Source organism: Frigoribacterium sp. PhB116 (assembly GCF_004364285.1).
Taxonomy (GTDB): Bacteria; Actinomycetota; Actinomycetes; order Actinomycetales; family Microbacteriaceae; genus Frigoribacterium.
On the sequence record NZ_SOBE01000003.1, the window covers coordinates 114,924 to 170,991 of the forward strand.

The window sequence follows — 56,068 nt, forward strand, 5'->3', positions numbered from 1 at the left end:
GACCGGACGAGCGGGACCGCGGCCCCACAGCGCGTGGGGTGTTGCGCGCGGGGACCGGATGGCGCGCGGACCGCGCGCCGCGGCTAGCTCAGGCGGCCGACGAGGTCCGAGGCGAGGCCCGTGTAGGTCGCGGGGGTGAGCGCCACGAGGCGGGCCTTCGCGTCGGCGCCGATGTCGAGCCCCTCGACGAAGGCGACGAGGTCGGCCTGCGAGACGCGCTTGCCCCGGGTGAGCTCCTTGAGCATCGCGTAGGGGTCGGCGATCGACGAGCGCCCGGCGACGACCTCGGCGCGGATCACCGTCTGGATCGCCTCGCCGAGCACCTCCCAGTTGCCGTCGAGGTCGGCCTCGAGGGCAGCGGTGCCGACGGCGATCTCGCCGAGCCCGCGACGCAGGTTGTCGAGCGCGAGCACCGAGTGGCCGAGGGCGACGCCGATGTTGCGCTGGGCCGACGAATCGGTGAGGTCGCGCTGCTGGCGCGACGTGACCAGGGTCGCCGCGAGCGAGTCGAGCAGGGCGCACGAGAGCTCGAGGTTGGCCTCGGCGTTCTCGAACTTGATCGGGTTGATCTTGTGCGGCATCGTCGACGACCCGGTGGCGCCCGCCTGCGGGATCTGCGTGAAGTAGCCCATCGAGATGTACGACCAGATGTCGGTCGCGAGGTTGTGCAGCACGCGGTTGACGTGGGCGATGCGCGAGTAGAGCTCGGCCTGCCAGTCGTGCGACTCGATCTGGGTCGTGAGCGGGTTCCAGCTGAGGCCCAGGGCGTCCTCGACGAAGGACCGCGAGATCTCGGGCCAGTCGGCCGACGGGTCGGCGACGACGTGCGCCGAGAACGTGCCGGTGGCGCCGCTGAACTTGCCGAGGTACTCGGTGCCGGCCACCTGGGCACGGAGGCGCTGGAGGCGGTGCACGAAGACCGCGAACTCCTTGCCGACGGTCGTCGGGGTCGCGGGCTGGCCGTGCGTGTGCGCGAGCATCGGCACGTCGCGCGCGTCCGTGGCCCAGGTCGACAGGGCGTCGACGACGGCGTCGAGCGCCGGCAGCCAGACCTCGGCGACGGCGGCCTTGACGGTCACCGCGTACGAGAGGTTGTTGATGTCCTCGCTCGTGCAGGCGAAGTGCGTGAGCTCGGCGATCGGGTCGAGGCCCAGCTCGGACAGGCGGGCGCGGACCCAGTACTCGACCGCCTTGACGTCGTGACGGGTCGTGGCCTCGAGCCCGGCGAGCTCGTCGATCGCGGGCTGCCCGAAGTCGGTGACGACCGCTCGCAGAGCCTCCTTCTGGTCAGCCGTGAGCGCCTCGGCGCCGAACGCGCCGCGGTCGGTCTGGGCGATCAGCCACTCGACCTCGACGTGCACGCGAGCGCGGTTCAGGCCCGCCTCGCTGAGGTGGTCGCCGAGCTGCCCCACGGAGGCGCGGTAGCGGCCGTCGAGCGGGCTGAGGGGCTGAGGGGGCAACGTCATGAGGGTCCCTTGCGGAGTGCGGGTTCGATCTGGCGGAAGAGGGCGGTGCAGGCTCGCTCGACCATGGCGAGCACGTCGTCGAACATGGCCGGGTCCGAGTAGTAGGGGTCGGGCACGTCGGAGCCGCCCTGCGCCGCGCCCCGGGGGTCGAACGACATGAGCAGCTGCACCTTCGAGCGGTCCGACTCGTTCTCGGCCCACGCCCGGAGCACCCGTTCGTGCCCCCGGTCGAGCGCGACCACGAGGTCGTGACGAGCGAAGTCGGCGGTCGAGAACTGGGAGGCGCGGTGCCGGGAGCCATCGTAGCCACGGGCCCGCAGCGCCTCGACGGTGCGCGGATCGGCCCCCTCGCCGACGTGCCAGTCGCCCGTACCCGACGACGACACGTCGAGCGAGTCGGCATGGCCGGCCCGGCGGGCGACCTCGCGCAGGACCACCTCGGCCATCGGCGACCGGCAGATGTTGCCGGTGCAGACGAAGACGACGCTGAGGCGGCTCACCGCCGGCGGTCGCTCGGCTCGACGATCGGGCGGATCACGATCCCGATCAGCCAGGCGACGACCGCGAGGACGAGCGCGCCGAGCACGCCCCACCAGAAGCCGTCGACGACGAGGCCGAAGCCGATCTGCCCCGAGATCCAGGCGACGATGCCGAGGAGCAGCCCGTTGACGATCAGCGAGAGCAGCCCGAGGGTCAGCACGTAGAGGGGGAACGCCACGACGCGGATGACCGTGCCGACGACCCCGTTGACGATGCCGAAGATGAGCGCGACGAGCAGGTAGGTCAGCACGGTCTCGGTCGTGCCGCCGTCGCCGTACGCGTCCACGCGCACTCCCCCGACGACGAACGTGGTCGCCCAGAGGGCGAGGGCGTTGATCAGCAGCCGCACGAGGAATCGCATGGGTCCATCATGCCGCCCTAAGGTGGCCGGGTGAACGCTCCCGTCAGGCTCCGTCCCGAGATCGCCGCCCTGCCCGCCTACCGCCAGGGGAAGCAGGCCGCCCCCGACGCGTTCAAGCTGTCGTCGAACGAGAACCCGTTCGAGCCGCTGCCCGCCGTCGTCGACGCGCTCCGCGACGCCGTCGCGGTCAACCGCTACCCCGACGCGACGGCCGCGGGCCTGCGCGCCGCCCTCGCCGACAAGTTCGGCGTCACCACCGACGAGGTGCACGTGGGCGCCGGCAGCGTCTCGCTGCTGCAGCAGCTCGTGCTCGCCGCCGCGGCCCCGGGCGACGAGGTCGTCTACGCCTGGCGCTCGTTCGAGGCCTACCCCGGGCTGGTCACCGTCAGCGGCGCGACCAGCGTGCAGGTGCCCCTCCGCGAGGACGGCAGCCACGACCTCGCCGCGATGGCCGCGGCCGTCGGCGAGCGCACCCGCCTGGTGATCGTCTGCTCGCCCAACAACCCCACCGGCACGGTCGTCACGACGACCGAGTTCGAGCAGTTCATGTCGGCCGTCCCCGACGACCTCCTGGTCGTGCTCGACGAGGCCTACGCCGAGTTCGTCACCGACGAGCACGCCGTCGACGGCCCGTCGCTCACCGAGCGGCACCCGAACCTCGTCGTGCTGCGCACGTTCTCGAAGGCGCACGGCCTGGCGGCGCTCCGCGTCGGGTACGCGATCGGCGCCTCCTCGGTGCTCGACGCCGCGCGCTCGACGGCGATCCCGCTGGCCGTGACCGCGCAGGGCCAGGCCGCCGCGCTGGCGTCGCTGGCACACGAGGAGGAGCTGCTCGCGCGGGTGGACCGGATCGCGGTCCTGCGCGACCAGGTCTGGCGCGCCCTCGTCGACCAGGGCTGGGAGCCGCCGCTCGCCCAGGGCAACTTCGTCTGGCTGCCGACCGGCGAGCACACGGCCCACGCGGCCGAGGTGTTCGAGACCCACGGGCTGGTCGTCCGGGCGTTCGCGCCCGAGGGCCTCCGCGTCACGATCGGCGAGCCGGAGTCGGTCGAGCGGGTGCTGCGGGCGGCGCAGGAAGTGCTGGGGAACACATCCGTGTGAGGGCATGCGTGCCCTAGTAGGTTGGTGCGCATGTCCCCGAGCGAAACGAGCCGGCGCCCCGGCACGGTCCAGCTGCTGACGCCCGCCGGCGAGCTGGTCCGCACCGACGACACGGCCGAGTTCCTGCCCTGGGTCGACGCGCTGAGCGACGACCAGCTGCGCGCGATGCACCGCGACATGGTGCTGACGCGTCGCTTCGACCGCGAGGCCGCCGCCCTCGCCCGCCAGGGCCAGCTCGCCCTGTGGGTGCCGAGCCACGGCCAGGAGGGCGCCCAGGTCGGCCTGGCGCACGCCACCCGCCCGCAGGACCACCTGTTCCCGTCCTACCGCGAGCACGCGGTCGCCCTCGCCCGCGGCGTCGACCCGGTCGACATCCTGCGCCTGCTGCGCGGCCACACCCACGGCGGCTGGGTGCCCGCCGAGCACCAGAACTTCCACGTGTACACGCTCGTGATCGGCTCGCAGACGCTGCACGCCACGGGCTACGCGATGGGCCTCGGCCTCGACGGCAAGAGCGGCACGGGCGACCCCGAGGTCGACCAGGCCGTCGTCACCTTCTTCGGCGACGGCGCGACCAGCCAGGGCGACGTCAGCGAGGCGATGGTCTTCGCGACCAGCTTCCAGACGCCAGAGCTGTTCTTCCTGCAGAACAACCAGTGGGCGATCAGCGTGCCGGTCTCGCGCCAGTCGCGCACGCCGCTCGTCGACCGCGCCGCGGGCTTCGGCCTGCCCGCGACCCAGATCGACGGCAACGACGTGCTCGCGAGCTACGCCGTCAGCCGCCGCGACCTCGACGCCGCGCGCTCGGGCTCCGGCCCCCGGTTCATCGAGGCGATGACGTACCGCATCGGCGCGCACACCTCGTCCGACGACCCGAGCAAGTACCGCACCGACGACGAGCTGCAGGGCTGGATCGCCCGCGACCCGATCGACCGCTTCGCCGCGTTCCTCCGGTCGCGCGGCGAGGGCGACGCGTTCTTCGCCGGGCTCGAGGCCGAGGGCGACGACCTGGGCCACGACGTCCGCACCCGCACGACGTCGCTGCCCGCGCCCGACCCGTCGCTGATGTTCGAGCACGTCTACAGCGAGCCGCACCCCGTCATGCGCGAGCAGCACGAGTGGCTCACCCACTACGAACAGGGCCTCGGCGGCGACGCCGGCTCCGACTCCGCAGGAGGACGCGCATGAGCGACGTGACGACCACCACCGCTGCCGCCGCACCGGCCGCCGGTCCGCAGGGCAGCGCCGGCGTCGACGAGCCGACCCGCGCCTCCCGCGAGACCATGCCGCTCGGCAAGGCGATCAACGCCGGCCTCCGCCGCGCCATGGCCGACGACCCGCGCGTGCTGCTCATGGGCGAGGACATCGGCACGCTCGGCGGCGTCTTCCGCGTCACCGAGGGGCTGCAGGCCGAGTTCGGCGAGAACAGGGTCATCGACACGCCCCTCGCCGAGTCGGGCATCGTCGGCAGCGCGATCGGCCTCGCGATGGCCGGCTTCCGCCCTGTCGTCGAGATCCAGTTCGACGGGTTCATCTACCCGGGCTTCGACCAGATCGTGTCGCAGCTCGCCAAGATGACCAACCGCCACGAGGGCTCGGTCACGATGCCCGTCGTCATCCGGGTGCCCTACGGCGGGCACATCGGTGCCGTCGAGCACCACCAGGAGAGCCCCGAGGCCTACTTCGCGCACACGGCCGGCCTGCGCGTCGTCAGCCCGAGCACGCCGCACGACGCCTACTGGATGATCCAGGAGGCGATCGCGTCGAACGACCCGGTCATGTTCTTCGAGCCCAAGAGCCGCTACTGGCCCAAGGGCGAGGTCGACCTCGCCGCGCCGCACGCTCCGCTGCACGCCAGCCGCGTCGTCCGCACGGGCACCGAGGTCACCCTGCTAGGCCACGGCGCCATGGTCAGCGTGCTGTTGCAGGCCGCCGAGATCGCGGCCGCCGAGGGGATCTCGGCCGAGGTCGTCGACCTGCGGTCGCTGTCGCCGATCGACTACGCGCCGATCCTCGAGTCGGTCCGCAAGACCGGCCGCCTCGTCGTCGCCCAGGAGGCCCCCGGCTTCGTCAGCGTCGGCTCCGAGATCGCCGCGACGGTCGCCGAGAAGGCGTTCTACTCGCTCGAGGCCCCGGTGCTGCGCGTGAGCGGGTTCGACACGCCCTTCCCGCCCGCCAAGCTCGAGACCCTCTACCTGCCCGACGCGGACCGCGTGCTCGAGGCCGTCGACCGCGCTCTCGCGTACTGAGAGGAACACCTCCGTGACCAGTGAGTTCTCCCTTCCCGACGTCGGCGAGGGCCTGACCGAGGCCGAGATCGTCGAGTGGAAGGTCGCCCCCGGCGACACCGTCCAGATCAACCAGGTGCTGGTCGAGATCGAGACGGCCAAGTCGCTCGTCGAGCTGCCCTCGCCCTACGCGGGCGTCGTCGAGAGCGTGCTCGTCGCCAGCGGCGAGACCGTCGACGTCGGCACGCCGATCATCACCATCGCCGACGGCACCGGGCCGGTCACGCCGTCTGACCGAGCGGCGGAGGCCTCGTCCGGCGAGTCGGGCGCGCTGGCCCGCACCGCCCAGATCATCGCCCAGGAGGAGGCGGCCCTGTCCGAGCAGCGCGCTCGCCAATCCGCGCCCGCCCCTGCTGCCCCGCCCGCACCTCCTGCGCCCTCGGCCGACGAGGTGGCCGCGTCCGGCAGCACGGGCTCCGTGCAGTCCGCCGCGCCGACGGCTCCGTCGACCTCGGCGCCGTCGGTGTCGGGTTCGTCGGCCGACTCCGGCTCGGGCGCCGTGCTCGTGGGCTACGGCGCCGCGGGCGGCCACGGCCAGACCCGTCGCCGCAAGCCGTCGCAGGGCGAGGTCGACGCGCGCCAGCTGCGCGTGGCCGAGCAGGCCCGCCGCCGGCCGACGACCTCGGTGCCCGCCGCGCTCGCACTGCCGATCATCGCGAAGCCGCCGATCCGCAAGCTCGCGAAGGACCTGGAGGTCGACCTCGCGACCGTGCAGCCGACCGGCCTCGCGGGCGAGGTCACGCGCGACGACGTCATCCGCCATGCGCAGCAGGCGAGCGTGTTCCGGAACATCGAGACCCCCGAGTGGAGCGAGGAGCGCGTCGAGCGCATCCCCGTCAAGGGCGTCCGCAAGGCGATCGCCGCCGCCATGACGTCGTCCGCCTTCACCGCGCCGCACGTCAGCCTCTTCGTCGACGTCGACGCGACCCGCACGATGGAGTTCGTCAAGCGCCTCAAGGCCTCGCCGCAGTTCGCGGGCGTCAAGGTCTCGCCGCTGCTGATCATGGCCAAGGCCATCATCTGGGCCGTGCGCCGCAACCCGATGGTGAACTCGGCCTGGACCGACCGCGAGATCCTCGTGCACCACTTCGTCAACCTCGGCATCGCCGCGGCGACGCCCCGCGGCCTGATCGTGCCGAACGTCAAGGAGGCGCAGTCGATGAGCCTGCTCGAGCTCGCCCAGGCGCTCGAGCAGCTGACCCTCACCGCCCGCGACGGCAAGACGAGCCCCGCCGACATGCGCGACGGCACCATCACGATCACCAACATCGGCGTCTTCGGCATGGACACCGGCACGCCGATCCTCAACCCGGGCGAGGTGGCCATCGTCGCCCTCGGCACGATCAAGGCGAAGCCGTGGGTCGTCGACGGCGAGGTGCGGTCGCGCATGGTGACGACGATCGGCGCGAGCTTCGACCACCGCGTCGTCGACGGCGACGTGGCGAGCCGGTTCGTGGCCGACGTGGCGAGCGTGCTCGAGGAGCCGGCGCTGCTGCTCGACTGAGCGGGCGCCTCCTCGGCTCCGCCCGTCGCGGCAGCCTGTTTTGACAATCATTATCAGTAGCAATAGCGTGGCGGCATGAAGACACCGCGCACCCTGTCGCTGCTCGCCCTGCCCGCCGCCGCCGTGCTCGTGCTGAGCGGCTGCGCCTCGGGCGACGGTGGCGGCGGCTCCGGCGCCGGATCCTCCTCGGGCGACGGAGGCGCGATCGCCGTGGTCGCGTCCACGAACGTCTACGGCGACATCGCGAAGACGGTCGGCGGCGACGCGGTCGACGTCACCAGCGTCATCAGCGACCCCTCGCAGGACCCGCACTCGTACGAGGCCGACGCCCGCACGCAGCTCGCGGTCTCGCGGGCCGACGTCGTGATCCAGAACGGCGGCGGCTACGACGAGTTCATGCACACGCTCCTCGACGCCAGTGGGTCGGAGGCCGCCGTGATCGACGCCGTCGAGGTGAGCGGGCTCGACGCCGACGAGCACGGCGACGAGGCCCACGCCGACGAGTCGGGCGAGGCGCACGCCGACGAGACGGCCGAGGCCGACGACCACGGGCACGACCACGGCGAGTTCAACGAGCACGTCTTCTACAGCCTCCCCTCGATGGCGGCCCTCGCCACCGCGATCGCCGACGAGCTCGGCGCGGTCGACCCTGCGCAGGCCGACACGTTCACCGCGAACGCCGCCTCGTTCGGCGAGCAGATCGCCGACCTGGAGGCGCAGGCCGCAGAGATCAAGACCGCCCACGACGGCGAGTCGGTCGCCTACACCGAGCCGGTGCCCGGGTACCTCTTCGACGCGATGGGCCTCGTGAACGTGACCCCGTCCGACTTCTCCGAGGCGATCGAGGAGGGCGACGACGTGTCTCCCGCCGCCCTGAACGAGACCCTGCAGCTGTTCTCGGACGGCACGGTCGACCTGCTCGCCTACAACGAGCAGACCTCCAGCCCCGAGACCGAACAAGTCGAGAAGGCGGCCACCGACGCCGGCGTCGCGATCGTCCCGGTCACGGAGCTGCTCCCGACAGGGGATGATTACGTCTCGTGGCAGCAGAGCAACATCGACGCGATCACGGCGGCGCTCGACAAGTGACCCCCGGCACGACCGACACCTCCGTCGCCGCCGCCCACCGCGCCTCCTCGGCCGGGGGCGGCGGCGACGCCGTGCTGCGCCTGCGCGGCGCGGGCGTCTCGTTCGGCGACCGCACGCTCTGGTCGGGGCTCGACCTCGACGTGGCCCCCGGCGAGTTCCTCGCCGTGCTCGGGCCCAACGGCGCGGGCAAGACCACGCTGCTGCGCGCCGTGCTCGGCCAGCAGCAGCTCACCGAGGGCACCCTCGAGTTCCTCGGCAGGCCGGTCGGCCGCGGCCACCGCCGCATCGGATACGTGCCGCAGCAGCGCCTCATGGAGGCCGGCACCCCGCTGCGGACCCGCGACATGATCGCCCTCGGCGTCACCGGGCACCGCTGGGGCCTGCGCCGCGAGTCGGCCGCCGAGCGCGCGACGATCGACGCCCTCGTCGACGAAGTGGGCGCCTCCTCGTTCGCCTCGGCCCCCGTGGCCAGCCTGTCGGGCGGCGAGCAGCAGCGCGCCCGCGTGGGCCAGGCCCTCGCGGCCGAGCCCGCCCTGCTGCTCTGCGACGAGCCCCTGATCTCGCTCGACCTGCGGCACCAGCGCGGGGTCACGGAGCTGATCGACCGCCAGCGACGCGCACGCGGGGCGGCCGTCGTGTTCGTGACCCACGACGTGAACCCGATCCTCGACGTCGTCGACCGGGTGCTCTACCTCGCCGGCGGGAAGTTCCGCGTCGGCACCCCCGACGAGGTGCTGCAGGCGCCCGTGCTCAGCGAGCTCTACGGCACGCCCGTCGACGTGGTGCGCACCATGGGGCGCATCGTCATCGTCGGCGGCCAGGGCCACGACGACCACCACGCCGACGAGCACGACGACGACGAAGGACTCGTGCGGTGACCGACCTCTGGACCCAGCTGTTCTCGTTCCAGGACTTCGGCGAGCTCGTCGTCCTGGTGCGCAACTCGATCATCGCGGGCGCCGTGCTCGGCCTCGTCGGCGGCCTGATCGGGCCGTTCGTCATCACCCGCAACCTGCCGTTCGCCGTGCACGGGATCAGCGAGCTCTCGTTCGCCGGGGCCTCGGCGGCCCTGCTCATCGGCGCGAACGTCGTGGGCGGCTCGGTCGTCGGCAGCGTCGTCGCCGCCCTGCTGATCGGCCTGCTCGGGTCCCGGGCGCGCGAGCGGAACTCGATCATCGCGGTGCTCATGCCCGCCGGGCTCGGCCTCGGCATCCTGTTCCTCGCCCTGTACCGCGGGCGGTCGGCGAACAAGTTCGGCCTGCTCACCGGTCAGATCGTGTCGGTCGACAACCCGCAGCTGGGCTGGCTCATCGCCATCTCGGCCGTCGTGATCGTGGTGCTGCTCGTGATCTGGCGACCGCTGACCTTCGCGAGCGTCGACCCCGACGTCGCGGCGGCGGCGGGCATCCCGGTGCGGGCGCTCGGCCTCGTCTTCATGCTCGTGCTCGGCCTCGCGGTGGCGGTCTCGGTGCAGATCGTGGGCGCCCTGCTCGTGCTCGCTCTGCTGGTCACCCCGGCGGCGGCGGCCCTGCGGCTCACCGTCGACCCGCGCCTCGTGCCCGTGCTCAGCGTCGTGTTCGCCGTCGTGTCCGTGGTGGGCGGCATCCTGCTGGCGCTCGGCGGCGGCCTGCCGATCAGCCCGTACGTCACGACCATCTCGTTCCTCATCTGGCTCGTCTGCCGCATCGTCGGCGGGCGGCGCGAGAGCCGAGGAGGCGGGCGGACAGGCCGAGGAGGCGGCACCGGTCGCCCCCAGGCCGCGCCGGTACCCTCGACGACGACGAAGGCGGCCTGACGTGGTCGGTCCTGCACGAGCGATGCACGGAGGTGCGCAGTGGTAGCCAAGCGGAACACGTGGCAGCGCGAGGCCGTGCGCGAGGCGCTGGGCCGCAGCGAGGGATTCGTCAGCGCCCAGTCGCTGCACGGGCAGCTCCGCGAGACGGGGTCGCCGATCGGGCTCGCCACCGTCTACCGCGCGCTCGCGGACCTCGCCACCGACGGCGCCGCCGACTCGCTGCAGCAGGAAGGCGAGAGCCTCTACCGGGCCTGCACCCCGGGCACGCACCACCACCACCTCATCTGCCGCACCTGCGGCACCACGGTCGAGATCGAGGCCGACGCGGTCGAGACCTGGGCCCGCCAGGTCGCCGCCCAGCACGGCTTCACCGAGGCCCAGCACATCGTCGACGTGTTCGGCACCTGCGCGGCGTGCACGGCCGAGAAGGCCGCGGGACGCGACCCCGCCGTGACGCGCGGCGGCGCTGCCGGCTGAGCCGCGCCTCCCGGGCTCCGTGCGCCGCGCCTCCTGGGCTCGGTGCTCGCCGCGCCCTGGGCTTCCTCTGCCCACCAGGCCCGTAGTTGACCCGGGTCGGGCGTGTCGCGTAAGCTCTTCCTTTGGTTGGGCGCTCTCTGCGCCCATGTGCACCGAACCCCGAGCGCCACGGCCCGTCATGCGGACCGAGCGGGGCGACGCGCGCCGACAAGTGACCTTGGGTAGGACTCGGTCGTCCCCGGACGGCGAGCTCCTACGGTACCTACGGAGGAAATCATGGCAGCAACCTGCCAGGTGACCGGAGCCATTCCTGGTTTCGGCCACAACATCTCGCACTCGCACCGACGCACCAAGCGCCGTTTCGACCCGAACATCCAGAAGAAGACGTACTACGTGCCGTCGCTGCGCCGGAAGGTGACCCTCCAGCTCAGCGCCAAGGGCATCAAGGTCATCGACGCTCGTGGCATCGAGTCGGTCGTCAAGGACCTGCTCGCTCGTGGGGAGAAGATCTAATGGCTCGTCAGCAGGACGTCCGTCCCATCATCAAGCTCCGCTCGACGGCGGGCACCGGTTTCACGTACGTGACCAAGAAGAACCGTCGCAACAACCCCGACCGCCTGGTTCTCAAGAAGTACGACCCGGTCATCCGCAAGCACGTCGAATTCCGCGAGGAGCGCTAAGCATGGCCAAGAAGAGCAAGATCGCCAAGAACGACCAGCGCGCCGTCATCGTCGCGCGCTACGCCGAGAAGCGCCTCGAGCTGAAGAAGGCCCTGGTCGACCCGGCCGGCACCGACGAGAGCCGCGAGGCCGCTCGTCTCGGCCTGCAGAAGCTGCCGCGCGACGCGTCGCCGGTCCGCCTCCGCAACCGCGACGCGATCGACGGTCGCCCCCGCGGCCACCTCAAGGAGTACGGCATCAGCCGCGTGCGCTTCCGCGACATGGCACACCGTGGTGAGCTTCCGGGCATCACGAAGTCTTCCTGGTAGGTTCGAGCCGTTTCCCGGGGCCCAGGCCCCGGGGCTGAGCTACACGGGCGGAGGGCCCTCGGCCCTGCCGCCTGATCCGAACAGGCACGGTGAACGCCGTGCCATGTCTCACCGAACGAAGTCCGAGGAGGACACCACATGGCTGACAAGTCACTGAACCGCACCGAGCTCGTCGCAGCTGTCGCTTCCGAGTCCGGCCAGAGCCAGGCCGCCGTCAGCGGCGTCGTCGACGCTTTCTTCTCCGTCGTGTCGAAGTCGGTCGCCGACGGCACGAAGGTCACCATCCCCGGGTGGATCGCCTTCGAGAAGACGCACCGCGCCGCTCGCACGGGTCGCAACCCGCAGACGGGCGAGGCCCTCGAGATCGCCGCGAGCGACTCGGTCAAGGTCAGCGCCGGCAGCAAGCTCAAGGCTGCGGTCAAGTAGTCCTCCGCTTCTCACGAAGCACCCGGGAGAGGGCGGCGACTTCGGTCGCCGCCCTCTCTCGCGTTCCCGGGGAGGAGGAGGTCGCTCGGCGGCGAGCGGACCGCTCCCGCTCCCAGTCGGGGCGACCTAGCATGGGACCGATGCCCAGACTCTCCCGCACGGCCGGGCCCGCACTGCTCGTGGTCGTCGCGTTCGCGGCCCTCGTCGCCGCCCTGAAGTTCGGCGGCGCCGCCGACGCGCCGCTCGTCGTCGACCCCGGGCAGGTCGTGCGCTACGGGCTGCCGATGGCCAAGATGCTCGGCAACATCGGCGCAGCCGTCACGATCGGCACGCTGTTCCTCACCTGCTTCGCCCTGTCGCGCGACCGGCCCGAGTTCGAGCGAGCCATGGACATCGCCGCCGGCGCGGCCGGGTTCTGGACCGTCGCCTCTGCCGCCACCAGCTTCTTCACGTTCCTCAGCGTCGCCAACGTGCCCGTCACCCTGGACGAGCAGTTCGGCCGGACGCTCGCGTTCTTCCTCACCGACACCGAGCTGGGCCGCGCCTGGCTCATCACGACCCTGATCGCGGCGGCGGTCACCGTGCTCAGCTTCGTGCTGCGGAACATCTGGGCCCTCGTCGCCCTCACCGTGCTCGCGGGCGGCGGGCTCATCCCCCTGGCCCAGCAGGGTCACGCCGCGGGCTCGAGCGGCCACGACGCGGCCGTCACCGACCTCGCGCTGCACCTCGAGGGCGCCTCCGTCTGGCTCGGCGGGCTCGTCGCGCTCGTGCTGCTGCGGAGCACGCTCGAGAAGGGCCGCATCGGCGTCGTGCTGGCGCGGTACTCGACCCTCGCGATCATCTGCTTCGTCGTCGTGGCCGTCTCGGGCGTCGGCAGCGCGGCGCTGCGCATCGGCGACTGGGCGGCGCTGTCGACGGGCTACGGCGTGCTCGTGCTGGTGAAGACCTTCGCCCTGGTCGCGCTCGGGCTGTTCGGCGTCGTGCAGCGGCAGTACCTGGTCAGGCGCATGGAGACGCAGCCGGCCAGGACAGCCCGGTTCTTCTGGTGGTTCGTCACGGCCGAGCTGGCCTTCATGGGGCTGGCCTCCGGCGTCGCGTCCGCGCTCGCCCGCACCGCGACCCCGGTCGAGGAGGTGGCGGCCAGCGACCTCGCCGCCCCGACCCCCGCCGAGATCCTCACGGAGGAGGCGCTGCCGCGGGAGCTCACACCGATCCGCTACCTGACGGAGTGGAACGTCGACCTGCTCTGGGCCCTCGTCTGCGCCTTCGGGATCTTCTTCTACATCGCGGGCGTCGTGCGCCTGCGCCGTCGCGGCGACAGCTGGTCGCTCGGCCGCACGGCCTCGTGGGTCGCCGGGCTGCTCGTGCTCTTCTACGTGACGAGCGGCGCCCCGAACGTCTACGAGCCGTACCTCTTCAGCGCGCACATGCTGTCGCACATGGTGCTCGGCATGGTGATCCCGCTGCTGCTGGTGCCGGGTGCGCCGGCCACGCTCGCCCTGCGCGCCATCCGCAAGCGGACCGACGGCACCCGGGGACCGCGCGAGTGGATCATGATCCTCGTGCACTCGGGCTACGCGCACGTGATCAGCAACCCGATCGTCGCCGCCGTGCTCTTCGCCGGGTCGCTCTTCGTCTTCTACTACACGTCGCTCTTCAGCTGGGCGACGACGACGCACCTCGGCCATTACTGGATGATCGTGCACTTCCTGATCGTCGGGTACCTCTTCGTGCAGTCGATGATCGGCATCGACCCCGTCAAGGGGCGCCTGCCGTACCCGATGCGGCTCGTCGTGCTGCTGGCGACCATGGGGTTCCACGCGTTCTTCGGCATCGGCATCATGACGGCGACCGGGTTGTTCCTGGCCGACTGGTACGGCGCCATGGGACGCACCTGGGGGCCGACCCCGATGCAGGACCAGTACGCCGCCGGCGGCATCGCCTGGAGCGTCGGCGAGATCCCGACCGTCACGATGGCGATCATCGTCGCGATCATGTGGAGCCGCAGCGACGGCCGCGAAGCCAAGCGCAAGGACCGCCAGGCCGACCGCGACGGCGACGCCGAGCTGACCGCCTACAACGAGCAGCTCGGGGCGCTGGCGCGGAGCGACCGGGGCTGAGCCGCGGCGCGCCTGGGCTGCGCCCCGAGCGAGGGGCGCTCGCTCTGGGGGTCGTGCGGGAGGCGCGGGGCGGCTTGGATCGGACGCGGGCGTCACGAGGCGCCCCGACCGGGAGGACGCCCCATGGCCAGCACGATCGCACGCACTCAGCTCGGGGTCGTCGTGCTCGGCATCGCCGCCGCGACCCTCTTCGGGGGCACCCTGCCGCACCGCGACGCGGGCGAGTCCGCCGCGCCGCAGCCGCAGCAGCAGCAGTCGGCCTCGGACACGACTCAGGCCACCGACGCAGGCTCGCGCTAGCGCCGAAGCGAGGGGCTCCCGCACCGACCGTCCCGCCGAGCTCGACCGAGCTCGACCGAGCTCGAAGGTGAAGCCTGGGCGGTCGGGCCCGAGGCACGGGCCCCGGCACGCCGCCGAGAGCCGAGCGCCCGGGCGGTGGCAACCAGCCGATCTGCCCCGCGACCGCCTAGAACGGCGCGACGCCGCTGCGGTCGATGAACGTGCCCGTGGGCCCGTCCGCCCCCTGCGTCGCCAGCTCGACGATCGCGTCGGTGCCCTCGGTGACGGTCTGGTGGCCGCTGTTGCCGTTGAGGTCGGTCGCCGTGTAGCCGGGGTCGGCCGCGTTGACCCGGATGCCCGGCAGCGCCTTGGCGTACTGGACGGTGAGCATCGTCACGGCCGACTTCGACGCCGTGTAGAGCGGCGCCACCACGGTCGACTCGATGCGGTCGGGGTCGTGCACCGCGGTGAACGAGCCGAGCCCGCTCGTCACGTTGACGATGGCGGGCGCCGAGGACGCGCGGAGCAGGGGGAGGAACGCGTGCGTCGTGCGGACGATGCCGGCGACGTTGGTGTCGAGGACGAGCAGCGCGTCGGCGCCCGTCAGGTCGGCGGGGTCGGCGTGCGACCCCGTGATGCCCGCGTTGTTGACGAGCACGTCGAGCCCGCCCTCGGCCCCGACGAGCTCGGCGGCCGCGGCGACCGAGGCGTCGTCGGTGACGTCGAGCTGCACGAAGCGCGCGCCGAGCTCGTCGGCGGCCTGCTGCCCGCGCGACTCGTCGCGCGCCGCCAGCCAGACGGTGTGGCCCTCGGCCAGCAGGCGGCGGGCGGTCTCGAGGCCGAGGCCCTTGTTGGATCCGGTGATGAGTGTCGTGGTCATGGGTCGAGTCTGCGCGCCGCCGCCGACGCGCGCGTGGCCCGCCCCGGCAGGAGGACTGCCAGTACCAGGCAGCACCTGGCTGGGGAGGAGAGGATGAGCGCATGCCTGCACAGGACGACCAGCTCGGCTGGCTGCTGAAGACCTGGCGCGCCCGCCTCGCCCCCTCCGACGCCGGCCTGCCCTCCGGCGGCCTGCGCCGAGCGACCGGCCTGCGTCGAGAGGAGCTCGCCGCCCTCGCCGGGCTCTCGGTCGACTACGTCGTCCGGCTCGAGCAGGGCCGGGCCCGGCACCCGTCCGACCAGGTCGCCACCGCGCTCGCCCGCGCCCTGCAGCTCGACGACGCAGAGCGCGACCACCTGTTCCGCAGCGCCGGCCTGCTGCCCCCGACGTCGGCCGTCGTGTCACGGCACATCCCTCCGGGCGTGCAGCGGCTCGTGGCACGGCTGCGCGAGACTCCCGTCGCGGTCTTCAGCGCCTCCTGGGACCTGCTCACCTGGAGCCCGCTCTGGGGGCGCCTGCTCGGCGACCCCGAGGGCTGGCCGGCGGGCGAGCGGAACATCGTCGTCCGGGCGTTCCGCGACGCCCGTCGCGAGGCCGACCCGGCTGCCGCCGCGGCGGAGGACAGGACACGGACGAGCGCAGGAGGCGCGGACACGGCAGTGCGGACCCGTCACCTCGACGGCTCGGGCGGCGCCCGCTTCCGGGCCGCCCTCGTCTCCGACCTGCGCCGGGCGCTCGTCGACCACCCGGCCGACCCCCGCCTGCGCGCGCTCGTCGACGGGCTGCTCGCCACCGAGCCGGCGTTCGCCGAGCTCTGGGCCCGGGGCGCGGTCGGCGTGCACGAGTCCTCGCGCAAGGTGATGGACCACCCGTTGGTCGGCCCGCTCGAGCTCGACTGCGACGTGTTCACCGTGCCGGGCAGCGAGCTGGCGATCGTCGCGTACACCGCCGCCGAGGGCACGCCGGCGGCCGCGGCCCTCGACTTCCTGCGGGTCGGAGCCGTGGGCGCCGTGGGGGTCTCCGGCGACGTGTGCGAGACGCCCGACGCGGCCGCCGCCTCCTCGTCGCTCTCGCCGCGCTGAATGCGGCGTGGACCGCGGATGCCGACCGGGAAGCCTGCAACAGAGGCCTTTCCGGTCGCAGAACGGGTTCTCGCAGCCTGACGGTCGGCATCCGCAGCCACGGGGTCGAGACCGGGCGGGCGGCAGAGCGCCCGGCCGCGTGCGAGGTGCGACGGGGCCGGGCGCAGGGTCCGAGGAGGCGCGGGTCCGCTAGGCCAGCATCTCGCGGACCAGCGGCACCACCTTCGTGCCGTACAGCTCGATGCTGCGCATCATCTCCGCGTGCGGCAGGCGGCCCATGCTGTAGCGCATGTCGAAGCGCGTGGCCCCGAGCAGCGCCATGTTCTGCGCGATCTTCGCGGCCACCGTCTCGGGCGAGCCGACGTAGAGGGCGCCCTGCGGGCCCGCGCTCTGCTCGTACTGCGCGCGCGAGTAGGGCGGCCAGCCGCGCTCGCTGCCGAGCTGGTTCGTCTGCGCCTCCTGGTACGGGAACAGCACCTCCTTCGCCTCGGCGTCGGTCTCGAGCACGAAGCCGGGCGAGTGCATCGCGATGGGCTGCGGCTCCTTGCCGAACTCGCCGAGGGCACGGCGGTAGAGGTCCGCGTAGGGCGCGAACTGGGCGGGCTGGCCGCCGATGATCGCGAGGAAGAGGGGTAGGCCGTAGTGGGCTGCACGGATGACCGACTGCGGCGATCCGCCGACGCCGACCCAGGTCTTGAGCGTGCCGCTCTCGGGACGCGGGTAGACCCACTGATCGCTGAGGGAGCCGCGCTTGGTGCCCTGCCAGGTGACGGGCTCGTCCTTGAGGAGCTCGGCGAAGAGCTGGATCTTCTCCTCGAAGAGCACCTCGTAGTCCTGCAGGTCCAGGCCGAAGAGCGGGAACGACTCGGTGAACGAGCCACGCCCGAGGATGACCTCGGCACGCCCGTTCGACAGCGCGTCGACCGTCGCGAAGCGCTCGTAGACGCGGACGGGGTCGTCCGAGCTGAGGACCGTCACGGCCGAGCCCAGACGGATCCTCTCGGTGCGGGCCGCGATCGCCGCGAGGACGACCTCGGGCGCGCTCACCGCGAAGTCGACGCGGTGGTGCTCGCCGACGCCGATGAAGTCGAGGCCGACCTGGTCGGCGAGCACGGCCTGCTCGACGAGGTCACGGATCGACTGGGCGTGCGAGACGAGCTCGCCGGCGCCGTCGACGCCGGCCGGACGCTCGGTGACGTCGCCGAAGGTGTCGAGTCCGAACTCGAGGGGGTGTGCCATGGGGTGCGCTCCGATCCGCTGCGTTTCATGCGTGTGCATGATCTTACGGGATGAACCGTGACCGGGAGCTGGACATTCCACGGCGCGCGGGGACGGAGCCCGTCGGGACGCCGCCACCGCCGCCGCCGCTCACGCCGAGGGGAGGCGGTCGAGCGGGTTCGCCGCGATGCGCCCGGGCATGCCGCCCCGCACCGTGCGGCCCGCCTGGCTGCTGGGCTTGCGCTCGGCCTGGTCGCCGATCGCCGCGGCGAACTCGGCGGCGAAGCCGAGCCGAGGGACGGCCCCGACCAGGGAGGCGACGAACGCCGCGTCCCAGTCCGCACCTCCTGTGCCGCTCACGTCGAGGCTGGTCGCCCGTTCGAGCAGGTGCGCCTCGGGATCGAGCGCGACGTCGACCGACGTCCACATGTGCCGCTCGACCACCTCGGCCAGGCGCCGCTGACGAGCCTCGGGCCAGCCGGCTCCGGCGGCGAAGACGCGGGCGACGGCTCCCCCGGCGTGCTCGAAGTCGACGGCGTGCGCGTCGAACGACGGTACGAGGCCGAGGTCGTGCAGCAGCGACGCGACCCAGAGCAGCTCGGCGTCGAACTGCACGGACTCGCTGCGGCCGAGCTCGGAGGCGAGCGCCCACGAGCGCACGCTGTGGCCCAGCAGGGCAGGGCTTTCGTGGGCTGCGGCGACCTCCCGGGCGCGGGCGGCGACGTCGGTGGGCGGGACGAGGAGGCGCGCGACGGCAGCCGAGGAGGCGGTCGGAGACGAGGACGAGGGCGCGGGCGGGATGGACGACATGCCCCCGAACCTACGAGTGGACGCTGGCCTCGACCAGTGGCAGGATCGCCAACGAACACGTCAGCACTGCCAGATGCCGGGAGGCACCGTGGACCGCATGAAGGTCGTCACCCTCGTCGCCGACGGCGTCGCCCCTTTCGAGTTCGGCGTGCTCTGCGAGGTCTTCGGCCTCGACCGCAGCGCCGACGGCGGCCCGTCGTTCGAGCACCGCGTCGTCACCGAGCGCCCGGGCGTCGTGGCCACGAACCAGGGCTTCGGCATCACCGTCCCCGACGGCCTCGAGGCGGCGGCCGACGCCGACGTGGTCTGCGTCCCGGCGCTCGGAAGCTACGGGGCCGACGGCACGCTCTCGCCGGCGGTGCGCGACCTGCTCGTGGCCGCCGAGGCCCGCGGCGCCTGGCTGATCAGCGTCTGCAGCGGCGCCTTCGTGCTCGCCGACGCCGGGATCCTCGAGGGCCGTCGCGCCACCACCCACTGGATGTACGCCGAGCGGCTGCAGCGCGAGCACCCCGGCACGACCGTCGACCCCGACGTGCTCTTCGTCGAGGACGGGAAGGTCATCACGAGCGCCGGCACCGCCGCCGGCATCGACGCGTGCCTGCACTTCGTCCGTCGCGTCGCCGGGGCCGCCGCCGCGAACGTCGTCGCCCGCCGCATGGTCGTGCCCGCGCACCGCGACGGCGGCCAGAGCCAGTTCATCGAGACGCCGCTGCCGAAGGAGGCCGACGCCTCGCTGACTCCCCTCACCGACTGGATGCTCGCGCACCTCGGCGAGGAGCAGACCGTCGAGGCCCTCGCCGCGCGGGCCCACATGTCGCAGCGCACCTTCGCCCGCCGGTTCAAGGCCGAGCTGGGCACGACGCCGGCCGCCTGGCTGACGAGGCAGCGCCTCCTGCGGGCCCAGCACCTGCTCGAGGTGACCGGCCTCGGGCTCGACGCCGTCGCCGGGCAGGCCGGGTTCGGGTCGGCCGCCGTGCTGCGGCACCACTTCACGCGGGTGCTCGGGACGACGCCGCGCGCGTACCGGGCGACGTTCCGCGGGGCGGACGCGGCCGACGCCGCCTGACCGCCGCCTGCCCTGCGGGCCGAGCGTCGAGTGGTCGCGAACTGTCCTCCCGCGGCTCGGGAAGGACCGCTTCCGACCACTCGACACCGTCACCCCGAGGCGCGAGCCGAGGAGGCGCGGGCCGGCCCCGCAGGACGGCGTCAGTGGAACTGCGGCACGATCAGCCACAGGCCGGCGAGCACGGCGGCGATGCCGACGGCGAAGCAGGCCGCACCCCCGACGGTGGCGGGGAGCGAGCGAGGGGCGGCGGCCTCGGTCCCGGCCTCGTCCGGCACCGGGCCGCCGGCGACGGCCTCGGTCGCCCCCGCGGCGAACAGCCGGATGCCGAGCGCGAAGAACGTGACGATGACGGCGGTCGCAGCGAGCGCCGCCACGAAGACGACCACGAAGGCGCCCCAGTCCACTCCGAGGAACACGGTCACTCTCCCTGTCCGCGGGAGGCGCCGGCCGGCTGGGTCGCGGCGGGCGCCTCCTCGCTGTCGTTGACGGTCTCGTGCGTCACCGGGTGGCGACGGGCGAGGAACACGAAGGCCGAGCCCCCGGCGAGCGCGAGGACCGCGACGAGGACGAGCCCGACGGTGCTGGTGCTGGCGAGCCAGGCGCTGACGCCGCCGACGAGCGCCGCCGCGGGGAGCGTGATCACCCAGGCCGAGGCGATCTTGCCGACGACCCCCCAGTGCACGGTCGCGAGCTTCTTGCCGAGGCCCGCCCCGACGATCGAGCCGGAGGTGACCTGGGTCGTCGAGAGCGCGAAGCCGAGGTGCGACGAGATGAGGATCGTGGCTGCCGAGCTCGTCTCCGCCGCGAAGCCCTGCGGCGCCTGGACGTCGGTGATGCGCTTGCCGACGGTGCGCATGATCCGCCAGCCGCCGAGGTAGGTGCCGAGCGCGATCGCGAGCCCGCAGGCGAGGACGACCCAGAGCTGCGGCGTCGTGCCCGCGCCCTGGTAGCCGGCCGCGATGAGGGTGAGGGTGATGACGCCCATGGTCTTCTGCGCGTCGTTCGTGCCGTGCGCCAGCGAGACCAGGGAGGCGCTGATCGTCTGGCCGTGCCGGAACCCGGCCGTCGAGCCGCGCAGCGTCGCCTGCTTCGTGATCCGGTAGGCCGCGTAGGTCGCGACCAGCGCCACCGTGCCGGCGACCAGGGGCGAGATGAGCGCGGGCAGCACGACCTTCGAGAGGACGACGGCGAAGTCGACCGAGCCGACGCCCGCACCGATCACGGCGGCGCCGATCAGCCCGCCGAACAGCGCGTGCGACGAGCTCGAGGGCAGGCCGAGGTACCAGGTCGCGAGGTTCCAGATCACGGCGCCGACGAGGCCGGCGAAGATCATCGTCGGGGTGACCTGCACTCCCCCGTCGCCCTCGCGGATGATGCCGTTCGAGACGGTGCTCGCGACCTCGGTCGAGAGGAACGCCCCGACGAGGTTGAGCACGGCCGAGATCAGTACCGCCACCTTGGGCTTCAGGGCCCCGGTGGCGACGGAGGTGGCCATCGCGTTGGCCGTGTCGTGGAACCCGTTCGTGAAGTCGAACACGAGCGCCACGACGATCACCAGCATGACCGTGACGAAGACGTCCATGGATGTCGCCCCTCTGTCGTCCGCTCCGGGACGGGTGCCCGTCCGGAGGCAGGAGGTGCGGGTCCCGTCGCGATGACGGGCGCTGCTCCTGCACCGGTGACGCTAGGCCCGCGGGCGGGCCGCGTCGGTGAACAACGGGAGAATCATGCACGGCATGCAAATGCTGCGCCGACGGGTGCGGGTGCCCCTCTGCCCGCCGGAGGCGCGGCACGGCCTCGAGTGGTCAGGACTGGCCGACCGGGCTGTCAGCGCAGGCAGCGGGCGATCGCTCGCCGCGCCTCCTCGACCTCGCGGACGAGCCGGTCAGGCCGGCGCTCGAGGGCCCAGCGGACCAGGTCGAGGTGGTGCAGCAGGGCGAGTCGTCGCAGGGTCGGCAGGGCGTCGTCGAGGTCGACCCCGACGCCGTCCGCGAAGCGCCGCAGCTCGTCGACCGTGACGAGGCCGTCGAGGGCGCTCCAGCGGTGCACGCGGTCGAGCTCGAGCCACGGCACGGGGCCCGTCCGGGCCGTCCCCCAGTCGATGAGTACGGGGTCGTCGGCCCCCCGGGGCACGAGGTTGCGCGGCGCGAGGTCGCCGTGCACGAGTCCGTGCCGCCACCCGGCGCTCTCGACCGCGAGCTGCTCGAGGGCCGCTCGCAGCGGGCCGCGCTGCTGCTCGTCGTAGACGCCGAGGTCGAGGAGGCGGTCGCCGGGCACCAGGGAGTCGAGGCCGTACCGCAGGTGGCGGCGCCAGGCCTCCGGCAGGTCGCGGCCGAAGCGCGTGAGGAGCGCATCGGGCACGCGAGATTCGCCTCTCTCGGGCTCGACGGAGGCCGGGCCCGCCGCGTCGAGCGGCACCTCGGCGAGCGCCGCGGCCAGCCGGCCGAGATCGCGCCACGGGTCACGGTCCGAGGCCACCGTGGCGACGTGCTCGACGATCATGAGCGGCGCCTCCCCGAACTCGGGTTCGCAGGCGAGCACCCGAGGCGTCGGCACTCCGTGGCGTGCGGCGTGCTCGGCGGCCCATCGCTCGGCCGGGTCGGTGTCGGGTGCCGACCCGGTGGCATCGCGAGGCGTGCGCACGACGACGTCCACGCCGTCTCCCCAGATCCGGACGACGTGGGTGTCGACGCCGGGCAGGAGGGCGCCCTGGCGGGTGCCGCGAGCGGGAGAGACGAGCTTCTCGACCGCCAGGGCGGCCAACGAGACCAGCGCTCCCTCGTCCGGATCGGGCTCGGGAGAGGAGTCCGACTCCATGACGGCAGCAGCCTCGTGGCCGTCGTCGTGTGGGTGCAGGTGCGGGTGCTGGTCCTGGTCCAGGTCCACGGGGCCGGCCGTGCCCCGGCTCAGGCCGAGTTCCCGCCGGCAGCCGACCACGACGAACCGCCGGCCTCGCCCCTCGGGCCGGCCTGTTGCCGCTCGGCGTCGGCCTGGGCGCGGACGCCCGCCCCCGGGTCGGACTCGTCGAGCCTGGCGGCCAGCGCACGGTCCCGCCGGTCGCGGAGCACGATCGCGACGGTGGCCGCGACGATGGCGAGCACGATCAGGGCGATGACGACTGTGGCGGTGTTCATGCGGTGTCCCCTCGACGGCGTCCGCCCACGCTACCGACGACCTCCGCCGCCGTCGAGGGCCGACGCCACGCACAGCACCTGTCGGCGCCTGCTCGTCGACCGTGTCGCGCGCTGAACCGGCGGGAAGCGCTCTCACTGCCCACCGGATGAGCACTTCCTGCCGGTTCAGCGGGTCTACGGGGTGCGGACGAGGGCAGCGTGGGCGGCGGCGGGCGCCGCAGGCGTCGCAGGCGCAGCGGCAGCCGCCTGCGGCCCCGTGCGGAACGGCGTCCCGTTGAGGCGGCGGTCGCCCAGCGCCCGCTCGCGGTGGATCGCGGGGTTGTGCGACGCGATGGTGCGGGCGTTCCGCCAGTGCCGGTCGAGGGCCCGGTCGGCGTCCACGGCGGAGGCGCCTCCCACCTCGAACAGGGCGGTCGCGGCCTCGAGGACGAGCGGCAGCACGACCTGCTGGGCCTCGAAGACCGTGGCCAGCGCCTCCTGGTAGTCGTCGGCCGCGGCGGAGGCACCGTCCGGAGCAGACGCGTCGACCGAGGCCGCCGCAGACGCGGCCGCCGAGGCGCGCGCGTCGGCAGCCTCCAGCGCCCGCACCGCGGACAGCGTCACCGCCTCGACCGCCGACGCGATGCTCGACAGCCGGCCGACGACGCCCTGCACGAGCGGGTCCTCGCGCGGCAGCGACACCCCCGCGACGCCGAAGGTGCGGGTGCGGGGCCGGACGAAGTCGACGGCGTCGCGCAGCACCGCCCGGGCGATCCCCGTCTCGGCCGCGAGGAGCACGAGCTGGTACAGCGCCTGCGTGTAGGCGAGCGGGCGGCGCTCGGCGTTGTCGCTCCAGGGCAGCACCTGGGCCGGGTCGACCGTGACGTCGTCGAAGATCGTCGTGCCGCTGCCGGTGAGGCGCTGGCCGAAGCCGCCCCAGTCGTCGAGGCGCGTGACGCCCGGCGCGTCGGCGCGCACGGCCAGCGCGACGGGCTCGTCGCCGCGGAGCGCCCCGACCCAGATCCAGTCGGCGTAGAGGGTGCCCGTGCTGTAGAACTTGCGTCCGTCGAGCCGGAGCCGGCCGTCGACCTCCGTCAGCCGCGTCGTCACGGCGGTCGCGTCGCCGCGCTCGGCCTGCGCGTTGCCGACGAGCACGTCGCCGGCCGCCAGCCGCTCGAGCCACTCGGTGCGCAGCGGCCCGTCCGGCTGCGCCCGCTGCGTCTCGACGAACGCGACGTGCCCGCGCAGCAGCTGCGGCAGGTTCGAGTCGGCCTCGCCGAGGCGCACGAGGAGGCGGAACTCCTGCTCGAGGGACGCTCCCCAGCCGCCGTGCTCGACCGGCACCCGCAGCGCGCCGAAGCCGGCCCGGCGCAGCAGGTCGACCTCGTCGACGGGGAGGCGGCGGTCGCGCTCCCGGGCGACCGCGCCCGCCGCGATCTCGTCGACCAAGGGCCCGAACACCGCCTCGATGCGGTCGTCGAGGTGGCGCGTGCCGGGGCCGGCCGTGGGGTCGCTCGTGCTGTCGGTCATGCGCTCCTTTGTGTCATGCCCGCGCCTCCTGCGACAGGGCCGACGACACATGAAGAAACGTCACGACACATGTCGAAAGAGAGCTCGCGGCGGCCTCCGACGCCGTGGCAGGGTCGGCAGCCATCACCCCGGCACCGGCCACAGCGTCCGGCCCGCCGTCCACAGCACACCGCCCGCCACCCCGAGGAGTCCCCGTGTCCGATCACGACGCACCGCAGTCCACGCCCGCCGCCGACCCGCCCGCCGGCGCTCCCGCCGGGCTCCGCGCCTCCCTCGACGACTCGCGCCGCAAGCGTCGCCGCGGCCTGCTCACCGGGCTCGGCGTGGTCGTCGCCGCGGCCCTCGTCGGCGGCGGCTTCTGGGCCGGCTCGGCCACCGCGGGAGCCGGCGACGGCGCCCAGGCGGCGACCGGCGGAGCCGCGGGAGGCGGCGGCGACCGGATCAGCGTGAAGATCGCCGGCAGCGGCGAGAGCGACCTGCAGGACGCCGTCAAGACGGTCGCCGCCGAGGAGGGCCTGGACGTCACCTGGGTCAACTTCGACGACTGGACCCTGCCCAACTCGGCCCTCGTGGCCGGCGAGGTCGACGCGAACGCGTTCCAGCACACGGCGTTCCTCAGCGCGTACAACGTCGCCAACGACACCGACCTGACGCCGGTCTTCTCGACCACCATCACGCAGTGGGGCGTCTTCTCCGCGACGGTCGACGACCTCGACGACCTCGGCCAGGGCGCCCGCATCGCGATCCCCGACGACGCGTCGAACGGCGCCCGCGCGCTGTTCATCCTGCAGGCCGCCGGGCTGATCGAGCTCGGCCCGGACGTCGGCGTCTACCCGACCGTCGACGACGTCGTGTCGAACGACCTCGGCCTCGAGTTCGTCCCGATCGGCGCGACGACGATCCCCACCCAGTTCGACGACCCCAGCCTCGACGCGGTCGTGGTCGGCACCTCCTACTTCAACCCGTCGCAGCAGATCGACGCCGAGGACGCGCTCTACCTCGACGACTCGCTCAGCGACGAGTCGCGGCCCTACGTCAACGCGGTCGTGACCCGGGCCGACGACGCCGACGACGAAGCCTGGACGAGGCTGGCCGACGCCTACGCCGACCCGCGCGTCGCCGCTGCCCTCGAGGAGGAGTCGTTCGGCAACACGGTGCTCGTCGACGTCTCGGCGGCCGACCTGCGCAGCACCCTCGCCGACCTCGAGACCGCCGCGCGCGAGCTGACCTCGTGACCGCGGACCCGGTCGTCTCGTTCGAGCACGTCTCGAAGTCGTACACGGTGCAGGGGCGCCGGTTCGACGCCCTCCGCGACGTCAGCCTGGAGGTGGCGCGCGGCGAAGTCTTCGGCATCGTCGGCTACTCCGGGGCCGGCAAGTCGACGCTGTTGCGCACCGTGAACGCCCTCGAGCGGCCGACGAGCGGCCGGGTCGTCGTCGACGGCCGCGAGGTCTCGGCGCTCCGCGGCAAGGAGCTCTACGCGGCCCGCCGCCGCATCGGCATGATCTTCCAGCAGTTCAACCTTCTCTCGTCGCGCACCGTCTACGGGAACGTCGCCTACCCGCTGCGCCTCTCGGGCCTCTCCCGCGACGAGACCGTCGACCGGGTCGAGGAGCTGCTCGACTTCGTCGGGCTCAGCGAGAAGGCGCTCGAGTACCCGGCGAAGCTGTCGGGCGGCCAGAAGCAGCGCGTCGGCATCGCCCGCGCGCTGGCGAACCGCCCCGACGTGCTCATCTCGGACGAGGCGACGAGCGCCCTCGACCCGCAGACCACCGGCGAGGTGCTCGACCTGCTGCGCCGCGTCAACGACGAGTACGGCCTGTCGATCCTGCTCGTCACCCACGAGATGGACGTCATCCGCGAGCTCGCCGACAGCGTCGCCGTGATGCAGGGCGGCGAGGTCGTCGAGACCGGCTCCGTCTACGACCTGTTCGCCGATCCGCAGCACCCCACGTCGCGACGGTTCGTGTCGTCCGTGCTGCACCACGAGGCGACGTCCGGCGTGCTCGAGCGCATCCGCAGGGTGCACACGGGACGCATCGTGCGCCTCCACGTCGAGGACCGCGAGTCGAACGACCCGTTCCTCTCCCGCGTCGCGCGCACCCACGGCGTCGACTTCAACGTCGTCTACGGCGGCGTCAGCGAGCTGCAGTCCCGGCTGTTCGGCGACCTCACGGTCGAGCTGCTCGGCGACGACGCGGCGATCGACGCGGCCGTGGTCGACCTGCGCCGCACCACGAGCGTGACGGAGGTGGTCGCCGGTGCGTGACATCGAGCCGGCCGTGCTCTGGCCGAAGATCTGGACCGCCCTGCTGCAGACCCTGCAGATGGTGACGGTGTCGTTCGTGCTGGCGACCGTGCTCGGCGTCGTGCTCGGCCTCGTGCTCTACTCGACCCGGCGCGGCAACCTGCTGCAGAACGCGGCGGTCTTCACGACGCTGAACGCGGTCATCAACGTGATCAGGCCGATCCCGTTCATCATCCTGATCGTCGCCATCTCGCCCCTGACCCGCGTCGTGATCGGCACGAGCATCGGCACCGGCGCCGCGATCTTCGCGCTGACCATCGTGGCGACCTTCTCGATCGCGCGCATCGCCGAGACCAACCTCGTCGCGGTCGACCGCGGATCGGTGGAGGCGGGCGCCGCGATGGGCGCGTCGCCCCTGCGGGTGCTCGTCACCATCGTCGTGCCGGAGGCGCTCGGCCCCCTCGTGCTCGGCCTCACCTACATCTTCGTCGCCCTGGTCGACGCGACCGCGGTCGCCGGCCTCGTCGGGGGCGGCGGGCTCGGAAACCTCGCCATCACCTACGGCTACCAGCGCTTCGACACGTTCGTGATGGTGACCGTGATCGTGCTGATCATCGTGCTGGTGCAGGTGGCGCAGCTGCTCGGCAACGTGGTCGCCCGGAAGGTGCTGCACGAGACCGCGATCGCCTGAGCCCTGCAGGAGGCGCCGCCTCCTACCCGGGGAGGCGCCCGGCCAGCAGGGCGTACAGCAGCGGCACCGCGGAGGCGACCATCAGCACCGTGCCGAGCACGTCGCCGTCGGCCCGCAGCACCGCTCCCGCGATCAGCAGGCCGCCGAACAGGACTGCGGCCATCACCCGCCGGGCCGTGCGCTCGATGCGGCCGAGCTGCCGCTCGATGCGGGGGCTGCCGACCTCGAGCGTGCCGTCCTCGAGACGGCCGACGAGATGGTCGAGCCGACCGGGCAGTCGGGCGGCGACCCCGACCGCGTCGGCCGCTCGCCGGGCGACGTCCTGCACGGCGTTGCCGCGCTCGTCGCGCACGAGCCGTGCCGCGTAGGGCTCGACCGAGTCCCAGAGGTTGAAGACCGGGTCGAGGGCGCTGGCCACGCCGGAGGTGAGGGTCACCGCCCGCAGGACGAGCAGGAAGTCCTCGGGCAGCTGGAACGGCAGCGACCGGATCAGGTCGCCGAACTGCCCGGCGAACTCGCGGTACTCGCGCGGGTCGACCTCGCGCAGCTCGGCGAAGCCCATGCCGCCGAAGCGGGCGAACGTGGCGGTGACGGCACGCTCGAGGCCGACCGTGTCGGCGGTCGGGAGGAGCACCCCGAGCTCGCGCATCGCGTTCACCATGCCGCTGCCGTCGCGCGACGCGGCCGCGATGAGCAGCTGACGGAGGCCGTTCCGGGTGCCGGTGGGCACCTCCCCCATCATCCCGAAGTCGATGAAGGTGAGCCGCCACGGGCGCTCGCCCTCGGCGGCCTCGGCGCTGCCGGCGGCCTCGACGGGCGTGACGAAGATGTTGCCGGGGTGCGGGTCGGCGTGGAAGAAGCCGTTGCCGAAGAGCTGGTCGAACATGACCGCGGCGAAGACCGGGGCGACCTCGGTCGGGTCGATGCCGGCGGCGCGGAGGCCCTCGGCGTCGGTGATCTTGATCGCCGAGACGTCCTCGAGCACGAGGACACGGCGGGTGGAGCGCTCCCAGACGACGTCGGGCACGCCGACCCGGTCGTCGTCGGCGAAGTCGGCGGCGAAGCGGGCCGAGTTCGCCGCCTCGTGCAGGTAGTCGATCTCCTCGAGGCTGGTGCGGGCGAACTCCTCGACGAGGGCAGGGGCGTCGACGCGGTCGGAGACGAGCCGGACGTGGCTCAGCCAGCCGCCGACCTTGCGGAGCGCGGCGAGGTCGACGTCGACGATGCGGTCGATGCCGGGGCGCTGCACCTTGAGCACCACGTCGCGGAGCCCGGTGTCGGCCGAGTCGACCGGGCCGAGGACGGCGCGGTGCGCCTGGCCGAGGGAGGCGGCCGCGATCGGCTCAGGGGACACGGAGGCGAAGACCCGGTCGAGCGACATGCCCAGCTCGGCCTCGGCGAGCGCCCGGATCTCGGGGAAGGGCACGGGCGTGACCTCGTCCTGCAGCCCCTCCAGCTCTTTCGTGATCTCGGGCGGGAGCACGTCGAGGCGCGACGACAGATACTGGCCGACCTTGATCATCAAGCCGCCGAGGTCGAGCGCGAGGCCGTGGAAGCCACGGGCGAAGCGCTGCATCCGTCGGGCGCGGGTGCGCTCGGCGACCCAGCGGAGCCCGAACCGGGGCAGCACGAGCTCGAACCACCACGTCACCGCGAGGTGGCGGGACGCGAACCGCAGGATGCGGCGGTACCGGGCGCGGCCGGCGCGGTCACGCACCGCGGGGTCGCGGTCACGTGCCACGGAGCTGCGGTCGCGCTCCGCGGAGCCGCGGTCTCCTGCCGCGGAGCTGGCCTCGTCGGGACGGGGCGACGCCACCCGCGTCAGTCTCGAGCGAGGATCGAGTAGATGCGCCGACGTGCCTCGTCGAGGACCGCCACCGCCTCGTCGACCTGTGCGGAGGTGCCGGTGCGGCCGATCTGGGCGGTCGCGCGGGCGAGCTCGACGCCGGCCTTGGGCAGGGCGGTGCGACGGTCGCCGGAGGAGCGCGGGGCGGCCCACGGGTCGGAGGGGTCGACGCCGGCGGCGGCGCGGCCCGAGTCGGTGAGCGACCAGACCTTGCGGCCGTCGGTCTCCTCGGCGACGATCAGGCCCTCGTCGGCGAGCAGCTGCAGCGTCGGGTAGACGGAGCCGGCGCTGGGCTTCCAGTCGCCGCCGCTGCGCTCGTCGATCTCGTGGATGATCTGGTAGCCGTGCATCGGCCGCTCGCCGAGCAGGGCGAGGATCGCCGCGCGGACCTCGCCGCGCGGGGCACGGGCGCCGTCACGACGGTCGAAGGTGGAGCGGAGCTGGTCCATGGCCTGCCACATCCCGTCGAGGTCCATGCCGAAGGTGCCGGGTGTGCGCGAGGTGCCCATGATGATCTCCTGTCGAGGGTCGAGCGATGCCCGAACGATATACCTCGGGCCTCGGCGGGAGCGGGGCTGGCGCCCAGGGTCGGCGAGCGTGCGCGTCCGTGCCGCGTCCGCGCCGCGTCCGCGCGCCGAGTGGTCGGTTCTGGTCGGTGCCGACGCCCCGAAGCCGTCCTGGGGCTAGCCGGGCGCGTGGGGCACGTCGAGCAGACGTGTTGACAATCTAAGTGAGCGTGCTCATTATTGAGTCAAGTCGACTTCGATGATCGACGCAGCGAACCACCGAGCATCAGGAGTCAGCACCGTGCGAGCCTTCGTCTTCGACGCGTACAGGAAGCCGCTGCACGAGGCCGACGTGCCCGAGCCGACCGTGGGCGACCACGACGTGCTCGTCCAGGTCGCCGCAGCGGGCCTGAACCACCTCGACGCGAAGATCCGCGAGGGCGAGTTCAGGCTGATCCTCCCGTACGAGGCGCCCCTGACCCTCGGGCACGACCTCGCCGGCACGGTGATCGAGGTCGGCGGCTCGGTCCGCAGCCTCAAGCCCGGCGACGCCGTCTTCGCCCGCCCCCGCGACCACCGCATCGGCACCTTCGCCGAGCGCATCTCCGTCGCCGAGTCCGACGTCGCCCTCGCCCCGACCTCGATCAGCACCGTCGAGGCCGCGTCGCTGCCGCTCGTCGCGCTGACGGCCTGGCAGGCCCTCGTCGAGCGCGGGAACGTGCAGCCCGGGCAGAAGGTGCTGATCCACGCGGGCGCCGGCGGGGTCGGCACCATCGCGATCCAGCTCGCGAAGCACCTCGGCGCGCACGTCGCGACCACCGCCTCCTCGTCGAACGCCGAGTTCCTCCGCGAGCTCGGCGCCGACGTCGTCGTCGACCACCGCACCCAGGACTTCGAGGAGGAGCTGTCCGGCTACGACCTCGTGCTCGACAGCCTCGGCGGCGAGAACCTCCCGAAGTCGCTCCGCGTGCTCCGCCCCGGCGGCCTCGCGATCGGCATCCAGGGCCCGCCCACCCCCGCCTTCGCGAAGGCCGCCGGCCTGAACCCGGTCGTGCGCCTCGCGATCGCCGGGCTGAGCCGGAAGGTGCGCGCCCAGGCGAAGAGGCTCGGGGTCCGCTACGAGTTCCTCTTCATGCGCGCCGACGGCGACCAGCTCCGCGAGATCGCCGCGCTCGTCGACGCGGGCGCCATCCGCCCGGTCGTCGGCGCGACCCACCCGTTCGCCGAGACGGCCGCCGCCCTCGACAGCCTCGGGAAGACCCGCATCCGCGGCAAGGCCGTCGTCAGCCTCCCGTAGGTCAGCGCGGCAGGACGACCTCGAGCTGGCGGCGCACCCCGGCGACGATCTCGTCGTCGGGGACGGATTCGTCGACCGCCGACGACATCGCGAGCATCATGACCGCCGACACCACGTGCGCGAGCGCGGCCGCGTCGGAGGTCGTCGCCGAGGTGAGGCGCTCCACGATCCCGGCCACCGCCTCCTCGGTCCTGGCCACGATCGCGAGCGCCTCCGCGTGGTGCGGCTCCGTCGCGTCGCCGAACGCCATCTCGCGGAGGTACGTGCGGCCGTTCTCGACCTGGGCCCGGTTGCAGTGCACGATCGGCTCGAGGACGGCGACGACAGCGTCGAGCGCCGTCGAGGCGGCCGAGGAGGCGCGGATCCCCTCGTCGAGGGACCGCGCGTACGCCGCGTTCTGCGCCAGCAGCAGCAGCTCGCCCTTCGTGCGGGCGTAGAGGAACAGCGTGCCGGCGCCGACGTCGGCCGCCTCGGCGATCTGCTGCGTCGTCACCTCGTCGACGCCGTGCCGGGAGAACAGGTCGGACGCGGCGCGCGTGATGCGCTCGAGCTTCTCCTGCTTGTTGCGCTCGCGCCGGCCGGGCGGCGGGGCTGACGGCGTCATTCGGATCTCCCGGAATAGAAACTGACTGAACTCAATTATGACATGAGTCACCTACGGCGACTCGATCACGAGCCGCCTCATCCTCGCACCACCCTCGGAAGGAACACCCATGACCGACATCACCGGCTCCGTCGTCCTCGTCACCGGAGCGAACGGGGGCATCGGCACCCGCTTCGTCGAGGCCGCCCTCGCCCGCGGCGCCGCCAAGGTCTACGCCACCGCCCGCACCCCACGCACCTGGGACGACGAGCGCGTCGTGCCCCTCACCCTCGACGTCACCGACGCCTCCTCGATCGCGGCCGTCGTCGAGGCCGCGCCCGACGTGACGATCCTCGTCAACAACGCCGGCGCGAACGCGCCCACGCCGGGCATCCTCAGCCACACCGACGACGAGATCCGCGCGAACGTCGAGACCAACTTCCTCGGACCGCTGTTCCTCGCCCGGGCCTACGCGCCCCTCCTCTCGGCCCACGGCGGCGGCACCGCGATCATCGACATCCACTCCGCCCTCTCCTGGTACGCCGTCGCCGGCGTCTACTCCGCGACGAAGGCCGCGCTCTGGTCGGCCACCAACTCGCTGCGCCTCGAGCTGCAGCCCGCGGGCGTGCAGGTCGTCGGCGTCCACGTCGGCTACGTCGACACCGCCATGGCCGCCGGCGTCACCGACGCCAAGACCGACCCGGCCGCGCTCGTCGCCGACGTCCTCGACGCCCTCCAGGCCGGCGAGCACGAGGTGCTCGCGGACGAGACCTCTCGCCAGGTGAAGGCGGCGCTCTCGGCACCGCTCGAGGCGCTCTACCCGCAGCTCGCGAAGGCCTGATCCAGGGAGTCGGGGGGCTCGGGTGACTCGTGCACGACTCAGGACTGCGGGTCCCCCCGGTGCGCGGATCAGGACAGATGTTCCTGAATGAGGAGAGCGAGGACGCCAGGAGGCGGGCGTCGAGCCGGGTGGCCTAGACTGCGGTCCGACAGTTCGTCTGGCCACGCTCTCTGTGGTCGACGCGACCACGCCAGTGGACGCAACGGACGCCTCCGCCGAAACCCACACGGGCGGCGAGGCGGATCGCCATGTGGTCGATCTCGACGGCGCTCGACAGCGAGTCGCCGACCGAGACCTGAGCCTCCTTCGCCGGTCCCGCCACAGCGGGCCGGGCAGCCCGCCGAGCGGGTCGACGCCGGCAGAACACCGACACCTCCGTGCGGGCACACCTCGCGCGACTCCCCCACAGAAAGCGGCCAGCATGCCGAACGTAGCGACCAAGCACTCCCTCGACCTCAAGAAGCCCCAGCCCCTGAAGCGCGGCGCCCTGCGCGTCACCCCGCTCGGCGGCCTCGGCGACGTCGGACGCAACATGACCCTCTTCGAGCACAAGGGCAAGCTCGTCGTCGTCGACTGCGGCGTGCTCTTCCCGGAAGAGACGCAGCCCGGCATCGACGTGATCCTGCCCGACTTCACGCCGCTGCGCGACCGCCTCAAGGACGTCGAGGCCATCGTGCTGACGCACGGCCACGAGGACCACATCGGAGGCGTGCCCTACCTCCTCAAGGAGCGCCCCGACATCCCCCTGGTCGGCTCGAAGCTCACGCTCGCCTTCATCACGGCGAAGCTGCAGGAGCACAAGATCACGCCGATCACCCACGAGGTCGCCGCGGGCGACCACCACCAGGCCGGCCCGTTCGACCTCGAGTTCGTGGCCGTGAACCACTCCATCCCCGACGGCCTCGCCGTCGCGCTCCGCACGAGCGCCGGCCTCGTGCTGCACACGGGCGACTTCAAGATGGACCAGTTCCCGATGGACAAGCGGATCACCGACCTCAACCACTTCGCCCGCCTGGGCGACGAGGGCGTCGACCTGTTCATGACCGACTCGACCAACGCCGAAGTCCCCGGCTTCACGACCGCCGAGAAGGACCTGGGCGCCGCGATCGACCGCGTCTTCCGCGAGGCGCCGAAGCGCATCGTCGTGTCGAGCTTCGCCAGCCACGTGCACCGTATCCAGCAGGTGCTCGACACCGCCCACAAGCACGGCCGCAAGGTCGCCTTCGTCGGCCGCTCGATGGTCCGCAACATGGGCATCGCCTCCGACCTCGGCTACCTCAACATCCCCAAGGGCCTGGTCGTCGACCTCAAGCAGCTCAGCAAGATGCAGGACAACAAGATCGTCCTGATCTGCACCGGTTCGCAGGGCGAGCCGATGGCGGCCCTGTCGCGCATGGCCAACCGCGAGCACATCATCAAGGTCGGCGAGGGCGACACGATCCTCCTCGCGAGCTCGCTCATCCCCGGCAACGAGAACGCGATCTACGGCGTCATCAACAGCCTGATCCGCTGGGGCGCGACCGTCGTCCACAAGGGCAACGCCAAGGTGCACGTCTCCGGCCACGCCAGCGCCGGCGAGCTGACCTACTGCTACAACATCGTCAAGCCGAAGAACGTCCTGCCCGTGCACGGCGAGTGGCGCCACCTCACGGCCAACGCCGACCTCGCGATCGCCACCGGCGTCGCCGAGGACAGGGTGCTCGTCGTCGAGGACGGCGTGGTCGTCGATCTCGACCGAGGCCGCGCCAGCATCGCCGGGCGCATCCCCGCGCCCTACGTGTTCGTCGACGGAGCCACGATCGGCGTCGCCACCGAGGACGCCCTCAAGGACCGCCTGTCGCTCGCCGAGGAGGGCCACATCACGGTGCTCGGCATCTTCGACCTCGCGACGCAGAAGCTGGTCGAGCCCGTCGAGTTCATCCCGCGCGGCTTCGTCGAGGCCGTCGGCTGGGAGGACCAGGCCGAGGACGTCGCGGCCAAGGCCCTCGAGCAGGCCACCGCACGCGGCCACGTCGACGGCGAGGCCGCCGAGCGCGCCATCGAGGACGGCCTGAGCCGCTGGTTCTTCCGTCGCCACCGTCGCACGCCCGTCATCACGACGGTCGTCATCGACGCCGACTGATCCGGCCCCGGCCCTGACGGGCCGTGAACCGACGAGAGATGCTCCCTGCACCTGTGCAGGGAGCATCTCTCGTCTGTTCGTGGACCCGAAGCGGGACGAGGAGGCGATGGTCCTTTGACAGCGGGAGCGGCGCACGCACGGCATCGGCGGCCTCACCACGGCGACGGTCGAGGGCGCCGCCGACGAGCGGGTCCGCGCCAGCCTAGCGCCCCGCGCACAGGCGCCGGAGGCGCGGGGCGCGTACTGATGGAGGACCCACGTCAGGAGCCCCCATGCCCACAGTCCTCGTCGCCGGAGCGACCGGAGACCTCGGTCGCCGCGTCGTCCGCGAGCTGCTCGCCCGGGGCGCCGACGTCCGCGTGCTCACCCGCCCCGCGAGCAGCTCGGCCGACCGCCTGTTCGGCGGGACGGAGGGCGTGGTCGTGACCCGTGCCTCCTACGGGGACCCGGCGGCGCTGCGCGACGCGGTCCGCGGCGTCGACGTCGTCGTGTCGACCGTCAGCGGGGTGCGCGACGTGATCGTCGACGCGCAGACCGCGCTGCTCGAGGCCGCGGTCGCCGAGGGCGTGCCGCGCTTCGTGCCCTCCGACTACTCGGCCGACTACCGGTCCCTGCCGCCGCGGTCGAACCGGAACCTCGAGTTCCGGCGGGAGTTCGCGGGCGTGCTCGACGCCTCCCCGATCCGCGCCTCCTCGGTGCTCAACGGGGCGTTCGCCGACATGCTCACGGGGCAAGCCCCGATCGTGCTGGCCGACCGCAAGCTCGTGCTCTTCTGGTCGGACGCCGACCAGGTGCTCGACTTCACCTCGAAGGACGACACCGCCGCCGTCACGGCCGCCGTCGCCCTCGACGCCTCGGCTCCGCGGTACGTCGAGGTGGCCGGCGACCGCGTCACCGCCCGCGAGCTCGCCCGCACCATGTCGTCGCTGACGGGCGAGCCGTTCCGCGTGCAGTGGGCCGGCACCACGGGCCTGCTCTCGGCGATGAGCAAAGGCATGCGCCGGTTCTCGCGCGAGACCGACGAGGCGTTCCCCGCCTGGCAGGGCATGCAGTACCTCGTGAGCATGTACAGCGGCGACGGCCAGCTCCGCCGCGTCGACAACGACCGCTGGGGCGAGGGACGCGACTGGACGTCGACCCGCGACGTCCTCGCCGCGCACGTCGCCTCGCGCGCCTGACCGGGCGGCCGGGCCCGGCCCAGCCTCCCGGCCCCACCTCCGGCCCGGCCCGGCCTCGCCTCGGGCGGTGAACCGGCACGAACTGCTGCCCGCACACGCCTGGGGAGCACTCCGTGACGGTTCACCTGGGGGCGAGAGGCCGAGCCGAGGAGGCGCCGCCCTGCACCCGAGACCCGTCGCCTGTACCCCGGAACCAGTGGACACCCCTTGACCGGGGGCCACGGTGCCGATAGGAATGACGAGCTGACGGCGCTGTCATCGACGACAGGTGTACCCCGTCATGCACGGCCGCTCCCGAGCGGCCTCACCCAGATCACGGGATCACCCGCAGGAGCACGACGATGGCGTCAGGCCGTTCACAGACCGATCAGCGACCGCAGCACCCCGGGGCGACCTGGCGCACGCGAGCACAGCGGGCGGGGGTGATCGTGACCGCGACGGCCCTGGCGGCGACCGGTGCCCTCGTCGGCGTGGACGCGGCGAGCGCCGCAGGCCGCGGCGGCAGCGGCGGTGCAGGCGGCAGCGGCGGCGACGCGCGTGCGGCCGCAGCCGTGCTCGGCAGCGACTGGCGCACCAGCTTCGAGGCCGACGACACGCAGCCCCTCGCGAGCACGCCCGCGACGCCCGACGACCTCGGCACCGTGAAGGCCTCGAACGGTCTGCCGCCCGGCAGCTTGCTCGGCCACGTGACGGAGGCCTCGGCGAGCGCCGACAACGCCCCGGGCGAGATCGCCGTGAACCTCACGGACGGCAACCCCGCCAGCAAGTGGCTCGCGTTCCAGCGCACCGCGACGATCACGTACCTGCTCGACTCGCCGCAGACCGCGACCGAGTGGTCGCTGACGAGCGGCAACGACGCCCCCGAGCGCGACCCGCGAGCGGTCACGCTGCAGGGCTCCGTCGACGGAGGCGCGACCTGGGTCGACCTCGCCGACCAGCCCGCCGTGGCGTTCACGGGCCGGGGCGCGACGAACGAGTACGCGGTCACCGCCCCGGGCGCCTACGACGCGTACCGGCTCGACATCACGCAGAACGCGGGCGCGGGCCTCACCCAGCTCGCGGACTGGTCGCTCGGCGACGGCACGGAGGCGGCGCCCGAGTCCGGCCCGATGGTGACCGTGGTCGGCGGCGGCCCGGTCAGCGGACCGAACATGAAGCCCGGCGCGGGCTTCAGCGGCACGAAGTCGCTGCGCTACGCGGGCGAGCACACGGCCGCCGCCGGCCGTGCGACGAACGTCCTGTTCGAGGGCCTCGAGCTCGAGATCGGCGACGACACCGAGTTCTCGTACCGGATCTTCCCCGAGCTGGGCGGAGACCTGCAGTACCCCGCCACCTACGCCGCGATCGACCTCGAACTGGCCGACGGCCGCGTCGTGAGCGGCGTGCAGGGCGTCGTCGACGCCCACGGCGAGGGCACCTCGGCCGCCGACCGCGGCTCGTCGAAGATCCTCTACGCCGACCAGTGGAACTCGGTGCGGGTGCCGCTCGGCGACCTCGCCGGCGAGACCGTGACGCGCGTCCTGTTCGACTACGACAACGCCGGCGGCGCGGTCGGCACGACGTTCCAGGGCTGGGTCGACGACCTCGACCTCGACCCGGCACCCGCACGGGTCGACGGCTCGAGCCTCGTGAACTACGTCGACACCCGCCGCGGCACCAACTCGACCGGCGGCTTCAGCCGGGGCAACAACGTGCCCGCGGCGACGGTGCCGAACGGGTTCAACTTCTGGACCCCGATGACGAACGCGTCGAGCCAGACCTGGCTCTACGACTACCAGCGCGGCAACGACGACGCGAACCTGCCCCGCCTGCAGGGCATCGGCGTCTCGCACGAGCCGAGCCCGTGGATGGGCGACCGGAACCAGCTCGCGATCCTGCCCTCGACGACGGCCGTGACCGCCGCGGACGCAGCCGCAGGAGGCGGCACCGCGCCCGACGCCTCGCTCACGGCCCGGGCCCTCCAGTTCGACCACGGCGCCGAGATCGCGCGCCCTGACCTCTACAGCGTCGACACGACGAGCGGCCTCGAGGCCGCCGTCACGCCCACCGACCACGGCGCCGTGCTGCGGTTCGCCTTCCCGGAGAGCACAGCCCCCGAGGGCACGGGCACCGAGGGCGCGGCCGCGGGCGACCGCACCGGCAGCGTGCTCGTCGACCAGGTCGCCGGGAACTCCGGCCTCACCGTCTCCGCCGACGGTCGGGTCTCCGGTTGGGTCGAGGGCGGCTCGGGCCTGTCGACGGGGGCGACCCGCATGTTCGTGAGCGGTCAGTTCGACCGCACGCCCACCTCCGTCGGCGCGGCCGCGGGCGACCGGGCGGGTGCTCGGTACGCCTCGTTCGACGTCTCCACCGCGGGGGCCGGCAGCGCCGCCGGCGTCGTCGAGCTCCGCCTCGCCACGTCGTTCATCTCGTCCGAGCAGGCGGCGCACAACCGCGACCTCGAGCTCACCGGTCGCAGCTTCGACGAGGTGCGCACCGACGCCGAGCGACAGTGGAACGACCGCCTCGGCGTGATCACGGTCGAGGGCGCCCGTGACGACCAGCTGGCGACGCTCTACGGCAGCCTCTACCGCCTCAACATGTACCCGAACTCGCAGTTCGAGAACACGGGCACGGCCGCCGCGCCGACCTACCGCTACGCGAGCCCGGTCGCCCCGACCGTCGGCACCGCCACGGACACGACGACGAACGCCGCCGTGAAGGACGGCAAGGTGTACGTCAACAACGGCTTCTGGGACACCTACCGCACGGTCTGGCCTGCCTACTCGCTGCTCTACCCGGAGATCGCGGGCGAGCTGATGGACGGCTTCGTGCAGCAGTACCGCGACGCCGGCTGGATCGCCCGCTGGTCGAGCCCGGGCTACGCCGACCTGATGACCGGCACCAGCTCGGACGTCGCGTTCGCCGACGCCTACGTGAAGGGCGCCGTCGACGGCGACCTCGCGCTCGAGGCGTACGACGCGGCGCTGAAGAACGCCAGCGTGCAGCCGACCCAGAGCGGAGTGGGCCGCAAGGGCCTCGACCAGTCGCTGTTCCTCGGCTGGACGCCGTCGAGCACGGGCGAGAGCGTGTCGTGGGGGCTCGAGGGCCACATCAACGACTTCGGCCTCGGCCAGATGGCGGCCAAGCTCGCGGACGACCCGGCCACCCCGGAGGCGCGGCGTGCGCAGCTGAGGGAGGAGTCGGCCTGGCTGCTCGACCGCGCCCGCGACTACGGCACCCTGTTCGACCCGGCGACCGGGTTCTTCCAGGCGCGCGACGCCGACGGCGCCTTCGCCGAGCCCGCCGAGACCTACGACCCCGAGTCGTGGGGCGGCGCCTACACCGAGACGAACGGCTGGAACTTCGCGTTCCACGCCCCGTTCGACGTGCCCGGCCTCGCCGCGCTGTACGGCGGCTCGGAGGGCCTCGACGCGAAGCTCGCCGAGTTCTACGCGACGCCCGAGGAGGCGGACAAGCCGGGCGGCTACGGCGGCGTCATCCACGAGATGGTCGAGGCCCGCGACGTGCGGATCGGCCAGCTCGGCATGAGCAACCAGGTCTCGCACCACATCCCGTACGTGTCGGCAGCCAACGGCGACCCCGCCACGACGCAGCGGGTCGTCCGCGAGATCACCCAGCGCCTCTTCGTGGGCAGCGACATCGGGCAGGGCTACCCCGGCGACGAGGACAACGGCGAGATGTCGTCGTGGTTCCTGTTCTCGGCGCTCGGCTTCTACCCGCTCGCGATGGGCACCGACTCGTACACGATCGGCTCGCCGCTCTTCGACGAGGCGACGATCCACCTCGAGAACGGCGAGGACTTCACGGTCCGCGCCGAGGGCAACTCGACCGATGCGGTCTACGTGCAGTCGGCCACCCTCGACGGCGAGGCGATCGACACCGCGTCGCTCAGCCAGCAGAGCATCAGCCGAGGAGGCGTGCTCGAGTTCGAGATGGGCACGCAGCCGAGCGGCTGGGCGGCCCACGCACCCGACCCCGCCGACCCGGCGGCGGCGCTGGTCGACGCCACCACGGCGGGCCAGGGCGTGCTCAGCGCGAGCGACGGCACCGACGTCGCCCGCCTCGCCGACGACTCGGCGAGCACCGCGGCGACGTTCGACCTGCCCGACGCCGACGTCACCTGGCGCTCGGCCTCCGGGCCGGTCACCGTGTCGCGGTACACCCTGACGAACGGGCCGGACGGCTCCGCGGCCCCCACGGGCTGGACGCTCGAGGGCTCGACCGACGGCACCACCTGGCTGCCGCTCGACGAGCGCGCGGCGCAGACGTTCCCGTCCGCGCTGCAGACCCGGCCCTTCGCCGTCACCGACCCGCGGCCCTTCACCTGGTACCGGATCGCGACGACCGGCACCACCGACGGACGCGCGGCCACGCTCAGCGAGATCGAGCTCATGGCCGACCCGACGGCACCGGCCGGAGCCTTCACGGTCAGCGGCAAGCCGGGCCTGACGAGCGAGGCGGGCGCCTCGTTCGAGAGCGCGGTCGCCACCGTGACCCGCGCCTCCTCGACGGGGTCGCCCGAGGCCGGCGGCGGCGACGCCGGCGCCGTGCCCGACGGACTCGTCGCGACGGTCGACTGGCTCGACGGCGAGGGCCCGCAGCAGGCGACCCTGACCCCGACCGCCCTCGGCGGCTGGGACGTCACGGCGCCGGCGAAGGTGTTCGACGCCCCGGCGACCTACACGGCGATCGTGACCGCGACCGACGGCACCGACTCCGCGAGCACGACGACCTCGGTGGTCGTCTCGCGGACGGCTCCGGCGTTCGGGGACGCCTTCGACAGCGTCTGCCTCGGCGAGCCCGGACAGGCCGCGAACTGCGACTACCTGGGCAACGGGTTCTCGCGGCCGTCGCTGGCGGGCGGGGGCTTCGTGCAGGGGACCGAGGTGGCCGTGCCCGGCACCGAGCTGACGTTCGACCTGCCGGCGGTCCCCGCGGGCGAGCCGGACAACGCGACGGGGCAGGGCCAGGTGCTGCCGCTCGACCTCGGCGACGACGTGACGCAGCTGTCGGTGATCGGCACCGCGACCGAGAAGCCGCAGCAGACGGTCGGCACGCTGACCTTCGACGACGGCACGACGCAGCAGCTGCCCATCGAGTTCGGCGACTGGACGGGCGGCGTGACCACGCCCTCGTTCGGGAACATCGTCGTCGCGACGTCGGACGGCCGCACGAACGGGGCGAACGGATCCGACACGGCCGTCGCCGGCGTCTACTCGACAGCGCCCGTGACGCTGCCCGAGGGCACCCGTGCCGTGTCGCTCACGATGCCGACGCAGACGGGCGACCCGCGGTCGGCCGGGCGGATCCACGTGTTCGCCATCGCCACGGACGGGACGCGCCTCGCACCGCCGGAGGCGCTGGTCGCCACGGGCGCGGAGGCCGGCCTGGCCGGGACGGCCGGCGTCGAGGTCTCGGGCGCGCTCGCGACCGTGACGGGCGGGGTCGGTGCCGGTGACGGTGCTGGTGCCGGTGCTGGCGTCACCGCGCTCGTGAACTGGGGCGACGGCACCGCCGTCACGTCGGGGACGGTCGCCGACGGCGTGGTCTCGGGGGCGCACACCTACGCGCTGCCGGGGAGCTACACGGTGACGGTCACGGTCGACGACGGACGCTCGAGCTCGGCCACGACCACGACCGCGGTGATCGCGGCCGCTCCGGTCGACCCGGGCCCGGTGGACCCGGGACCCCCCGGCGACCCCGGCACCCCCGGGAACCCCGGCACCCCCGGGAACCCGGGCGACCCCGGCACGCCCGGGAACCCGGGCGACCCCGGCACGCCCGGGAACCCGGGCGACCCCGGCACCCCGGGGGCGTGGACGCCGTCGATCCGGGTCCTGGCCGACTCGGCGACACGGGGCACGGTCGTCCCCGTCGACGGCGACGGCTTCGCACCCGGCGAGGAGGTGTCGCTGACGCTGTTCAGCGACCCGATCGCGCTCGGCACGCTGACCGCCGACGCGGACGGCATCGTCCGCGGGTCGTTCACGGTGCCTGCCGCCGCGACGACCGGGGCACACGAGGTCGAGGCCGTGGGCGCGACGTCGCAGGTGGCGCTGCGGGCGGCCTTCCGGGTCGTCGACACGGCGCCCGCCGACGCCGGACGCGCCCCGCTGCGGCCCGGCTCGAACGACGGCTCGCTCGCCTACACGGGCGGCGAGCCCGAGTCCGCCGTCGACGCCGGGCTGGTCGCGGGCGTCCTGCTCGCGGCCGGCGGGCTGGTGCTCGCGCTCGAGGCGGCCCGCCGCCGACGCCGCCGACACGAGGTCGCCGCGCGGTAGGGCGACCCTGCCTGCGCGGCCGGTGCAGCACCTGGCGGCCCCCTCCCCCACCGGGGCGGGGGCCGCCTCCTGGTGTCCGGTCCTGCTCTCTCCTCATTCAGGACGATGCGTCCTGCCTGGTGCGGCAGGGGGAGCGAGCGTCCTGGATCGTGCACGGATCAGGAGATCCGACCAGTCGGTTCCTGATCGGCGAGGGCGGCTGACCTACTGGAAGGTCAGGACGTCGTCCGTGCCGATGCTCATCGTGTAGCTCACGGTGAAGGGGACGTCCTCGTCGATCGCGTAGCGGCGCCCGTCGAAGAGCGACTGCGCGTCGACGACGAGGTGCGCCGTGCCCGCGGCCTCGGTGACGAGCCACTGTCCCGACACCGTGCCGGGCTGCACGGCCACCTGCGGGTAGGCGACGATGCTCCACGCGGGCTCGCCCGTGACGCGGTCGTCGACCTGCCGCCCGAAGGGGCAGCCGGCGGGCAGCAGCACCGGCTGGGTCACGCAGTCGGTGTCGAGCATCGTGTCGAGCTGCTCCTGCAGCACCTGCGAGAAGGAGGCGCGGGCCACGGTCGCGACGCTGGCCGACGAGGTCGCCCCCGCGCTGATCACCGTCACGGGGACGGTCGGCGCCTCGAGGTACGCGCTCTCGTGCGACAGGACGAAGCGCGAGGGGGCCAGCACCTCGAAGCGCGTGGCGACGTCGCCGCTCTCGGTGGTGACGAGACGGCCGTCGACCGTGAAGCGCGGGTCGTTCATCGGCGTGACGTCGAGGGTCGCGGTCGGGGTCTGCGCGAAGCTCCAGGCGCGGAAGAAGCCGAAGCGCGTGCCGGCCTGCTGCACGACGAACTGCGACTGGCCGGGCGTGCCGTCGAGCGTGTACGAGAGCGTCACGGTGCGGGTGCCGTCGCCGAGGTCGAGCTCGCTCTCCTCCTGCACGTCGGCGAGGCCGCCGAGCGAGGGCACGGTGAGCAGGGCGTCCTCGAGCTCGCCCGTCGGCTCGATGCCGGCGAGGGTGATCGCGCTGGCGGTGTCGCCGCGGTCGATGGCGTCGAGGTAGCCGCGCGCGAAGCCGCCGGCGCTGTACACGGTCGCGTTCAGCGCCACGACGGTCACGGCGAACCCGATGACCACGAAGAGCGCGGCGCCGCCCCAGATGGCGACGAAGGGCCACCACGACGACGGTCGCCTCCTCTCCCCCACGGACGAAGACATGTCCACAGCATAGGTCGGCCGAGGTCACGATCAGCCGTGCAGCCGAGGAGGCGCGGGTAGATTGGGTGTCCCGCCTCCCCCGCCCGAAAGGTCCGTGCCGCCCGTGTCCGTCGCCCTCTCCGCCGAGCAGCAGGCCGTGTTCGACGCCATCGAGGACACGAAGGAGCACATCTTCGTCACCGGCCGGGCCGGCACCGGCAAGTCGACCCTGCTGAACCACCTGTCGTGGAACACGTCGAAGCAGGTCGTCATCTGCGCGCCGACCGGCGTCGCCGCCCTCAACGTCGGCGGGCAGACGATCCACTCGCTCTTCAGGCTGTCGATCGGGCTGATCGCCGACCACGACATCGAGCAGAAGAGCGAGCTGCGCAAGCTGCTGAACACGATCGACACGCTTGTGATCGACGAGGTCTCGATGGTCAACGCCGACCTGATGGACGCGATCGACCGCTCGCTGCGCCAGGCCCGCCAGCGCCGGTCCGAGCCGTTCGGCGGCGTGCAGGTCGTCCTCTTCGGCGACCCGTACCAGCTGCCCCCGGTGCCCGGCGACGCCGAGGAGCGGGCGTACTTCCGCGACAACTACCGGTCGATGTGGTTCTTCGACGCGCACGTCTGGCACGAGGCGTCGCTGCGCATCTACGAGCTGGCGTTCATCCACCGGCAGACCGAGGGCGACTTCAAGGAGATGCTCAACGCCGTGCGCCACGGCCGCGTCACCGCCGAGATCGCCGGCGCGCTGAACGGCGCCGGGGCACGACCCGCGCCGACCGACGGCACCGCCATCACGCTCGCGACCCGCAACGACACCGTCACCCGCATCAACAAGGTCGAGCTCGAGCGGCTGCCCGGGCGCGTGTTGACGGCCAAGGCCGAGGTCAGCGGCGAGTTCGGCGGACGCACGTTCCCCGCCGACGAGGCGCTCGAGCTGAAGCGCGGGGCCCGGGTGATGTTCCTCCGCAACGACCAGGACCAGCGCTGGGTCAACGGCACCACCGGCACCGTGACGAAGGTGCGCGACACCGTCTTCGTCGAGGTCGACGGCGAGGAGCACGAGGTGCAGCCCGCCGTGTGGGAGAAGTTCGCCTACTCGTGGTCGGCCTCGACCAAGCAGCTCCGCAAGGACGTCGTGGCCGAGTTCACCCAGTTCCCGCTGCGCCTCGCCTGGGCCGTCACCATCCACAAGTCGCAGGGCAAGACGTACGACAGCGCCATCGTCGACCTGGGCACGCGCGTCTTCAGCGCCGGGCAGACCTACGTCGCGCTGAGCCGCATCACCGCCCTCGACGGGCTCTACCTGACCCGGCCGCTGCGGCCGGCCGACATCATCGTCGACCTCGACGTGCGGCGGTTCATGAGCCAGGCGACGCGGGTGCCCGCGATCCGCGCGGCGGAGGACGCGGCCGCGGCGGCGGACGGCGGCGTGGCCGCTGACGGCGCGGGTGCGGGTGCGGGTGCGGCGGGTGCCGCGGCGGCGAACGCCGCCAGCTAGGGGCCGCGGCGCGAGCCGCACCGCAGCGCACCGCATTCCGTGCACTGCACCCGCACTAGGCACCGTGCAGTGCACGAGACGCGGTGCGGGCGCATCTCGGGTCCGGCGATCGGATGCGGGGCACAGCGCGAAGCCGCATCTCGCAGGGGCGCCAGCGCGCCAGGGCAGGGCGTCGCCGCCGGCCAGGGGCCGCGGCCCGGGCCGCTCCGCACCTCCCCCGGGGACGCTCTGGCATGATCGGGGTATGACCACGACGACCCCTGCCGCGTACGAGCCCACGATCCGCGAGTCGCCCAACCGCGCCGCAGCCCTGACGATCGGCACGCTCGTCCTGCTCGTCGGCGCCTGCGGGTTCTTCGCCGAGAACATGGGCTCGTTCTTCGACACGACCGGAGCGGAGCTGGGGTTCCTCAACGTCAACCCGGCGCTCGTCGTCATCTGGGTGCTCTCGGGCGCGGCGCTGCTCATCGCGGGCGCCTCCGGCAGTGCGCCCGCCCGCACGATCAACGTGGCCGTGGGCCTGCTCTTCGTGGTGCTCGGCGTCGCCGGGTTCCTCGTGCGCGACACCGACGTCAACTTCCTCGCGCTGAACCTCGGCGACGACATCACCCATCTCGCCGCGGGCGGCGTGCTGCTGCTCACCGCGATCGGTGCGGAGCGCCGCCGCCGCTGAGCTGCCGCGCGGCATCGCACCGTGTTTCGTACACTGCACCGGGTCCAGACCCGGTGCAGTGTTCATTTCCCGGTGCAGTGCGCTCCACGGCGCAGCCGCCGGCGCAGCCGCCGGCGCAGGGCGGCGCGGCGCCCGCGCTGACATGATCGGGGGATGGAACCGACTCCCCGCCGCCGCGTCGTCGTCGCGATCAACCCGTCGGCGTCGTCCGGACGCGGACGAGGCGTGGGCGACGCCGTCGTCGACGCCCTCCGTGCGGCGGGCCACGACGTCGTCCCTCTCCGCGAGCCCACGGTCGAGGCCCTCGCCGCGGCCGCGCGTGCGCAGGTGCTGACCCTCCCCCACGCCCTGGTCGTCGTGGGCGGCGACGGTGTCGTCAACCTCGGCGTGCAGCTCGTCGTCGGCGTGCCGGTCGCGCTGGCGATCGTGCCGACGGGCACCGGCAACGACATGGCCCGCACCCTCGGGATCCCGCACGACGACCCCGAGGCCGCGACGCGCCTCCTCGTCTCCCTGCTCGACCGGCCGCCGCTCGTGATCGACGCGGGCAGGGTGACGCGCGGCGACGAGTCCACCTGGTTCGGCTGCATCGTCTCGGCCGGCTTCGACGCCGTGGTGAACGAGCGGACGAACGCCCTGCGCTGGCCCGCGGGCCGGCGCCGCTACGACCTCGCCCTGCTGATCGAGCTGCTGCGCCTGCGGCCGCTCTCGTACCGGCTCGAGCTCGACGGCGACTCCCGCGAGGTGCGGGGCACGCTGGTCACCGTCGGCAACGGGCGCTCCTTCGGCGGAGGCATGACGGTGCTGCCCCACGCGCGCCTCGACGACGGCCTGCTCGACGTGCTGATCGTGGAGCGGCTCGGGCGGCTGCAGTTCCTGCGGCTCTTCCTCAAGGTCGCGAAGGGCACGCACCTCGCCGACCCGCGGGTGCACGTGCACCGCGTGCGGAAGGTCGTCATCGAGTCGGGCGACGGGATCGTCGCCTACGCCGACGGCGAGCGCGTCGGGCCGCTGCCGGTCACGGTCGAGGTCGCGCCCGGCGTGCTGCACGTCATCGCGCCGGCCGCCTCGGCCTCCGCCTGAGGGCGCGCCCGACCCCGACCTCCTCCCGCGGGGACAGACGAGAGGCCCCGGATCGACCGTCGCCCGCGTGGGGAGGTCGACTCGGGGCCTCTCGTGAGGGCCGAAGAGGCGTCAGCCGCGCAGGCGGGCCGCCCTGCGACGGGCGCGGACCAGCAGCACGGCGCCGAGGGCGACGAGTCCGCCAGCGAGGGGCAGGGCCCAGGAGACCAGCTCCGAGCCGGTGTAGGCCAGGCCGTCGCGGGTCGTGCCGGCTGCGGTCGACGTGCCCGCGCCTCCTGCGCCGTTCCCGGATCCCGGGGCGCCCGCGCCCGGCGTGCCGGCACCGGCGCCGGCGCCTGCGCCCGGCGCACCCGCGCCGTCGCCCGGCGCGACGACCGGCGGGTCCACCACGACCGGCGGCACGACGACGGGCGGCTCGACCGCCGCGGGCACCGTGATCGCGAAGAGCGTCGTCGTGCCCGAGACCTCGTTGCCGACGGCGAGCATGGGCTCGCCGGTCGCCGAGTCGGCGGCGGGGATGAACGCGAGCCCCTCCGGTCCGAGGTCGCCCGCGGCCGACAGCGCGGCCGGCGAGGCGTCGGCCGGCGGCGCCGTGAAGTCCCGGTTGTTGACGTAGGCCACGAAGGAGGCGGCGGTCGGCACGGTCACGTCGTAGACGGCGATCCCGCCCACGCGCTCGAAGCCGATGAAGGCGTAGGTGCGTCCGTCGATCTCGCCCAGGGCGACGCCCTCCGGCTCGGGTCCCTTGTCGTCGCTGCGGCCGTCGAGGGCCGACTCCGTGTGGTTCGAGTTGAAGAACTCGGGCGCGGCGGCCGCGGTGATCTCCTCGAAGTCGGAGCCCGAGTCGAAGACCTGCTGACCGCTCGCGTCGAGGATGCTGAACGACCGCGACCCGAACGTGTAGAGGGTCTCGTAGCAGGAGCCGTCGGCGCTGAGGCCGTTCGCCGTGGTGACGTTGAGGCGGCCGAGCGCGGCGGGCGCCAGCGAGCCGGCGGCGGGCGACGTGGCGCAGACCGGCGGGACGCCGCCCCGGCCGAGGGCGCTGACCCGCGACACCTCGCTGTAGCCGTCCCAGTCGCGCGAGTCGCCCTCGTTCGCCGTGACGACGTAGGTCGAGCCGCCGACCTCGTAGCTGGCGATCGTGTCGGGCATCAGGTAGCCCTCGACGCCGGCCCAGGTGCCGATGGCGATCGCGGGGCCGCCGCCGGCACCGTCACGGTCGGACGGGTCGAAGGGCACCACCGCGCGGTCGACGGTGCCGAGCGGCACGACCTCGGCGACGGTCGCCGAGGCGACGTCGACGATCGCGAGGGCGTTCGCCTCCTGCAACGAGACCCACGCGGTCGCGCCGTCGGCCGAGAAGGTGGCGTACTCGGGCTCGAGGTTCTCGCTCACGGGGAACAGCAGGGGCGACTCGGGCGTGACGGTGCCGGCATCCGCACGGCCGCCGAAGATCCGCACCTCGGGGTCGAGCACCGAGCTGCCGCCCGCCTCGAAGTCGTGGAAGTCGGCTGTGCTGACGGCCGACTGCGCGGGCGCGGAGACGGTCGCGGGCGCCTCGACGATGCTGATCGTGCCCTCGGGGTCGACCGAGTAGTCCTCGGCGGGCTCGCCCTCGTTCGCGACGATCACCCGGGCGCCGTCGGGGCTGAAGGCGACCATGTCGGGCAGCGAGCCGACGCGCACGGCGCCCAGGGCACCTCCGTCGCCCGCGGCGTCGAAGAAGACGACCCAGCCGAGGTCGGTCTTGTCGTCGCTCTCGACGGCGACGGCGCCGAGGCCGTCGGCCCGCACCGAGACCGAGTTGGCGACGGCGCCCGCGGGCACGACCGAGCCGTCGGCGGCCGTGACGCCCGTGGTCTGCACCGTGAAGCCGGCCGAGACGGGCGCTGAGGGCGTGCCGACGTCGAGGACCTCGACGACCGCCTCCGCCGCGTTGACGACGAGGAGGCGGTGCAGCGTCTCGCCGGAGGCGTCCCGCGCCGGGCCGGTCCAGTGCTCGACGATCTCGGCGGCGCTGGCGTCGAAGGTGCCGGTCTCGTACGAGCCGACCGGCTGCAGGTCGAAGGCCTCCTGGTCGGCGAAGACCTCGATCGGGGCCGCGACGACGGCCGCGCTCGCGGGCGCCGAGAGGCCGATCAGGCCGGCGGCGGCGAGGGCCGCGGTGCCGGTGAGGGCGACGGTGCCGAGCGGGCGCCGGACGCGGGCGGCCCGCGAAGGGGTCGAGGCAGCGGCCGGTGCGGAGGACGGTGTCGTGGGGCGGGAGGCCGGGCGGCGTGCGCGCATGCGGGAGCTCTCTCTGGTGCGGTCGGGTCGACCGGGTCGGTCGTGCGTTCGGGACGGTCGGGCGTCGGGACGCCACGACCATATGCACGACACGTGCCGCAGAGATGGCCGCCGGGTTAACGGCTGGGGCTGTCGTCCTCGTCGTCGAGGCCGAACTGCTCGGTCTCGAGGTCGACGACCTGGGTGCCCCGCGGCACCGACACGGGCGACGGACCGGCGAGCGCGGCCGTCCGGCTCGCGAGCTCGGCGACGAGGCGCTCGTCGAGGATCTCGTCGCCGCGGGCCTCGTCGACGCTGAGCGAGTCGGAGGTCAACATCTGGCTCGCCGGCCCGACGAGGATGCTGAAGACCCGGGGCGCGCCGTTCCGGTCCACGGCGGGGACGTCGATCGAGTCCGACCGCCCCTTCATCGCGAGGGCCTGCGCGTAGGCCATGACCGCGTCGGCGATGTCGTCGCCGGTGACCAGGTGGTCCTCGGCGTAGCTGATGCGCTTCATGCGGGCTCTTCCGGTTCACCCGGGGGAAGGTCCCACGGGCTGAGCGTCCCACGGTACGCGCCCGCGCCTCCTGCGACCCGGGTGCAGGCCGGTCAGGTGCGGTTCAGCGTCTCGCGCGGGTACTCGTCGAAGCGCTGCACGTAGGAGGCGGAGAAGCGCCCCAGGTGAGCGAACGCCCACCGCTTGGCCACCTCGGCGACGGTCACCGTCTCCGGCGATCCCTCGACGAGCTCCTCCCGCACGCGGTCGAGCCGCACGGCGCGCAGGTACTCGGAGGGCGTCGTGTCGAGGTGCCGGCTGAAGGCCTGCTGCAGCCCGCGAGGGGTGAGCCCGGCGTGCTTCGCGACGCCGCTCGGGGTGATCGGCTCGTGGGCGCGCCCGTGCACGTACTCGACCGCCTGGCGGAGGGACACGTTCCGGGGGGCCAGCACCTCGTCCGGCAGGCGACGGGAGGTGTGCGGGAACGTGTCGAGCAGGACCCTCGCCGCGTAGCGCGCCGTCTCGGCCCGCACCGCGTCGTCGGACGAGTCGTCGAGGTAGGTCTGGGCGATCCGGCGCAGGGCGGAGTTGAAGCGAGCCCGGCCCTCGTCGTCGATCACGGCCGTGTGGTCGAAGCGCACGGAGCCGGGGTAGGCGTCCTCCCGCTCGGACGCGACCTCGTCGAGGACCCGGTCGGAGAGGTGCAGGAGGTTCTGCTCGACGTCGGTCACGCGGAACGAGAAGGGCCGACCCCAGGGGAACGGCATGGGCTGGCCGATCTCGGGCGTGACCTCGTCGCGGCCGATGTCCATGTGGGCCGAGCCGCGGCCGATCCACTGGACGATGCGCTCGCCGCGCGGCTGGATGGTGCCGGTGACCTCGCCCGAGAAGTGCGTCGTGCGGAGGGTCAGCTCGCCGTCGCCGCGCGTCGTGTGACGCCAGTGGAACGGGTCGCGGGTCTCGACGAACCGCAGGCCGCCCACCTCGCCGTAGCCCGAGCCGAAGAACCGCTCCGCCCCGGCCAGGTCGTCGCCGTGCGCCTCGACGAGGACTCTGCGTCGGGGGTCGTCGGACATCTCCCTGATCCTTGCGGGCCCCGCGGGCCGGGACAAGTCGCGAGGGGGGATTGACTCAGGAGGCGCGACGTGCTGTGTCGCAGGTGGCTCACCCCCCGGACGAGTAGCGTCGCGCCCATGAGCGACCTCGACGACATCGACCTGACCACCCTCCGCGGCGAGCACACCCGCTTCGGGGCCTTCACCGACAAGGTGGTGCTCGTCGTCAACGTGGCGTCGCGCTGCGGACTCGCACCGCAGTACGAGAAGCTCGAGCAGCTGCAGAAGACCTACGGCGAGCGCGGCTTCACCGTCGTCGGGTTCCCGAGCAACCAGTTCCTGCAGGAGCTCGGCTCGTCCGAGGCCATCGACGAGTACTGCTCGGCGACCTGGGGCGTGACGTTCCCCATGATGGAGAAGGTCCGCGTCAACGGCCGCTCGGAGCACCCCCTCTACACGGAGCTCAAGAAGACGGCCGACGCCGACGGCAAGGCCGGCAAGGTCAAGTGGAACTTCGAGAAGTTCGTCGTCACGCCCTCGGGCGACGTGCACCGGTTCCGGCCGACGACCGAGCCGGACGACCCCGCGATCGTCGGCGTGATCGAGGCGGCGCTGCCGCAGCAGGCCTAGGCGACGGGAAAGGGACGAGATGACGCGGGGCCCCGCGGCTCCTCGTCCCTTTCGCGTCCCGTAGCGGCGGGGGCGCTACGCGAGCAGGTCGTTCGCGAGGTAGCCGGCGTAGCCGCCGCGGGTGCGGCCGACCTGGCGGCCCGACGTGAGCACCTCGCCGGCCTCCGACGCGACGACGATCGCCCCGGCGGCACGGGCGCGGGCGACGAGCTCGACGTCCTCGTGCAGGTCGAGCTCGCCGAAGCCGCCGGCCGCCTCGTAGACCGTCGCGCGCAGGCCGAGGTTGGCGCCGTGCACGTGCCCGTTCGGCCGCCCGGGAGTGTGCCGCGACAGCCAGGCCGCGACCTGGGCGTCCGACAGGTCGGCGAAGTCCGGGCGCACCGTGCCCACGACGACGTCCGCGCCCTCGCGGTCGGCGAGGTCGAGCTGCGAGGTCAGCCACGCGGGCGGGACGGCCGAGTCGGCGTCCGTGGCGGCCAGCCAGACGGCGTCGGCGGAGACGCCGTGCTCCGCGAGACTGGCGAAGGCGACCCGGGCTCCCTCGGAGCGGGCGGCCCCGACGGAGCGGAGGCGGGTCTCGACCACCGTCACGTCGGGGACGGCGGCCGCGATCGCGGCCGTGTCGTCCGAGCAGTCGTCGGCCACGACGACGGTGACGACCCGCACCTCCTCGTCTCGGCCCTGCCCTGCCGCCCCGGGACCACCGGCTGCGGCACGACCGGCCAGCAGGAGGCGCGCCTCGCGGATCGAGGCGAGGCACCGCGCGATCAGCTCGGCCTCGTCGCGTGCGGGGACGACGACCGCGACGCCGGAGATGCGCGGCGGGGTCGTGGGCGAGCGAGTCGCGGCCGGCGTCACGGGTTGCGCGGTCGGCCGCGGCGGGATCGCGGGCTGCGAGATGGCGGGCCGCGCGCTCATCGGAGGCCCGTCCTGCTCGCGACCGATCGGGGGTCGCGCGAGAAGACGTCGAGGAGGAAGTCCTCCTCGACGTGGCCGACGACGCGCGTCAGGCCCGCGTCGCGGGCCCAGGCGGCGAGCGCCTCGTGCACCTCGTCGCCGCCCTGCGCGAAGTCGTCGGCACCGTGCCGCCAGTGGCAGGCGACGAGCGAGCCGCCCGGCGCGAGCACGCGGTCGACGTCGACGAGCAGCGCTCCGAGCGCCTCGGGAGACAGGTAGTAGCCGACCTCGCCGAGCACGACGAGGTCGAGCGCGTGGTCGCCCCGGGGCAGTCCGGCCGAGACGTCGGCGACCTCCACGCGCACGTGCGGCTGGGCGGCCAAGCGCTCGCGGGCCCGCCCGACGGCGACCGACGAGACGTCGACGGCGAGCACGGAGTCCGCACGCAGGGCGAGCTGCTCGGTGACGACGCCGATCGAGCAGCCGATCTCGAGCACCCGGCCGAGGCGCTCGTCGGGCAGGGAGGCGAGCACGAGGGCGCGCTTGCGGCGCTCGTACCAGCGCGTCGTGACTCCCCAGGGGTCGTCTCGGCGCGCGTGCGTCGCGTCGAACGACGGCGCGAGCGTGTCGGCGGGCACGGAAGCGGGCGCGGGCTCGGGCGCGGGCGCCTCGACGAAGACCTCCGCGCCGCCGACGAAGTGCTCGACGAAGTCGGGCCGCAGCACGGCCTCGTCGCCGGGCCGGTCGCTCAGCGGCAGCACCTGCGAGGAGTACCGGACGAGCGCCCGCTGCTTCGCGAGGCCCACCTCCTCGTCGCCGTCGACGCGCACGAGCGCGTCCCACGGCACGTCGGGGTGGTCGGGCCCGCCCCAGTGCCACATCCAGATCGGGTACTCGAGGAGGCGGGCGTCCGGCAGCGCGGACCCGTCGCCTCCCACGAGCTCCGCCGCGACCTCGCCGAGCACCCGGTGGTCGCGGTGGCCGTCGCCCCGCCACGGAGCGAGGACGAGGACGGGCCGGCGCTCCGCGAGCAGATCGGCGAGCTGGCGGCGGACGACGTCGCGGGCCTCGCGGAGACCGCCGTCGGCGACGCCGAGGGCGACCAGCTCGATCGGCGCGCCCAGGCCCGCGGGGTCGACGAGCTCGTCGAGCGCGGCGCGGGCCTCGGCCAGGCGCAGTTCGCGGAGCGACCCGGCCGGTGTCGACGTCGAGCGCGGGTGCGACGCCGCCCCGTCGGTGACGACGACGACCGTCACGGCGCGTCCCTGCCGCACGAGCTGCGCGATCAGGGATCCGGCGCCCAGGGTCTCGTCGTCGGGGTGCGCGGCGAGGACCACCACCGGGCCGGAGGCGCCGACCAGGTCGAACGCGCCGGGCGCGTCCGGCTCGGCGACGGCGGGCACGATCGCGGGGTCGAGGGGACGCGGAGCAGGCAGCGTCGCCCAGCGCGGGTCGGAGCGCCAGGTCGCCACGGAGGTGCCGGGCTCGCGGGCGTCGAAGCTCACCACGGGGCGATCCCCGCAGTGCCCGTGCTGCCCGTGCGGGCGCCGGCGACGGTTCCGCCGACGTCGGCGGGTCGTCGAGGTGACGCTCCGGGGGCGTCCGGCGCCGCGGGACCCCCGGGGAGCGTCACATCGTCGGCCGCAGGCAGGGCGGCGGCAGCAGACGCAGCCGCAGCCGCAGACACAGCCGCGACGGCAGCGTCGCGCACGGCGCCGCCGAGCGACGCGTCGTCCTTCGACGCGTGCCGCTGCCGCAGGTACAGCTCGAGGTCGGCCACGCGCTTGGCGTGCTCCGGGTCGGAGGCGAGCGGCGCCGGGCCGAGCGCTCCGCCGACGGCGGCGAGCACGTCCTCGGCCGCGTGGGCGACGGTCGCGCGCGTCCTCTTCGCCAGGAGCCGCGCCTCCTGCCCGACCGCTCGGCCGGAGTCGACGGCGACGGCCGCCTCCTCCAGTGCGCGACGTGCGTCGCCGAGGCGTTCGTCGACGACGCCGAGCGCCCGGAGCAGCCACGGGTCGGGGTCGCGGGCGACCGCGGACCTCAGCAGGGTACCGGCCACGCCGACCGCGCCGCCGTACCAGCAGGCGGCGACGGCGATGCCGCCCCACTCGAAGCCGGGGCGGCGGAGGTACCAGCCAGGCTCACCGACGGGTGTCGCCGGCACGGACGCGAACGTCACGGGCCCCGACGGGATCTCGACCAGGCCGCGCGCGTGCCAGGCGCCGGGCACGACCTCGACACCGGGCTGGCGGAGGTCGACGGCGAACAAGCGGCGCTCGTCGCCGACCCAGGCGGTGACGAGCGCGCCGTCGAGCACGCCCGCGAGCGAGCACCACGGCTTGGTGCCGGTGAGCGTCCAGGAGGTACGGTCGTCTCCCGCACCTGCGGCGGTCACCGAGCCGGCGGTCGCCGCGGGCTCCGCCACGAGCTTCGCGCCCGGGCCCTCGGCCGCGAAGACGCCCCAGGTGAACCGGTCCGCCGAGGAGGCGCGGGTCGGCAGCACCACCGTGCCCGCCTCCCGCGCCTGGTCGAGGATCGCGGTCGCGTCGAGGTGCGGCTCGACCGCCCGCGCCGCTCCGACGTCGTGGGCCGCGAGGGTCGCGAGGGCCAGCCACAGGTCGGCGGTCGAGCCGGCCCCGGGAACGGGTGCCGCGCCTCCTCGACGGGTCAGGTCGGCGGCGAGCCCGAGGGAGCCGGCCACCGAGCGCGGCAGGCGAGCGCGGACGACAGCCGTGGCCGACCGGGGGTCGACCTCGTGGGAGAGGAACATCCGTCGAATCTACGGCGCTGCCGCCGTGCTCGTTCACGGAGGAGGGGCCCGCGGCTGCTCCGTTCGCCCTGCGACCGAGTTCCGGGCAGCGCTAGAGCGTCAGGCGGCGCTCGACGAGCTGCACGGCGACCTCGACCAGCTTGAGCCGCCGACTGCGGGCGTGCTGACGGATGAGCACGAACGCCTCGTCCGTGCTCACGCCGCGCACGTGCGCGACGACGCCCTTGGCCTGCTCGATCACGACGCGGGTGTCGAGCGCGCCCTGCAGCTGCTCCTGCACGACCGCGCTCTCGCGCAGCGTGCGTTCCTGCAGGATCCCGATCGTCGCGACGTCGGCGAGCGCCTGCCCGACCCTCACGTCGCGCTCGTTGAGGGCGCCCACGGAGGTGCGCAGCAGGTTGAGGGTGCCGATGACCGTCCCTCGGAGACGGAGCGGCACGGCGTGCACCGATCGGAAGCCCTGCTCACGGGCGACGGCGGCGAACTCCGGCCAGCGCCCCTGGTCGACGGCGACGTCGGGCAGCGAGACGGGCTCCGCCGTGGTGAAGCACGTCCAGCACGGGCCGGAGCGAGCGTCCAGCTGCATCGTCTCGACGAGGGTGCTCGCCTCGCTGGTCGACGCGACCACGTCGAGGTCGCCGTCCTCGTCGGCGAGCAGGATGCCCGCCTCCTGGACGTCCAGGACGGACCGGCAGGTCTCGACGAGCGTCTGCAGCAGCTCGATGACGTCGAACCCGGCGACGAGGCTGTCGGCCAGGGTGGCGAAGGCGTCGACGAGGACGGCCTCGCGGCCCGCCTCGCTCACCACTCCTGCTCCCGCTCGTCGGGGCGGGGGTCGTCCGGGGCGGCGGCGAAGCTCACGCGTCCCTCGAGGACGGCGTCGGCGATGTCGGTCATCGACACGCCCTCGGCGAAGGCGCGGCCCTGGAGCAGCAGCTCGGCGTCCTCCACCGAGACGTCGGCCTGGGCGAGCACCATGCCGGTCGCCTGGTGGACGCGACGGCGGGAGTACTTGTCGACCCGCACCTCCTCGGCCTGGTCGTCGGCCACGTCGCGCACGGCACGGCGCAGGAGGTGACGGCTGAGGTCGTCGGCCAGCGCGGAGGCGCGGCGCGCGCTCGCGTCGGGGAGCTCGCCCGGACGGTCGCACCACAGGTCCATCGCACCGAGGGCGAGCGGGCCGAGCAGGAGCGGGAACGCGAAGAGGGCCTCGACGCCCTCGTGGTCGAGCAGGGCACGCGAGAAGGCCGGCCAGGAGCGCCGCGGGGCGAGCCGGAGGCTGCCCTCGAGCACGGGACGCCTCTCGGCGACGGCGTCCCAGCAGGGCCCCTCGCCGAGGTCGAACTGGAGCTCGTCCAGTCGCGCCGCCGTCGGGTCGCTCGCCGACACCGTCTCGGTGCGGAGCAGCTCGCCCATCGTCGACACGGAGACGCCGGTCACGGGCAGGGACGCGAGCAGGCTGCCGGCCAGGTCCGTGTCGTCCACGGGAGTGAGGTCGTCCATGGATGTGAGGTTACCCGGCCCCCTGGCGCGGGAGCGCACGTCGTGCGACGCTTGTCGGAGACGTGTGAGACCCCTGGACCTCGGGCCCGACGCGATCGTGCCGCCACTCCCTCGGCGGCCAGCGACGAGACGAGAGAACCATGGCATCCACCTTCCTGGCCGTCGGCCGCCACGAGTACCGCCTGGCGGCGGACGCCGACGTGTCCGCCCTCAAGGGGCGGGTGCTCGACGCCGTCGCGACGGGCGCCTCCTTCGTCGACGTCCCGACCGCCGA

At 73.4% G+C, this 56,068-nt stretch carries 52 protein-coding genes (1 of these 52 running past the window's edge); 29 read left to right on the forward strand and 23 right to left on the reverse strand.

The features are described 5' to 3' along the window. Positions 1-83: 83 nt before the first annotated feature. From purB to EDF20_RS11845, 3 genes are read right to left on the reverse strand one after another with little or no spacing between them, the layout of a single operon-like run. Positions 84-1,466: an adenylosuccinate lyase gene (gene purB / locus EDF20_RS11835; RefSeq protein ID WP_123548497.1), complete on the reverse strand. Its 1,383-nt coding sequence runs from the start codon at positions 1,464-1,466 to the stop codon at positions 84-86. Further along, on the reverse strand, positions 1,463-1,966 hold the full coding sequence (locus EDF20_RS11840) for a low molecular weight protein-tyrosine-phosphatase (protein WP_255416200.1): 504 nt from the start codon (positions 1,964-1,966) through the stop codon (positions 1,463-1,465). The genes purB and EDF20_RS11840 overlap by 4 nt, the downstream gene beginning before the upstream one ends. Next, a complete protein-coding gene (locus EDF20_RS11845) occupies positions 1,963-2,367 on the reverse strand; it encodes a phage holin family protein (RefSeq protein ID WP_123548496.1) in 405 nt (134 codons plus the stop codon). The genes EDF20_RS11840 and EDF20_RS11845 overlap by 4 nt, the downstream gene beginning before the upstream one ends. Before the next feature lie 30 nt (positions 2,368-2,397). On the opposite strand from EDF20_RS11845, the gene EDF20_RS11850 reads away from it, so the two are divergent. The 14 genes from EDF20_RS11850 to EDF20_RS15725 all read left to right on the forward strand — a co-directional run bounded on the left by EDF20_RS11850 (position 2,398) and on the right by EDF20_RS15725 (position 14,455). Next, positions 2,398-3,468: a histidinol-phosphate transaminase gene (locus EDF20_RS11850; protein ID WP_133738806.1), complete on the forward strand. Its 1,071-nt coding sequence runs from the start codon at positions 2,398-2,400 to the stop codon at positions 3,466-3,468. A 30-nt stretch (positions 3,469-3,498) separates the two neighbouring features. Then, positions 3,499-4,656, forward strand: coding sequence for a thiamine pyrophosphate-dependent dehydrogenase E1 component subunit alpha (locus EDF20_RS11855; protein ID WP_123548494.1), 1,158 nt, complete (start codon positions 3,499-3,501; stop codon positions 4,654-4,656). Positions 4,657-4,751: 95 nt separating this feature from the next. Then, entirely contained in the window at positions 4,752-5,717 is a 966-nt protein-coding gene (locus EDF20_RS11860) for an alpha-ketoacid dehydrogenase subunit beta (RefSeq protein ID WP_133738909.1), read from the forward strand. A gap of 13 nt (positions 5,718-5,730) precedes the next feature. Then, the gene (locus EDF20_RS11865; protein ID WP_133738807.1) at positions 5,731-7,260 is read left to right on the forward strand and encodes a dihydrolipoamide acetyltransferase family protein; all 1,530 of its coding nucleotides are present in this window, start codon (positions 5,731-5,733) and stop codon (positions 7,258-7,260) included. 75 nt (positions 7,261-7,335) lie between these two features. Continuing rightward, positions 7,336-8,349 carry a zinc ABC transporter substrate-binding protein gene (locus EDF20_RS11870; RefSeq protein WP_133738808.1) on the forward strand — a complete coding sequence of 338 codons (1,014 nt, stop codon included), beginning with the start codon at positions 7,336-7,338 and terminating at the stop codon, positions 8,347-8,349. 74 nt (positions 8,350-8,423) lie between these two features. Continuing rightward, positions 8,424-9,227, forward strand: coding sequence for an ATP-binding cassette domain-containing protein (locus tag EDF20_RS11875; RefSeq protein WP_197980844.1), 804 nt, complete (start codon positions 8,424-8,426; stop codon positions 9,225-9,227). Further along, positions 9,224-10,144 carry a metal ABC transporter permease gene (locus tag EDF20_RS11880; protein WP_123548490.1) on the forward strand — a complete coding sequence of 307 codons (921 nt, stop codon included), beginning with the start codon at positions 9,224-9,226 and terminating at the stop codon, positions 10,142-10,144. Before EDF20_RS11875 ends, EDF20_RS11880 begins: the two co-directional genes overlap by 4 nt. 39 nt (positions 10,145-10,183) lie before the next feature. Beyond that, positions 10,184-10,621: a transcriptional repressor gene (locus EDF20_RS11885; RefSeq protein ID WP_133738809.1), complete on the forward strand. Its 438-nt coding sequence runs from the start codon at positions 10,184-10,186 to the stop codon at positions 10,619-10,621. 276 nt (positions 10,622-10,897) lie between these two features. Further along, a complete protein-coding gene (gene rpmB / locus EDF20_RS11895; RefSeq protein ID WP_123548488.1) occupies positions 10,898-11,134 on the forward strand; it encodes a 50S ribosomal protein L28 in 237 nt (78 codons plus the stop codon). Further along, entirely contained in the window at positions 11,134-11,301 is a 168-nt protein-coding gene (gene rpmG / locus EDF20_RS11900) for a 50S ribosomal protein L33 (RefSeq protein WP_043595944.1), read from the forward strand. Before rpmB ends, rpmG begins: the two co-directional genes overlap by 1 nt. Before the next feature lie 2 nt (positions 11,302-11,303). Next, the gene (gene rpsN / locus EDF20_RS11905; RefSeq protein WP_056058637.1) at positions 11,304-11,609 is read left to right on the forward strand and encodes a 30S ribosomal protein S14; all 306 of its coding nucleotides are present in this window, start codon (positions 11,304-11,306) and stop codon (positions 11,607-11,609) included. Positions 11,610-11,747: 138 nt separating this feature from the next. Further along, a complete protein-coding gene (locus EDF20_RS11910; RefSeq protein WP_043595940.1) occupies positions 11,748-12,035 on the forward strand; it encodes an HU family DNA-binding protein in 288 nt (95 codons plus the stop codon). A 140-nt stretch (positions 12,036-12,175) separates the two neighbouring features. Further along, complete coding sequence (locus tag EDF20_RS11915) at positions 12,176-14,155, forward strand: cytochrome c oxidase assembly protein (protein ID WP_123548598.1); 1,980 nt, start codon at positions 12,176-12,178, stop codon at positions 14,153-14,155. A gap of 123 nt (positions 14,156-14,278) precedes the next feature. Then, complete coding sequence (locus tag EDF20_RS15725; RefSeq protein ID WP_158614695.1) at positions 14,279-14,455, forward strand: hypothetical protein; 177 nt, start codon at positions 14,279-14,281, stop codon at positions 14,453-14,455. Positions 14,456-14,621: 166 nt separating this feature from the next. Here the strand turns inward: EDF20_RS15725 and EDF20_RS11920 are convergent, their stop codons facing one another. Continuing rightward, positions 14,622-15,314, reverse strand: a complete 693-nt coding sequence (locus EDF20_RS11920) for an SDR family NAD(P)-dependent oxidoreductase (RefSeq protein WP_133738811.1) — start codon at positions 15,312-15,314, stop codon at positions 14,622-14,624. Positions 15,315-15,415: 101 nt separating this feature from the next. On the opposite strand from EDF20_RS11920, the gene EDF20_RS11925 reads away from it, so the two are divergent. After that, on the forward strand, positions 15,416-16,396 hold the full coding sequence (locus tag EDF20_RS11925) for a helix-turn-helix transcriptional regulator (protein WP_133738812.1): 981 nt from the start codon (positions 15,416-15,418) through the stop codon (positions 16,394-16,396). Between the two features lie 189 nt (positions 16,397-16,585). Here EDF20_RS11925 and EDF20_RS11930 read toward each other — a convergent pair whose 3' ends face one another. Continuing rightward, positions 16,586-17,635, reverse strand: a complete 1,050-nt coding sequence (locus EDF20_RS11930) for an LLM class flavin-dependent oxidoreductase (RefSeq protein WP_133738813.1) — start codon at positions 17,633-17,635, stop codon at positions 16,586-16,588. A gap of 129 nt (positions 17,636-17,764) precedes the next feature. Next, the gene (locus EDF20_RS11935) at positions 17,765-18,424 is read right to left on the reverse strand and encodes an HD domain-containing protein (RefSeq protein ID WP_133738814.1); all 660 of its coding nucleotides are present in this window, start codon (positions 18,422-18,424) and stop codon (positions 17,765-17,767) included. A gap of 97 nt (positions 18,425-18,521) precedes the next feature. Between EDF20_RS11935 and EDF20_RS11940 the strand changes: the two genes are divergently transcribed. Continuing rightward, positions 18,522-19,490 carry a helix-turn-helix domain-containing protein gene (locus EDF20_RS11940; RefSeq protein ID WP_133738815.1) on the forward strand — a complete coding sequence of 323 codons (969 nt, stop codon included), beginning with the start codon at positions 18,522-18,524 and terminating at the stop codon, positions 19,488-19,490. A gap of 140 nt (positions 19,491-19,630) precedes the next feature. On the opposite strand, the gene EDF20_RS11945 is transcribed toward EDF20_RS11940, so the two are convergent. The 5 genes from EDF20_RS11945 to EDF20_RS11965 all read right to left on the reverse strand — a co-directional run bounded on the left by EDF20_RS11945 (position 19,631) and on the right by EDF20_RS11965 (position 24,133). Further along, positions 19,631-19,906: a hypothetical protein gene (locus tag EDF20_RS11945; RefSeq protein ID WP_243833473.1), complete on the reverse strand. Its 276-nt coding sequence runs from the start codon at positions 19,904-19,906 to the stop codon at positions 19,631-19,633. 2 nt (positions 19,907-19,908) lie between these two features. Next, the gene (locus EDF20_RS11950) at positions 19,909-21,072 is read right to left on the reverse strand and encodes an inorganic phosphate transporter (protein ID WP_133738817.1); all 1,164 of its coding nucleotides are present in this window, start codon (positions 21,070-21,072) and stop codon (positions 19,909-19,911) included. Positions 21,073-21,317: 245 nt separating this feature from the next. Then, complete coding sequence (locus tag EDF20_RS11955) at positions 21,318-22,376, reverse strand: hypothetical protein (protein WP_133738818.1); 1,059 nt, start codon at positions 22,374-22,376, stop codon at positions 21,318-21,320. Between the two features lie 20 nt (positions 22,377-22,396). Continuing rightward, positions 22,397-22,624, reverse strand: coding sequence for a hypothetical protein (locus EDF20_RS11960; protein ID WP_123548481.1), 228 nt, complete (start codon positions 22,622-22,624; stop codon positions 22,397-22,399). A gap of 174 nt (positions 22,625-22,798) precedes the next feature. Next, positions 22,799-24,133 (reverse strand): acyl-CoA dehydrogenase, encoded by a 1,335-nt coding sequence (locus EDF20_RS11965; RefSeq protein ID WP_133738819.1) that lies wholly within the window; start codon positions 24,131-24,133, stop codon positions 22,799-22,801. 194 nt (positions 24,134-24,327) lie between these two features. Here EDF20_RS11965 and EDF20_RS11970 point away from each other — a divergent pair, with 194 nt between their 5' ends. From EDF20_RS11970 to EDF20_RS11980, 3 genes are read left to right on the forward strand one after another with little or no spacing between them, the layout of a single operon-like run. Then, positions 24,328-25,368, forward strand: a complete 1,041-nt coding sequence (locus EDF20_RS11970) for a MetQ/NlpA family ABC transporter substrate-binding protein (RefSeq protein WP_133738820.1) — start codon at positions 24,328-24,330, stop codon at positions 25,366-25,368. Then, positions 25,365-26,402 carry an ATP-binding cassette domain-containing protein gene (locus tag EDF20_RS11975; protein ID WP_133738821.1) on the forward strand — a complete coding sequence of 346 codons (1,038 nt, stop codon included), beginning with the start codon at positions 25,365-25,367 and terminating at the stop codon, positions 26,400-26,402. Before EDF20_RS11970 ends, EDF20_RS11975 begins: the two co-directional genes overlap by 4 nt. Then, entirely contained in the window at positions 26,395-27,072 is a 678-nt protein-coding gene (locus EDF20_RS11980) for a methionine ABC transporter permease (protein ID WP_243833474.1), read from the forward strand. Before EDF20_RS11975 ends, EDF20_RS11980 begins: the two co-directional genes overlap by 8 nt. Positions 27,073-27,094: 22 nt before the next feature. Here EDF20_RS11980 and EDF20_RS11985 read toward each other — a convergent pair whose 3' ends face one another. Both EDF20_RS11985 and EDF20_RS11990 read right to left on the reverse strand, forming a co-directional pair. Beyond that, positions 27,095-28,813: an AarF/UbiB family protein gene (locus EDF20_RS11985; RefSeq protein ID WP_133738911.1), complete on the reverse strand. Its 1,719-nt coding sequence runs from the start codon at positions 28,811-28,813 to the stop codon at positions 27,095-27,097. 80 nt (positions 28,814-28,893) lie between these two features. Next, positions 28,894-29,427 (reverse strand): PadR family transcriptional regulator, encoded by a 534-nt coding sequence (locus EDF20_RS11990; RefSeq protein ID WP_228506932.1) that lies wholly within the window; start codon positions 29,425-29,427, stop codon positions 28,894-28,896. A gap of 298 nt (positions 29,428-29,725) precedes the next feature. On the opposite strand from EDF20_RS11990, the gene EDF20_RS11995 reads away from it, so the two are divergent. Continuing rightward, on the forward strand, positions 29,726-30,721 hold the full coding sequence (locus EDF20_RS11995) for an NADP-dependent oxidoreductase (protein WP_133738822.1): 996 nt from the start codon (positions 29,726-29,728) through the stop codon (positions 30,719-30,721). Position 30,722: 1 nt separating this feature from the next. On the opposite strand, the gene EDF20_RS12000 is transcribed toward EDF20_RS11995, so the two are convergent. Further along, positions 30,723-31,325, reverse strand: coding sequence for a TetR/AcrR family transcriptional regulator (locus EDF20_RS12000; protein WP_133738823.1), 603 nt, complete (start codon positions 31,323-31,325; stop codon positions 30,723-30,725). A gap of 109 nt (positions 31,326-31,434) precedes the next feature. Here EDF20_RS12000 and EDF20_RS12005 point away from each other — a divergent pair, with 109 nt between their 5' ends. The 4 genes from EDF20_RS12005 to EDF20_RS12020 all read left to right on the forward strand — a co-directional run bounded on the left by EDF20_RS12005 (position 31,435) and on the right by EDF20_RS12020 (position 41,729). Then, the gene (locus EDF20_RS12005; protein ID WP_133738824.1) at positions 31,435-32,145 is read left to right on the forward strand and encodes an SDR family oxidoreductase; all 711 of its coding nucleotides are present in this window, start codon (positions 31,435-31,437) and stop codon (positions 32,143-32,145) included. 421 nt (positions 32,146-32,566) lie between these two features. Beyond that, complete coding sequence (locus EDF20_RS12010) at positions 32,567-34,267, forward strand: ribonuclease J (protein ID WP_123548473.1); 1,701 nt, start codon at positions 32,567-32,569, stop codon at positions 34,265-34,267. Between the two features lie 272 nt (positions 34,268-34,539). Next, positions 34,540-35,445: an NmrA family NAD(P)-binding protein gene (locus tag EDF20_RS12015; protein WP_133738825.1), complete on the forward strand. Its 906-nt coding sequence runs from the start codon at positions 34,540-34,542 to the stop codon at positions 35,443-35,445. A gap of 428 nt (positions 35,446-35,873) precedes the next feature. Continuing rightward, the gene (locus tag EDF20_RS12020; protein ID WP_243833475.1) at positions 35,874-41,729 is read left to right on the forward strand and encodes a GH92 family glycosyl hydrolase; all 5,856 of its coding nucleotides are present in this window, start codon (positions 35,874-35,876) and stop codon (positions 41,727-41,729) included. A 204-nt stretch (positions 41,730-41,933) separates the two neighbouring features. Here EDF20_RS12020 and EDF20_RS12025 read toward each other — a convergent pair whose 3' ends face one another. Beyond that, positions 41,934-42,932, reverse strand: a complete 999-nt coding sequence (locus tag EDF20_RS12025) for a hypothetical protein (protein ID WP_133738826.1) — start codon at positions 42,930-42,932, stop codon at positions 41,934-41,936. 103 nt (positions 42,933-43,035) lie between these two features. On the opposite strand from EDF20_RS12025, the gene EDF20_RS12030 reads away from it, so the two are divergent. The 3 genes from EDF20_RS12030 to EDF20_RS12040 all read left to right on the forward strand — a co-directional run bounded on the left by EDF20_RS12030 (position 43,036) and on the right by EDF20_RS12040 (position 46,177). Beyond that, positions 43,036-44,421, forward strand: coding sequence for an AAA family ATPase (locus EDF20_RS12030; protein ID WP_133738827.1), 1,386 nt, complete (start codon positions 43,036-43,038; stop codon positions 44,419-44,421). A gap of 244 nt (positions 44,422-44,665) precedes the next feature. Beyond that, positions 44,666-45,094 carry a DUF4383 domain-containing protein gene (locus EDF20_RS12035; RefSeq protein WP_133738828.1) on the forward strand — a complete coding sequence of 143 codons (429 nt, stop codon included), beginning with the start codon at positions 44,666-44,668 and terminating at the stop codon, positions 45,092-45,094. Positions 45,095-45,247: 153 nt separating this feature from the next. Further along, the gene (locus EDF20_RS12040) at positions 45,248-46,177 is read left to right on the forward strand and encodes a diacylglycerol kinase family protein (RefSeq protein ID WP_133738829.1); all 930 of its coding nucleotides are present in this window, start codon (positions 45,248-45,250) and stop codon (positions 46,175-46,177) included. Positions 46,178-46,288: 111 nt separating this feature from the next. On the opposite strand, the gene EDF20_RS12045 is transcribed toward EDF20_RS12040, so the two are convergent. The 3 genes from EDF20_RS12045 to EDF20_RS12055 all read right to left on the reverse strand — a co-directional run bounded on the left by EDF20_RS12045 (position 46,289) and on the right by EDF20_RS12055 (position 50,015). Then, the gene (locus EDF20_RS12045) at positions 46,289-48,463 is read right to left on the reverse strand and encodes a choice-of-anchor I family protein (protein WP_208292638.1); all 2,175 of its coding nucleotides are present in this window, start codon (positions 48,461-48,463) and stop codon (positions 46,289-46,291) included. A 116-nt stretch (positions 48,464-48,579) separates the two neighbouring features. Beyond that, a complete protein-coding gene (locus tag EDF20_RS12050; protein ID WP_123548468.1) occupies positions 48,580-48,960 on the reverse strand; it encodes a hypothetical protein in 381 nt (126 codons plus the stop codon). A 92-nt stretch (positions 48,961-49,052) separates the two neighbouring features. After that, complete coding sequence (locus tag EDF20_RS12055) at positions 49,053-50,015, reverse strand: helix-turn-helix domain-containing protein (protein ID WP_133738830.1); 963 nt, start codon at positions 50,013-50,015, stop codon at positions 49,053-49,055. A 117-nt stretch (positions 50,016-50,132) separates the two neighbouring features. Here EDF20_RS12055 and EDF20_RS12060 point away from each other — a divergent pair, with 117 nt between their 5' ends. Continuing rightward, positions 50,133-50,624, forward strand: a complete 492-nt coding sequence (locus EDF20_RS12060) for a glutathione peroxidase (protein ID WP_123548466.1) — start codon at positions 50,133-50,135, stop codon at positions 50,622-50,624. 75 nt (positions 50,625-50,699) lie between these two features. On the opposite strand, the gene EDF20_RS12065 is transcribed toward EDF20_RS12060, so the two are convergent. From EDF20_RS12065 to EDF20_RS12085, 5 genes are all read right to left on the reverse strand, one after another. Continuing rightward, positions 50,700-51,542, reverse strand: coding sequence for a glycosyltransferase (locus tag EDF20_RS12065; protein ID WP_133738831.1), 843 nt, complete (start codon positions 51,540-51,542; stop codon positions 50,700-50,702). After that, positions 51,539-53,029, reverse strand: a complete 1,491-nt coding sequence (locus tag EDF20_RS12070) for a bifunctional PIG-L family deacetylase/class I SAM-dependent methyltransferase (RefSeq protein ID WP_133738832.1) — start codon at positions 53,027-53,029, stop codon at positions 51,539-51,541. Before EDF20_RS12070 ends, EDF20_RS12065 begins: the two co-directional genes overlap by 4 nt. Next, positions 53,023-54,291 (reverse strand): acyl-CoA dehydrogenase, encoded by a 1,269-nt coding sequence (locus EDF20_RS12075; RefSeq protein ID WP_133738833.1) that lies wholly within the window; start codon positions 54,289-54,291, stop codon positions 53,023-53,025. The genes EDF20_RS12070 and EDF20_RS12075 overlap by 7 nt, the downstream gene beginning before the upstream one ends. A 91-nt stretch (positions 54,292-54,382) precedes the next feature. Beyond that, positions 54,383-55,096, reverse strand: coding sequence for a GAF and ANTAR domain-containing protein (locus EDF20_RS12080; protein ID WP_123548592.1), 714 nt, complete (start codon positions 55,094-55,096; stop codon positions 54,383-54,385). Then, a complete protein-coding gene (locus EDF20_RS12085) occupies positions 55,093-55,794 on the reverse strand; it encodes an ANTAR domain-containing protein (RefSeq protein ID WP_133738834.1) in 702 nt (233 codons plus the stop codon). The genes EDF20_RS12080 and EDF20_RS12085 overlap by 4 nt, the downstream gene beginning before the upstream one ends. A 140-nt stretch (positions 55,795-55,934) precedes the next feature. Here EDF20_RS12085 and EDF20_RS12090 point away from each other — a divergent pair, with 140 nt between their 5' ends. After that, positions 55,935-56,068: the 5' portion of a hypothetical protein gene (locus tag EDF20_RS12090; RefSeq protein WP_133738835.1), read on the forward strand. The gene runs 133 nt beyond the window's last position; only the first 134 of its 267 coding nucleotides appear in the window; the start codon lies at positions 55,935-55,937; its stop codon lies off the right edge, out of view.

Excerpts from the sequence above, each read along its gene's own strand:
- EDF20_RS12040 (WP_133738829.1), top strand. The coding sequence starts at position 45,248 with ATGGAACCGACTCCCCGCCGCCGCGTCGTCGTCGCGATCAACCCGTCG.
- EDF20_RS12000 (WP_133738823.1), bottom strand. The coding sequence starts at position 31,325 with ATGACGCCGTCAGCCCCGCCGCCCGGCCGGCGCGAGCGCAACAAGCAG.
- EDF20_RS11845 (WP_123548496.1), bottom strand. The coding sequence starts at position 2,367 with ATGCGATTCCTCGTGCGGCTGCTGATCAACGCCCTCGCCCTCTGGGCG.
- EDF20_RS11910 (WP_043595940.1), top strand. The coding sequence starts at position 11,748 with ATGGCTGACAAGTCACTGAACCGCACCGAGCTCGTCGCAGCTGTCGCT.
- EDF20_RS12045 (WP_208292638.1), bottom strand. The coding sequence starts at position 48,463 with ATGCGCGCACGCCGCCCGGCCTCCCGCCCCACGACACCGTCCTCCGCA.
- rpmB (WP_123548488.1), top strand. The coding sequence starts at position 10,898 with ATGGCAGCAACCTGCCAGGTGACCGGAGCCATTCCTGGTTTCGGCCAC.
- EDF20_RS15725 (WP_158614695.1), top strand. The coding sequence starts at position 14,279 with ATGGCCAGCACGATCGCACGCACTCAGCTCGGGGTCGTCGTGCTCGGC.
- EDF20_RS11920 (WP_133738811.1), bottom strand. The coding sequence starts at position 15,314 with ATGACCACGACACTCATCACCGGATCCAACAAGGGCCTCGGCCTCGAG.
- rpmG (WP_043595944.1), top strand. The coding sequence starts at position 11,134 with ATGGCTCGTCAGCAGGACGTCCGTCCCATCATCAAGCTCCGCTCGACG.
- rpsN (WP_056058637.1), top strand. The coding sequence starts at position 11,304 with ATGGCCAAGAAGAGCAAGATCGCCAAGAACGACCAGCGCGCCGTCATC.
- EDF20_RS12055 (WP_133738830.1), bottom strand. The coding sequence starts at position 50,015 with ATGTCCGACGACCCCCGACGCAGAGTCCTCGTCGAGGCGCACGGCGAC.
- EDF20_RS12075 (WP_133738833.1), bottom strand. The coding sequence starts at position 54,291 with ATGTTCCTCTCCCACGAGGTCGACCCCCGGTCGGCCACGGCTGTCGTC.
- EDF20_RS11925 (WP_133738812.1), top strand. The coding sequence starts at position 15,416 with ATGCCTGCACAGGACGACCAGCTCGGCTGGCTGCTGAAGACCTGGCGC.
- EDF20_RS11950 (WP_133738817.1), bottom strand. The coding sequence starts at position 21,072 with ATGGACGTCTTCGTCACGGTCATGCTGGTGATCGTCGTGGCGCTCGTG.
- EDF20_RS12050 (WP_123548468.1), bottom strand. The coding sequence starts at position 48,960 with ATGAAGCGCATCAGCTACGCCGAGGACCACCTGGTCACCGGCGACGAC.
- EDF20_RS12065 (WP_133738831.1), bottom strand. The coding sequence starts at position 51,542 with ATGAGCGCGCGGCCCGCCATCTCGCAGCCCGCGATCCCGCCGCGGCCG.
- EDF20_RS11855 (WP_123548494.1), top strand. The coding sequence starts at position 3,499 with ATGTCCCCGAGCGAAACGAGCCGGCGCCCCGGCACGGTCCAGCTGCTG.
- EDF20_RS12025 (WP_133738826.1), bottom strand. The coding sequence starts at position 42,932 with ATGTCTTCGTCCGTGGGGGAGAGGAGGCGACCGTCGTCGTGGTGGCCC.
- EDF20_RS12005 (WP_133738824.1), top strand. The coding sequence starts at position 31,435 with ATGACCGACATCACCGGCTCCGTCGTCCTCGTCACCGGAGCGAACGGG.
- EDF20_RS11935 (WP_133738814.1), bottom strand. The coding sequence starts at position 18,424 with ATGTCGTCCATCCCGCCCGCGCCCTCGTCCTCGTCTCCGACCGCCTCC.
- EDF20_RS12085 (WP_133738834.1), bottom strand. The coding sequence starts at position 55,794 with ATGGACGACCTCACTCCCGTGGACGACACGGACCTGGCCGGCAGCCTG.
- EDF20_RS11870 (WP_133738808.1), top strand. The coding sequence starts at position 7,336 with ATGAAGACACCGCGCACCCTGTCGCTGCTCGCCCTGCCCGCCGCCGCC.
- EDF20_RS12010 (WP_123548473.1), top strand. The coding sequence starts at position 32,567 with ATGCCGAACGTAGCGACCAAGCACTCCCTCGACCTCAAGAAGCCCCAG.
- EDF20_RS11965 (WP_133738819.1), bottom strand. The coding sequence starts at position 24,133 with ATGACCGACAGCACGAGCGACCCCACGGCCGGCCCCGGCACGCGCCAC.
- EDF20_RS11940 (WP_133738815.1), top strand. The coding sequence starts at position 18,522 with ATGAAGGTCGTCACCCTCGTCGCCGACGGCGTCGCCCCTTTCGAGTTC.
- EDF20_RS11930 (WP_133738813.1), bottom strand. The coding sequence starts at position 17,635 with ATGGCACACCCCCTCGAGTTCGGACTCGACACCTTCGGCGACGTCACC.
- EDF20_RS11860 (WP_133738909.1), top strand. The coding sequence starts at position 4,752 with ATGCCGCTCGGCAAGGCGATCAACGCCGGCCTCCGCCGCGCCATGGCC.
- EDF20_RS11915 (WP_123548598.1), top strand. The coding sequence starts at position 12,176 with ATGCCCAGACTCTCCCGCACGGCCGGGCCCGCACTGCTCGTGGTCGTC.
- EDF20_RS12015 (WP_133738825.1), top strand. The coding sequence starts at position 34,540 with ATGCCCACAGTCCTCGTCGCCGGAGCGACCGGAGACCTCGGTCGCCGC.
- purB (WP_123548497.1), bottom strand. The coding sequence starts at position 1,466 with ATGACGTTGCCCCCTCAGCCCCTCAGCCCGCTCGACGGCCGCTACCGC.
- EDF20_RS12035 (WP_133738828.1), top strand. The coding sequence starts at position 44,666 with ATGACCACGACGACCCCTGCCGCGTACGAGCCCACGATCCGCGAGTCG.
- EDF20_RS11960 (WP_123548481.1), bottom strand. The coding sequence starts at position 22,624 with ATGAACACCGCCACAGTCGTCATCGCCCTGATCGTGCTCGCCATCGTC.
- EDF20_RS12060 (WP_123548466.1), top strand. The coding sequence starts at position 50,133 with ATGAGCGACCTCGACGACATCGACCTGACCACCCTCCGCGGCGAGCAC.
- EDF20_RS11990 (WP_228506932.1), bottom strand. The coding sequence starts at position 29,427 with ATGGGCACCTCGCGCACACCCGGCACCTTCGGCATGGACCTCGACGGG.